The sequence below is a fragment of the Mesobacillus sp. S13 genome (assembly GCF_020422885.1).
GTDB lineage: Bacteria > Bacillota > Bacilli > Bacillales > Cytobacillaceae > Mesobacillus > Mesobacillus selenatarsenatis_A.
Genome location: NZ_CP084622.1, coordinates 2,862,116 through 2,918,938, shown reverse-complemented (window position 1 = coordinate 2,918,938; position 56,823 = coordinate 2,862,116). Strand labels below are relative to the sequence as shown.

At 41.8% G+C, this 56,823-nt stretch carries 59 protein-coding genes, 1 tRNA gene and 2 other annotated features (2 of these 62 only partly in view); of the genes, 45 read left to right on the top strand and 15 right to left on the bottom strand.

Annotated features, from left to right (window positions below; genetic code table 11):
- From LGO15_RS14910 to dapF, 4 genes are all read left to right on the top strand, one after another.
- Window positions 1–529, top strand: the 3' portion of a protein-coding gene (locus LGO15_RS14910) for a S8 family peptidase (RefSeq protein ID WP_226085187.1). Its footprint begins 860 nt before the window's first position; only the last 529 of its 1,389 coding nucleotides appear in the window; the start codon falls outside the window, past its left edge; the stop codon is at window positions 527–529.
- A 124-nt stretch (window positions 530–653) separates the two neighbouring features.
- Window positions 654–1,445: a hypothetical protein gene (locus LGO15_RS14905; protein ID WP_167833695.1), complete on the top strand. Its 792-nt coding sequence runs from the start codon at window positions 654–656 to the stop codon at window positions 1,443–1,445.
- 87 nt (window positions 1,446–1,532) lie between these two features.
- The gene (locus tag LGO15_RS14900; RefSeq protein WP_167833694.1) at window positions 1,533–1,862 is read left to right on the top strand and encodes a four-helix bundle copper-binding protein; all 330 of its coding nucleotides are present in this window, start codon (window positions 1,533–1,535) and stop codon (window positions 1,860–1,862) included.
- Between the two features lie 753 nt (window positions 1,863–2,615).
- Window positions 2,616–3,596, top strand: coding sequence for a diaminopimelate epimerase (gene dapF, locus LGO15_RS14895; protein WP_167833693.1), 981 nt, complete (start codon window positions 2,616–2,618; stop codon window positions 3,594–3,596).
- 25 nt (window positions 3,597–3,621) lie between these two features.
- Here dapF and LGO15_RS14890 read toward each other — a convergent pair whose 3' ends face one another.
- The gene (locus tag LGO15_RS14890; RefSeq protein WP_167833692.1) at window positions 3,622–5,457 is read right to left on the bottom strand and encodes a DNA ligase D; all 1,836 of its coding nucleotides are present in this window, start codon (window positions 5,455–5,457) and stop codon (window positions 3,622–3,624) included.
- Window positions 5,458–5,594: 137 nt separating this feature from the next.
- Here LGO15_RS14890 and LGO15_RS14885 point away from each other — a divergent pair, with 137 nt between their 5' ends.
- From LGO15_RS14885 to LGO15_RS14865, 5 genes are all read left to right on the top strand, one after another.
- Window positions 5,595–6,449 carry a non-homologous end joining protein Ku gene (locus tag LGO15_RS14885; protein ID WP_167833691.1) on the top strand — a complete coding sequence of 285 codons (855 nt, stop codon included), beginning with the start codon at window positions 5,595–5,597 and terminating at the stop codon, window positions 6,447–6,449.
- Between the two features lie 119 nt (window positions 6,450–6,568).
- Entirely contained in the window at window positions 6,569–7,465 is an 897-nt protein-coding gene (locus LGO15_RS14880; RefSeq protein ID WP_226085186.1) for an NAD-dependent epimerase/dehydratase family protein, read from the top strand.
- 151 nt (window positions 7,466–7,616) lie between these two features.
- Window positions 7,617–8,150: a hypothetical protein gene (locus LGO15_RS14875; RefSeq protein WP_167833689.1), complete on the top strand. Its 534-nt coding sequence runs from the start codon at window positions 7,617–7,619 to the stop codon at window positions 8,148–8,150.
- Between the two features lie 58 nt (window positions 8,151–8,208).
- Window positions 8,209–8,694, top strand: a complete 486-nt coding sequence (locus LGO15_RS14870; protein ID WP_167833688.1) for a metallophosphoesterase family protein — start codon at window positions 8,209–8,211, stop codon at window positions 8,692–8,694.
- A gap of 27 nt (window positions 8,695–8,721) precedes the next feature.
- Window positions 8,722–9,117 (top strand): cytosolic protein, encoded by a 396-nt coding sequence (locus LGO15_RS14865; RefSeq protein ID WP_226085185.1) that lies wholly within the window; start codon window positions 8,722–8,724, stop codon window positions 9,115–9,117.
- Window positions 9,118–9,150: 33 nt separating this feature from the next.
- Here LGO15_RS14865 and LGO15_RS14860 read toward each other — a convergent pair whose 3' ends face one another.
- Both LGO15_RS14860 and LGO15_RS14855 read right to left on the bottom strand, forming a co-directional pair.
- Window positions 9,151–9,468, bottom strand: coding sequence for a DUF6509 family protein (locus LGO15_RS14860; RefSeq protein WP_167833686.1), 318 nt, complete (start codon window positions 9,466–9,468; stop codon window positions 9,151–9,153).
- Window positions 9,469–9,585: 117 nt separating this feature from the next.
- The gene (locus tag LGO15_RS14855) at window positions 9,586–10,206 is read right to left on the bottom strand and encodes a LysE family transporter (RefSeq protein WP_167833685.1); all 621 of its coding nucleotides are present in this window, start codon (window positions 10,204–10,206) and stop codon (window positions 9,586–9,588) included.
- Window positions 10,207–10,622: 416 nt separating this feature from the next.
- Here LGO15_RS14855 and LGO15_RS14850 point away from each other — a divergent pair, with 416 nt between their 5' ends.
- A complete protein-coding gene (locus LGO15_RS14850; RefSeq protein ID WP_167833684.1) occupies window positions 10,623–10,829 on the top strand; it encodes a cold-shock protein in 207 nt (68 codons plus the stop codon).
- Between the two features lie 86 nt (window positions 10,830–10,915).
- Here LGO15_RS14850 and LGO15_RS14845 read toward each other — a convergent pair.
- Window positions 10,916–10,999, bottom strand: a tRNA-Leu gene (locus LGO15_RS14845).
- Window positions 11,000–11,175: 176 nt separating this feature from the next.
- On the opposite strand from LGO15_RS14845, the gene LGO15_RS14840 reads away from it, so the two are divergent.
- The 7 genes from LGO15_RS14840 (at window position 11,176) to LGO15_RS14810 (ending at window position 17,689) form a co-directional block, all read left to right on the top strand.
- Window positions 11,176–11,808: a LysE family transporter gene (locus tag LGO15_RS14840; RefSeq protein WP_167833683.1), complete on the top strand. Its 633-nt coding sequence runs from the start codon at window positions 11,176–11,178 to the stop codon at window positions 11,806–11,808.
- A 174-nt stretch (window positions 11,809–11,982) separates the two neighbouring features.
- Window positions 11,983–12,735 carry a DeoR/GlpR family DNA-binding transcription regulator gene (locus LGO15_RS14835; protein ID WP_226085184.1) on the top strand — a complete coding sequence of 251 codons (753 nt, stop codon included), beginning with the start codon at window positions 11,983–11,985 and terminating at the stop codon, window positions 12,733–12,735.
- Entirely contained in the window at window positions 12,732–13,643 is a 912-nt protein-coding gene (gene pfkB / locus LGO15_RS14830) for a 1-phosphofructokinase (protein WP_226085183.1), read from the top strand. The genes LGO15_RS14835 and pfkB overlap by 4 nt, the downstream gene beginning before the upstream one ends.
- Before the next feature lie 15 nt (window positions 13,644–13,658).
- On the top strand, window positions 13,659–15,518 hold the full coding sequence (locus LGO15_RS14825) for a PTS fructose transporter subunit IIABC (protein WP_226085182.1): 1,860 nt from the start codon (window positions 13,659–13,661) through the stop codon (window positions 15,516–15,518).
- Window positions 15,519–15,627: 109 nt separating this feature from the next.
- Window positions 15,628–16,428 carry a DUF2935 domain-containing protein gene (locus tag LGO15_RS14820; RefSeq protein ID WP_226085181.1) on the top strand — a complete coding sequence of 267 codons (801 nt, stop codon included), beginning with the start codon at window positions 15,628–15,630 and terminating at the stop codon, window positions 16,426–16,428.
- 159 nt (window positions 16,429–16,587) lie between these two features.
- Window positions 16,588–16,677 (top strand): putative holin-like toxin, encoded by a 90-nt coding sequence (locus LGO15_RS24360; protein WP_225649917.1) that lies wholly within the window; start codon window positions 16,588–16,590, stop codon window positions 16,675–16,677.
- 241 nt (window positions 16,678–16,918) lie between these two features.
- Window positions 16,919–17,689, top strand: a complete 771-nt coding sequence (locus LGO15_RS14810) for an alpha/beta fold hydrolase (RefSeq protein WP_226085180.1) — start codon at window positions 16,919–16,921, stop codon at window positions 17,687–17,689.
- A gap of 29 nt (window positions 17,690–17,718) precedes the next feature.
- Here LGO15_RS14810 and LGO15_RS14805 read toward each other — a convergent pair whose 3' ends face one another.
- Window positions 17,719–18,987, bottom strand: a complete 1,269-nt coding sequence (locus LGO15_RS14805) for a bacillibactin exporter BcbE (RefSeq protein ID WP_167833677.1) — start codon at window positions 18,985–18,987, stop codon at window positions 17,719–17,721.
- 174 nt (window positions 18,988–19,161) lie between these two features.
- Between LGO15_RS14805 and LGO15_RS14800 the strand changes: the two genes are divergently transcribed.
- From LGO15_RS14800 to trpA, 8 genes are all read left to right on the top strand, one after another.
- Window positions 19,162–19,773 (top strand): MOSC domain-containing protein, encoded by a 612-nt coding sequence (locus LGO15_RS14800; protein ID WP_226087901.1) that lies wholly within the window; start codon window positions 19,162–19,164, stop codon window positions 19,771–19,773.
- A gap of 62 nt (window positions 19,774–19,835) precedes the next feature.
- Window positions 19,836–20,085: a binding site (T-box leader), on the top strand.
- A 60-nt stretch (window positions 20,086–20,145) separates the two neighbouring features.
- Window positions 20,146–20,401, top strand: a binding site (T-box leader).
- A gap of 59 nt (window positions 20,402–20,460) precedes the next feature.
- Window positions 20,461–21,855: an anthranilate synthase component I gene (gene trpE / locus LGO15_RS14795; protein ID WP_226085179.1), complete on the top strand. Its 1,395-nt coding sequence runs from the start codon at window positions 20,461–20,463 to the stop codon at window positions 21,853–21,855.
- Window positions 21,839–22,441 (top strand): anthranilate synthase component II, encoded by a 603-nt coding sequence (locus tag LGO15_RS14790; RefSeq protein WP_167833675.1) that lies wholly within the window; start codon window positions 21,839–21,841, stop codon window positions 22,439–22,441. Before trpE ends, LGO15_RS14790 begins: the two co-directional genes overlap by 17 nt.
- Window positions 22,425–23,450 carry an anthranilate phosphoribosyltransferase gene (trpD, locus tag LGO15_RS14785; protein ID WP_226085178.1) on the top strand — a complete coding sequence of 342 codons (1,026 nt, stop codon included), beginning with the start codon at window positions 22,425–22,427 and terminating at the stop codon, window positions 23,448–23,450. The genes LGO15_RS14790 and trpD overlap by 17 nt, the downstream gene beginning before the upstream one ends.
- Before the next feature lies 1 nt (window position 23,451).
- On the top strand, window positions 23,452–24,246 hold the full coding sequence (trpC, locus tag LGO15_RS14780; RefSeq protein ID WP_167833673.1) for an indole-3-glycerol phosphate synthase TrpC: 795 nt from the start codon (window positions 23,452–23,454) through the stop codon (window positions 24,244–24,246).
- A complete protein-coding gene (locus LGO15_RS14775; RefSeq protein WP_167833672.1) occupies window positions 24,236–24,841 on the top strand; it encodes a phosphoribosylanthranilate isomerase in 606 nt (201 codons plus the stop codon). The genes trpC and LGO15_RS14775 overlap by 11 nt, the downstream gene beginning before the upstream one ends.
- Window positions 24,842–24,856: 15 nt before the next feature.
- Complete coding sequence (gene trpB / locus LGO15_RS14770) at window positions 24,857–26,062, top strand: tryptophan synthase subunit beta (RefSeq protein WP_167833671.1); 1,206 nt, start codon at window positions 24,857–24,859, stop codon at window positions 26,060–26,062.
- The gene (gene trpA, locus LGO15_RS14765) at window positions 26,059–26,844 is read left to right on the top strand and encodes a tryptophan synthase subunit alpha (protein ID WP_413231351.1); all 786 of its coding nucleotides are present in this window, start codon (window positions 26,059–26,061) and stop codon (window positions 26,842–26,844) included. The genes trpB and trpA overlap by 4 nt, the downstream gene beginning before the upstream one ends.
- A gap of 58 nt (window positions 26,845–26,902) precedes the next feature.
- Here the strand turns inward: trpA and LGO15_RS14760 are convergent, their stop codons facing one another.
- Window positions 26,903–27,502, bottom strand: coding sequence for an SAM-dependent methyltransferase (locus LGO15_RS14760; protein WP_226085177.1), 600 nt, complete (start codon window positions 27,500–27,502; stop codon window positions 26,903–26,905).
- A gap of 365 nt (window positions 27,503–27,867) precedes the next feature.
- On the opposite strand from LGO15_RS14760, the gene LGO15_RS14755 reads away from it, so the two are divergent.
- From LGO15_RS14755 to odhB, 5 genes are all read left to right on the top strand, one after another.
- Window positions 27,868–28,446, top strand: a complete 579-nt coding sequence (locus LGO15_RS14755) for a hypothetical protein (protein WP_226085176.1) — start codon at window positions 27,868–27,870, stop codon at window positions 28,444–28,446.
- Between the two features lie 142 nt (window positions 28,447–28,588).
- On the top strand, window positions 28,589–29,647 hold the full coding sequence (mnmH, locus tag LGO15_RS14750) for a tRNA 2-selenouridine(34) synthase MnmH (RefSeq protein WP_226085175.1): 1,059 nt from the start codon (window positions 28,589–28,591) through the stop codon (window positions 29,645–29,647).
- A gap of 174 nt (window positions 29,648–29,821) precedes the next feature.
- Complete coding sequence (locus LGO15_RS14745; RefSeq protein WP_167833667.1) at window positions 29,822–30,058, top strand: hypothetical protein; 237 nt, start codon at window positions 29,822–29,824, stop codon at window positions 30,056–30,058.
- Between the two features lie 298 nt (window positions 30,059–30,356).
- The gene (sucA, locus tag LGO15_RS14740; protein ID WP_226087900.1) at window positions 30,357–33,191 is read left to right on the top strand and encodes a 2-oxoglutarate dehydrogenase E1 component; all 2,835 of its coding nucleotides are present in this window, start codon (window positions 30,357–30,359) and stop codon (window positions 33,189–33,191) included.
- Window positions 33,178–34,488, top strand: a complete 1,311-nt coding sequence (gene odhB, locus LGO15_RS14735; protein ID WP_226085174.1) for a 2-oxoglutarate dehydrogenase complex dihydrolipoyllysine-residue succinyltransferase — start codon at window positions 33,178–33,180, stop codon at window positions 34,486–34,488. The genes sucA and odhB overlap by 14 nt, the downstream gene beginning before the upstream one ends.
- Window positions 34,489–35,345: 857 nt before the next feature.
- Here the strand turns inward: odhB and LGO15_RS14730 are convergent.
- Window positions 35,346–36,254 carry a nuclease-related domain-containing protein gene (locus tag LGO15_RS14730; RefSeq protein ID WP_226085173.1) on the bottom strand — a complete coding sequence of 303 codons (909 nt, stop codon included), beginning with the start codon at window positions 36,252–36,254 and terminating at the stop codon, window positions 35,346–35,348.
- A gap of 198 nt (window positions 36,255–36,452) precedes the next feature.
- Entirely contained in the window at window positions 36,453–36,587 is a 135-nt protein-coding gene (sda, locus tag LGO15_RS14725; RefSeq protein ID WP_226085172.1) for a sporulation histidine kinase inhibitor Sda, read from the bottom strand.
- Between the two features lie 332 nt (window positions 36,588–36,919).
- On the opposite strand from sda, the gene LGO15_RS14720 reads away from it, so the two are divergent.
- From LGO15_RS14720 to crcB (LGO15_RS14665), 12 genes are all read left to right on the top strand, one after another.
- A complete protein-coding gene (locus tag LGO15_RS14720) occupies window positions 36,920–38,053 on the top strand; it encodes an MBL fold metallo-hydrolase (RefSeq protein WP_226085171.1) in 1,134 nt (377 codons plus the stop codon).
- Between the two features lie 363 nt (window positions 38,054–38,416).
- On the top strand, window positions 38,417–38,986 hold the full coding sequence (locus LGO15_RS14715; protein ID WP_226085170.1) for an FAD-dependent oxidoreductase: 570 nt from the start codon (window positions 38,417–38,419) through the stop codon (window positions 38,984–38,986).
- Window positions 38,987–39,145: 159 nt separating this feature from the next.
- Window positions 39,146–40,786, top strand: coding sequence for an AMP-binding protein (locus LGO15_RS14710; protein WP_226087899.1), 1,641 nt, complete (start codon window positions 39,146–39,148; stop codon window positions 40,784–40,786).
- A gap of 103 nt (window positions 40,787–40,889) precedes the next feature.
- Window positions 40,890–41,459 (top strand): GNAT family N-acetyltransferase, encoded by a 570-nt coding sequence (locus tag LGO15_RS14705; RefSeq protein ID WP_226085169.1) that lies wholly within the window; start codon window positions 40,890–40,892, stop codon window positions 41,457–41,459.
- Window positions 41,452–42,546: a threonine aldolase family protein gene (locus LGO15_RS14700; protein WP_226085168.1), complete on the top strand. Its 1,095-nt coding sequence runs from the start codon at window positions 41,452–41,454 to the stop codon at window positions 42,544–42,546. The genes LGO15_RS14705 and LGO15_RS14700 overlap by 8 nt, the downstream gene beginning before the upstream one ends.
- Window positions 42,547–42,715: 169 nt before the next feature.
- Complete coding sequence (locus LGO15_RS14695; protein WP_226085167.1) at window positions 42,716–42,985, top strand: hypothetical protein; 270 nt, start codon at window positions 42,716–42,718, stop codon at window positions 42,983–42,985.
- A 106-nt stretch (window positions 42,986–43,091) separates the two neighbouring features.
- Window positions 43,092–43,760 carry an SOS response-associated peptidase gene (locus LGO15_RS14690; RefSeq protein WP_226085166.1) on the top strand — a complete coding sequence of 223 codons (669 nt, stop codon included), beginning with the start codon at window positions 43,092–43,094 and terminating at the stop codon, window positions 43,758–43,760.
- A 105-nt stretch (window positions 43,761–43,865) separates the two neighbouring features.
- Window positions 43,866–44,069, top strand: a complete 204-nt coding sequence (locus tag LGO15_RS14685; RefSeq protein WP_167833656.1) for a hypothetical protein — start codon at window positions 43,866–43,868, stop codon at window positions 44,067–44,069.
- A 68-nt stretch (window positions 44,070–44,137) separates the two neighbouring features.
- Window positions 44,138–44,344 (top strand): DUF6501 family protein, encoded by a 207-nt coding sequence (locus LGO15_RS14680; RefSeq protein WP_167833655.1) that lies wholly within the window; start codon window positions 44,138–44,140, stop codon window positions 44,342–44,344.
- Between the two features lie 117 nt (window positions 44,345–44,461).
- A complete protein-coding gene (locus LGO15_RS14675; RefSeq protein ID WP_226085165.1) occupies window positions 44,462–45,040 on the top strand; it encodes a GNAT family N-acetyltransferase in 579 nt (192 codons plus the stop codon).
- A 28-nt stretch (window positions 45,041–45,068) separates the two neighbouring features.
- Complete coding sequence (gene crcB, locus LGO15_RS14670) at window positions 45,069–45,458, top strand: fluoride efflux transporter CrcB (protein WP_226085164.1); 390 nt, start codon at window positions 45,069–45,071, stop codon at window positions 45,456–45,458.
- Window positions 45,455–45,805, top strand: coding sequence for a fluoride efflux transporter CrcB (gene crcB / locus LGO15_RS14665; RefSeq protein WP_226085163.1), 351 nt, complete (start codon window positions 45,455–45,457; stop codon window positions 45,803–45,805). Before crcB (LGO15_RS14670) ends, crcB (LGO15_RS14665) begins: the two co-directional genes overlap by 4 nt.
- Window positions 45,806–45,898: 93 nt before the next feature.
- Here crcB (LGO15_RS14665) and abc-f read toward each other — a convergent pair whose 3' ends face one another.
- From abc-f to LGO15_RS14650, 3 genes are all read right to left on the bottom strand, one after another.
- The gene (abc-f, locus tag LGO15_RS14660) at window positions 45,899–47,620 is read right to left on the bottom strand and encodes a ribosomal protection-like ABC-F family protein (protein ID WP_226085162.1); all 1,722 of its coding nucleotides are present in this window, start codon (window positions 47,618–47,620) and stop codon (window positions 45,899–45,901) included.
- Window positions 47,621–48,009: 389 nt separating this feature from the next.
- Window positions 48,010–48,780, bottom strand: a complete 771-nt coding sequence (yidC, locus tag LGO15_RS14655; RefSeq protein WP_167833650.1) for a membrane protein insertase YidC — start codon at window positions 48,778–48,780, stop codon at window positions 48,010–48,012.
- A 22-nt stretch (window positions 48,781–48,802) separates the two neighbouring features.
- Complete coding sequence (locus LGO15_RS14650; protein ID WP_226085161.1) at window positions 48,803–49,090, bottom strand: hypothetical protein; 288 nt, start codon at window positions 49,088–49,090, stop codon at window positions 48,803–48,805.
- 202 nt (window positions 49,091–49,292) lie between these two features.
- Here LGO15_RS14650 and LGO15_RS14645 point away from each other — a divergent pair, with 202 nt between their 5' ends.
- Window positions 49,293–49,610 (top strand): hypothetical protein, encoded by a 318-nt coding sequence (locus LGO15_RS14645; protein WP_226085160.1) that lies wholly within the window; start codon window positions 49,293–49,295, stop codon window positions 49,608–49,610.
- A 177-nt stretch (window positions 49,611–49,787) separates the two neighbouring features.
- Window positions 49,788–51,371 carry a cation:proton antiporter gene (locus tag LGO15_RS14640; protein WP_226085159.1) on the top strand — a complete coding sequence of 528 codons (1,584 nt, stop codon included), beginning with the start codon at window positions 49,788–49,790 and terminating at the stop codon, window positions 51,369–51,371.
- 23 nt (window positions 51,372–51,394) lie between these two features.
- On the opposite strand, the gene LGO15_RS14635 is transcribed toward LGO15_RS14640, so the two are convergent.
- From LGO15_RS14635 to LGO15_RS14620, 4 genes are all read right to left on the bottom strand, one after another.
- Window positions 51,395–52,126, bottom strand: coding sequence for an urease accessory protein UreH domain-containing protein (locus LGO15_RS14635; protein ID WP_226085158.1), 732 nt, complete (start codon window positions 52,124–52,126; stop codon window positions 51,395–51,397).
- Between the two features lie 91 nt (window positions 52,127–52,217).
- The gene (gene pflA, locus LGO15_RS14630; protein ID WP_226085157.1) at window positions 52,218–52,958 is read right to left on the bottom strand and encodes a pyruvate formate-lyase-activating protein; all 741 of its coding nucleotides are present in this window, start codon (window positions 52,956–52,958) and stop codon (window positions 52,218–52,220) included.
- Between the two features lie 76 nt (window positions 52,959–53,034).
- Window positions 53,035–55,260, bottom strand: coding sequence for a formate C-acetyltransferase (gene pflB, locus LGO15_RS14625; protein ID WP_226085156.1), 2,226 nt, complete (start codon window positions 55,258–55,260; stop codon window positions 53,035–53,037).
- 320 nt (window positions 55,261–55,580) lie between these two features.
- Window positions 55,581–56,030 carry a cupredoxin domain-containing protein gene (locus LGO15_RS14620; RefSeq protein WP_226085155.1) on the bottom strand — a complete coding sequence of 150 codons (450 nt, stop codon included), beginning with the start codon at window positions 56,028–56,030 and terminating at the stop codon, window positions 55,581–55,583.
- Between the two features lie 141 nt (window positions 56,031–56,171).
- Here LGO15_RS14620 and LGO15_RS14615 point away from each other — a divergent pair, with 141 nt between their 5' ends.
- Window positions 56,172–56,823, top strand: the 5' portion of a protein-coding gene (locus tag LGO15_RS14615) for a DHH family phosphoesterase (RefSeq protein ID WP_226085154.1). Its footprint extends 542 nt past the window's final position; the window shows 652 of its 1,194 coding nt (coding positions 1–652); its start codon is at window positions 56,172–56,174; its stop codon lies beyond the right edge, outside the window.

Below are 56,823 nucleotides of genomic sequence, written 5' to 3'. Positions count from 1 at the left end.
GAAAGGTGTAACAGTTGTAGGCTCTGCAGGGAACAACGCTGTCGATCTTAGCAGCTCTGGTAAATTATCTGGGGATGACAACGGTGCAACACACAGAAGTCCGAGCAGCCAGACAATGATCAGAGTTTCTGCTGGCGGCGCTTTGAAGAACCTTGCATTTTACTCTAACTATGGAGTAGGGAAAATTGACGTTATGGCGCCAGGCGGTGATCTTGGGCCAAATTATGATCCATCTACTGGTGCTGGCAGAGATAATAGTTACCTAGCCTTTAGCACTGTCCCACTATTAGATGCAAATAAAAATGTCATTGGACATGGTTACGGCGGTAAAGGCGGGACTTCAATGGCAGCTCCAAAAGTGGCAGCGCTTGCTGGTGTGGTCATCGCCAAGCATGGCAAGGATCAGCTTAATCCTGCTCAAGTAAAATCAATCATCCAAAGCTCAGCAGAAGATCTATTCAAACCAGGGTATGATGAGCAAACTGGTCATGGTTTGATCAATGCAGTAAATGCATTGACCATTAAATAATTCTATTGAAACCGGACATGTCAAATGTCCGGTTTTGTTCTGTATGAAAAAAGTAGAATGATTAGTCTCCTTGTTTAATAGAATTAAATTGACGAAGTAGATTTTCTTCAAGGAGATAATAGATATGAGCATACAACAACATTACCAGCACACAGCTTATATAAGTTTAAATGGTTCTATTCTATCAGCGGGTCTTCTTGTGGTGATTCTGGCGTCAAGCCTGCTGTTTTCCTGGAACATACCTCTTACTCTTGTAGCAGTACCCTTCTTATTTTTCGTTTTCAGCCACTATAATCGCTATGTTTTGTATAAGAACAAATCAGAAGAGAGCGCGGTAGCATCTCATCATTATGATAATAAACAACTTTTCGAGCAAAACAATCTGCTGATTGGCTTTGCACCTGCACCGGCAGTGAGGTTACTGTTTTTTACACCTGACGGAATGCTGGCCGGTGAATTAAGAGAAATATCTTCTAAAAGCTACCGCTGGTTTCTCCCATATTTTATAGATAAAAGAATCTTGAAAAGAATTGGAATCTATGACTCCAAAGGGAATCTAGAAGGCAGCCTGATACAAGAACGAAATAGGTTTAAGATTCTAAATGCTAATAAAGATGTGATTGGTGTGTATTATCCGAAAAAAGCGGCAAAAGAGACAATTGGCCTTGCTTTCCTGAGCGGCGGCAAAAAAATGAAGGTAGTGAGAATTCCGGGATCGATGCACGATTTTAAGTTTGTTCATGAAGACGGTAAAACGGCTGCCAGGCTGCAAAGAGGATGGATGCCATTGGAATGGACAAAGTTTTTCAAAGAAGCGAATACCCCAGTCTTAACATTTGACTATACGATGGAACAGGCAGACCGGATGGCTGTATTTGCAGCACTCTCCAGCCGATATATGTACTATGAGCACTAGTTTGAAAAATATCCCATATTTGAAAGTTTTGTTTATCCTCCACTGCAATAGGTTAACAAATAGATAAAACTAGCAGGAGGTTGAACCATGAAGAGCCAACAATACCAAGATTGTATCCAGGCATGTATCGAATGTATTGAAGCATGTAATGTTTGTTTTGATTCCTGTTTAAAAGAAGAAAATGTAAAAATGATGGCAGAGTGCATCAGAATGGACAGGGAGTGTGCCGAAATCTGCGGCATGGCAGTAACTGCGATGCAAACAAATAGCCACTTCGTTAATCAAATTTGCGGCCTTTGTGCAGAAATTTGTGAAGCCTGCGGCAATGAATGCAAGCAGCATGATCATGACCACTGCCAAAAATGTGCCGAAGCCTGCTTTAAATGTGCGGAAGAATGCAGGAAAATGGCATCCTAAAAGTTGGTGAACCAGCAATCCATGCTGGTTCTTTTTTCTTTGTGTGATGTATTGGGAACGACTGGGAACAACTGAATGCAGCATGCTGCAATATCAGGAATTCGCTCTGCAAGTTCAAAACGGTAAAAGCAGGAGCTTAGCATTGCCGGAAAGCGTCCGGGAATCCCAAAACGGTAAAAGCAGAAGCTCTGCATTGCCCGAAAAGCGTCCGGGAATCCAAAAACGGTAAAAGCAGGAGCTTAGCATTGCTCGAAAAGCGTCCGTGAGTCCAAAAACGGTAAAAGCAGGAGCTTTGCATTGCCCGAAAAGCGTCCGGGAATACAAAAACGGTAAAAGCAGGAGCTTAGCATTGCTCGAAAAGCGTCCGTGAGTCCAAAAACGGTAAAAGCAGGAGCTTTGCATTGCCCGAAAAGCGTCCGGGAATACAAAAACGGTAAAAGCAGAAGCTCTGCATTGCCCGAAAACCGTCCGGGAATCCAAAAACGGTAAAAGCAGGAGCTTAGCATTGCCCGAAAAGCGTCCGTGAATCCAAAAACGGTAAAAGCAGGAGCTTTGCATTACCCGAAAAGCGTCCGGGAATCCAAAAACGGTAAAAGCAGGAGCTTTGCATTACCCGAAAAGCGTCCGTGAATCCAAAAACGGTAAAAGCAGAAATCACCCAAAAGAAAAATTCAACCTTAAGTCTTTCAATATTGAACAATTCGAGCATTTATGGCATCTTGTAATATAACGAAGGTTTTTGGGGGCGTAAATATGTTTATTGATTTGATTAAGTGTCATGGATCACATAATGACTTTTTATTAATAGATGAAACGGACCGGAATTATAAATTTGATGATTTCAAAAGGCGTGACCTTGCGCTGGCGCTGTGTGATAGGGAGTCGTCACTAGGGGCGGATGGAATCCTGTTCATACGTCCAAGCAAGGTTGCAGACGCTCAGTATCGGATATTTAATTCGGATGGTACAGAGGCATCCATGTGCGGCAATGGTCTTCGCTGTGCTGGACGCTATGTCTGCGAGAAGCTTGGTGTCGAAGAAGCTGTGATCGAAACGATGAAAGCCAACCTCAAGGTCAAAAAGCATGAAGAAATTTTCAGTGATATTCCAACTTACCAGGTGGAAATCTCTCCGGTAACTTTCGACCTGAAGGATTTGCCGTTGAATCTTGACCAGGAAACATTGATTCAGGAGAAGATTCCACAGTTATCGGAGGAATTGACGTTTACAGCTCTGTCAGTTCCTAACCCTCATCTAACGACTGTAGTTAGCAAGGAACAATTGGAATCCAATCTGCAGACGGAATTGAGCGAAAAGGTAAACAATCCTAATGATTTATTTCCTGACGGCGTCAATGTCAGTTTCATAAGGCTTCTTGAAAAGGGAAGCATCTTTGTCAGGACCTTTGAACGAGGCGTTGGCTATACGAATGCTTGTGGAACAGCGATGTCGGCCTCGACACTTGTCACCTGCCTGATGGGGGAAAATGAACTTGGCCAGCCGATCAATGTCTACAATAATGGCGGGATGGTTCAATGTGCTGTCCATAAGGAGAATGAAACTTATACCATTGACTTGATCGGCAATGCTACTTTTGTTTACTCAGCTGAAATAGACGTTGATTTTTCAAAAGAGGGACTACTTACTGAAATCCTTGAACAAGAAGATTTCAACGAGGAAATCCAGTACAGCAAGCTGCAGGAGCATGCTAAAAAGTATCTAAGCCGATTTTAAATGAAGAAAATCCTGAGGAGCTCCCTCAGGATTTTTTTGACTTCAGAACATTCAGTACCGGTTCGAAGTTCTGCTCTGCTTTTGCTGCAAAATAAGTGCGGAATGGACAGCCTAACTTTTGAATGCGCTGGATGATCGTTCCTAAATGGAATTCTTCAATATTCAACTTCTCGTTCACTTCTTCCCAGAATAAAGGAGTGGCGACACCAGCATGTGATTTTCCTCGCGCGGAATAGGGACTGACAATCGTTTTGCCTTCAGCATGCTGAATGTAATCGACATATAAACGGTTACCCCTGTTTTTCTTCAGACGTTCAATCGTAAAGTAATCAGGCTCTTTAGAAACAAGATAGTTCGCGATAAAAGAGGTGAACAGTCTTGTATCATCATAGCTATAACGGTTATCCGGCAGCGGTATATACACCTGAAGACCTTTATTTCCTGAAGTCTTAATAAAGCTGATCAGCTTTAATTCATCCAAAACCTCTTTGATATAAAGCGCAGCCTTGATCGCCAAATGAAAGTCGTCCCTTGATGGAGGATCAAGGTCAAAAACAATCTCATCAGGCCCTTTGCTGTTGATTGTCTGGAATGGAATATGAAATTCAATGGCGATTTGATTCCCAAGCCAGAGCAAAGTTTTCATATTATTGCAGACAATATAGTCGATTCCTTCAGATGTTGAAGTTTGGACAAAATCCGGTGCATAATCAGGAACGTTTTTTTGGTAAAAGGCTTCGCCAAACATACCGTGAGGGTAACGGATCACAGTTAAGAGCCGATTCTCTAGGAATGGAAGCATATAGGGAGAAATCTCCCTTAAATAATGGATATAATCCACCTTTTGAATCGGAGGTTCTTCCCAAATCGGCTTATCTGGATGGGTGATTTCAATATCCGGAGGCAGATTCTTTTGTTGGAAAACGAACTTTTCATAAGTGCAGATGTCTGGACTTAGATCGAATCGGAACTGATGAAAATGAGGCTCTCGGAGTTGGTCCTCGTAAATTTCCAAATACTTTACATCAAGGCAGATGCCTGGTTCTACATAGATGAACTGATTATCTTCACTACTTTTATTTTGCTTGATGATTTGATGGAGGGCGTTTTTTTCCTCGGGCTTGAATCCGAAGATAACCAGCCCGATTTGATGGATTCTTGAATCTTTGTAAACTGAAATATAGAAGTATCCATTGGATTTTTCATATGCCGTCACAAAACAGGAAACATACTTCCAATTCTTCGATTTAATCCAAGTATCCGTTCGTTTTCCTTCTTCCCATTTGCTATTATATTGTTTGGCAATTATGCCCTCGCCATCATATATGACAACTTTCTCCCATATGTCGCTCAATTCTCTTTCACTTGGGACAAGCTGGACCAAGTCCGGGTTTTGGTGGTTGGGAAAGAGTGGGAGTCCAAGGTCAGAAAATAGGGATTGAAGCTTAAGCCGCCGATCTTGATAACTCTCAGGTGCAATGTTTTTTCCTTTTATCCTCAAAAGGTCGAAAACCATTAGCCTGCATGGATTCCTTTCCGCTTCGGTTTTCATTTTTTCCTTAGATCTCATTCTTCCCCTAATTTGGATCGCTCCAAAATTCGCTTTATAAGGGTTCTCAAGATATACCAGCTCTGAGTCCAATGTCAAAGGCAAATATGGTGCAAACATTTCCTTGTTGGCCTTGAGGAACTCCGTCAGTTCCGGAAACAGAGGCAGCAGTGGTTTCCCATTGCGACTTGTTAATTCAATTTCTGAATCCCATGTCAGCAAGGCACGAAAGCCATCAAATTTAATCTCATAACGCCATTCATCCCCCTGTGGCGTTTCAAATGCCAGCGTAGGGAGCATTGGTTTAAGCATTTTCCACATCCTTTCACACCGGTTATTATTTATATTGTTCCTGTTTCGCTCGATACTAGTACGCTGGGAAATGTTTTAACGCATGATAAAACAATTATTAAGCAAATTAGTAATAAAACGAGAAGGTGGAGAATGCAATGCATACAATCTGGAAAGGGAGCATCAGCTTTGGGCTCGTCAACATCCCAATCAAGCTTCATGCTGCGACTGAGGATCGGGACATCAAACTGAGGACCCTTCATAAAGAGTGCCACTCGCCAATAAAATATGAGAAAACCTGTCCCGTGTGTGATGTTGAAGTGAAAAATGAAGACCTCGTGAAAGCTTATGAATACACAAAGGGTAAGTTTGTTGTCCTTGAGGATGAAGATCTAGAGGCTTTAAGGAAAGAAAATGAAGATAAAGCCGTTGAGATTATTGACTTTGTAAAAATGACTGAAATAGACCCGATTTATTTTCAGCGAAGCTATTTCATGTCTCCGAATGAGGGCGGCGGAAAAGCCTATTCTCTTCTGAGGAAGGCCCTACAGGAATCGCAGAAGGTTGGAATTGCCAAAATAATCATTCGAGCAAAAGAGCAGCTTGCAGTAGTACGAGTCTATAATAATACACTTGTCATGGAGACCATCCATTTTCCTGATGAAGTAAGGAACACAGTAGATGTTCCAAATGTACCAGCCGAAGATAAAGTAACAGAGAAGGAATTGGAAACCGCCATCATGCTAATTGACCAGCTGACAACAGAGTTTGAACCTGAAAAATATAAGGATGATTATCGCACCGCACTATTGGAGCTGATTGAAGCGAAGCGTACCGGTAAAGAAATGGTCACACCTACAGAAAAAGAGCCAGTTTCCAATGTTACGGACCTTATGGCAGCGCTACAGGCTTCAATCGACCGTACGAAGCCAGAAATGAAGAAAGACACAGCTCCAGCAAAAAAGAAAAAGACCGCTGCGAAACCAAAGGCAAAAGAAAAGAAACAGGCTTAAAAAACATATGAAAAATACACAGCCGGCCATCACGATGTGGCCGGTTTTACTTTGCATTATTTTTAGAGGAGATTCATGAACTGAAGCAGAATACTTTAGAGAAAAGGGGGATTTTTTAAATGAGAAAAGTTCTTGTGCTTGGGGGAACTCAGTATTTTGGAAAAAAACTGGTGCAAAGGCTCATAGAGAATGGAGATGAAGTGACAGTCGCCACAAGAGGAACTAAAAACGATCCTTTTGGTGAAAATGTAGAGCGGCTGGTCATTGATCGAGAAAAGAAAGAGACGATGTCCGCAGCATTCGAAGGTAAGAATTGGGATCTGGTGTATGATCAATCGTGCTTTTCGCCAATAGAGGCGAGGGACACATCAGAGGCACTCAATGGGAAGGCAAGCCGCTATATTTTTACCTCTACGCAAGCCGTTTATGACTTTGGCACACTTCATGCAGAAGGTAATTTCAATGCAAATACATATCCCATTGAATACAAAAGCCGTAAGGAATACCCTGGTTACGAAGGCTATAAAGAGGCGAAAAGAGCTTCTGAAGCGGTATTCCATCAACTTGGTTATTTTGACGTTGTTTCTGTTCGGTTTCCAATCGTTGTTTCAGAAGATGATTACACTGAACGGCTTAAATTCCATGTGGATAAAATCCTTTCAGGACAGCCAATCGGTATACCAAATCCTGAGTTGCGGTATAGCTTCATTCACGCAGATGAAGCGGCTGAGTTTTTGATGGAAATCGGTAAATCAAAATTTGAAGGGGCAATCAATCCTGGGTCGGCAGGGGATATTAGTCTGGGAGAAATGGTTGGTAAGATGGCCTTACTGGCCAGTAAAAAAGCGATCGTGGAGAATAGCACTGAAAGCAGCACTGTCTCCCCATATGCATTGCCTGGCTCCTGGTCAATCAACACGTCACTTGCATCAGAGCTCGGCTTTAATTTTACCGAACTGAATCAATTATTGGATCAGTTGACGATGTTTTATATTCAGCAGAATGACTCCAAGTAATGATATAAACCCAGGTGCGATTCTTTTGCATCTGGGTTTCTTTAATTTATAGTAAGGAAATAATAAAAGGTTTTTTGAAATGGGTGTCAAATACTATTAAGAACAGGTAAGTAGGGAGTATGTCGATGAGTTTTTTACAGGGGGCAGACAGATGGAGAAGAAAAGCAAATGGAAACTTATGATTTTACCTGCAAGCCTGTTTTTGCTGGCTTTTGGTTTATATGCAGGCTACTCAATGTGGGAAACAAGGAGTCATCAAGATTCCAACAGCAGAAGTGGGGCAGAAAACCTTAAAAATGGAGGCGGGAATGTCGCCGTATTCGGTGAAGATACACTGAAAGAAAACTATACTACGGTTGGCGCCTTCATTCATGAATTTCATACCAAATATAATGATACTCTCGGTTGGGGCCGGATCGATAAAGTTGATTGGGAGGAGCAGAGGGAGATTGCTTCAGAAGTCATCTCTGTATTGACGACTGTCGAAACAGACAATACAGCACTCCAAGCTGATTTTGCTACGATATCCAGTTACTCAAAAATCATTAAGGAAGGGAAGAAAGAGAAGAAAACTTTACTCCAACTTCACCGTTATTTTCATGACCTTGATATTGAATTCAACGGATATAATGATACGAGCGATTATTTTAATATAACGGAATATAAAGACCCTGATAATGGTTAATCCATTCTCACCAGGGTAACATAACAGTGACTAGCAGGCGAAAGGAATGTATTGATCTGTGAAAATAGTGGTCATTTCAGACACTCATATGCCGAGAAAATCGAAAAGTCTGCCAGATAAACTGCTCGCTGACCTGCAGGATTGCGATTATATCATCCATGCTGGAGATTGGCAGACAGTTGAGCTATACAATGAACTTAAACAATTTGGCCCGGTTATCGGCGTCACCGGCAATGTGGATGGACCTGAACTTAAAGGTTTGCTTAAAACAAAGGAAATCCTTCAGGCAGGCAATTTTCGTATAGGTATCGTCCATGGGCATGGAACCGGCAAAACAACCGAGAAAAGGGCTATTGAAACTTTTGAAGACGACAAGGTTGATTGCATCGTGTATGGGCATTCGCATATACCAGTTGTAAAGGAAGTTGAGGGTGTCATTATTTTTAACCCAGGATCACCGACTGACAAAAGGAGACAGAAGCAATTCTCTTATGGTATCCTGACTGTCGGAGAAGAAATTGTGGCAAAGCATGTCTTTTTTTAGAAAAATAGATAGGAGTGTATTTCAACAATGAAAACCTTTGAAGTGAAATTTCACGCTGAAGACCAAGTCGAAACGATGAAGGTTCAGAAATTAAGCAGTGAGGATTATGAACAGGCTACTGAAGGCGGCACACGCCATCTGTTTGATTTGGATACGAATATTGGTTTCTTCGTGTTTTTTGACGCAGAAGATAAAGATGGCAAAGAGTATTATTTAATGCTTCAATACGAGGAGCAGAATGAAGAGCCTTCAAATTGTTATGGCTTTCAACTGAAGGATTTCTATGAATTTTCAGCATTATACTTGAATGACCTAGAATTTACTGAAGAACTTAACGAAGAAGAAGGGGAGCTCGGACCTGTCCAGCATCTTGCGCATCTGCTTTACCACATCGTTGAGGAAGGCAAGACAGTAGAGGCATAGAAATAAACAAAAAAGAGCAGAAGTCTGCTCTTTTTAATTTGTCTCCTCTTCGTTCTCTTCCTCTTCATCAGCTGGCAAGTTTTCCTCACAATACTTTTGTACTTGCACTACTTCATCTTCCTCAAGTTCGAAGTCAAGAACCTTTTCTGTTTCCTGCTCAATAAAATAGTTTTGCAGGATTTTGGTCTCTTCGCCGTTCACTAAAAAAAGCACCTTTAACAGTAACCCTTTTTCAGTGTATAGCTCGTCCTCTTCGTCAACCTCGATATTTAAAAAATACTCATACCTGCTCCCCGAAAGAAGTCCAAATGGGTCTTCAAGGAACTCGACAGTATGTCCGATAATATTCATGAATGCTCATCCTTTTAATTTTGTCCCCTCTATTATATATCGAAAACATCAAAAACAATCAAGAAATTCGCGGTAAACAAAAGAGTGCTCAATAACAGAGCACTCTTTTGTCACATTTCAAAGGAACAGCTTCAATGCCTGATAACCGAAAAATAGGGCAAAGCCAATTAATGATACCCCCGATAATAGTGAAATAACCGTAAGTAATCTTGTTGTAAGCAGCTTACGGAAGCTGCTGGATATTGCGGCCATGATGATATCCCAGAGTATTAGGCCCAATATGATGCCAAAGCTGTATATGATTAGCTCGCCGGTACCGTAGGAGGAAGCGGTCTTGGCTAGGACAGAGCCGTAAATTCCAAGCCAAAACAAAATCGTCAGCGGATTGGAGATGGACATGATAAACCCGGATAAAAAGGACTTGAAGCCGGATTCTCCGCCTCTGTTTTCCATGACGATTTTGCCAGATCCGATAATTGTCTCTATCCCTGTATACATCAAGACAAAGAATCCGAATAGCCAGAGAAAGGATTGCATAAACGGAGTCTCGAGGTATTTGACTACACCAAGATAGACAGTCAGCATGTAAATGATATCAGCTGTCAGGGCGCCCAGGCCAAGAAGCCATGCCTGAAAAAAACCGCTCTTAATCCCTTTGTCCATCTGTGCAGCATTAACAGGGCCAATCGGGGCGGCCAGTGATAATCCAAGGAAAATATAACCCAAGAAGACATTCACTTTATAATTCCTCCAATGGTCTAACCGTAATTTGCTTGTACTATTTCTATTCAGACTTATGGAGGCGTACAACCTATTTTTGCAGAAAAAATTTATTTTTTTATGGCAGTCTAAATAAATTTAAAATGAAAAGAATATACTAGTAACTGTTGCACAGGCGACTGCCGATGTGTCACTTTTGGTAAAAATAAGAAAGTGTGGTAAAATGGAATAGATATCAACTTTCGGATCATTCATTTATTATAAAAAGTTTCATTTGCCGGCTTTTTAAAATAAATGAATTTTTTTATCAATCGAACGATGATAAGGTCCTTTCGGATATTTTGCTGCTTTTAATAATCCAGAATAAACTGGGTATTGTTGAAAGCCTTCAGAATTTGAAAGGGGCATAATTAAACCAATAGGAGCGTGAGGAAATGGCATTTGGAAGAAAACCGCCTGAAGAGATCGTAACAGCTGAAACGAAAATATGGGTATGTACTTCTGATGATTGCAATTGCTGGGTTCGCGACAACTTTAAAAGCAGCAATGTCCCCGCTTGCCCAATTTGTAAAAGTGATATGGAGCAGGAGACTAAGGTTCTTGAAGTAGTCAACAACCATAGTCAGAATTTAATTGGATAATATTGAACTCAAAACAGTCTGGATGGCATATCCGGGCTGTTTTTTTGCACAAAAAAAGTGCCCATTGTATAGGCACCTTTTCTGTATGCGGATGAGAGGACTTGAACCTCCACGGTGTTGCCACCACTAGAACCTGAATCTAGCGCGTCTGCCGATTCCGCCACACCCGCGTTTCTATAAGAATTATAGCACAAAAACGATCAATTTCAATCATAAAATTTCATGCGGATGAAGAACGATAGGGTCTTTAGTGCCCATAGCATTTTTTGAAAAAATTGGACAGGTAGTATTAGGATTACATTTTTCACATACAATGTACAAAGTTTTGTATGTGGGGGACGAGGCCTTGAGTGTCAGTTTACTAGTCAGTTATATATTCCTTGGGTTAACGCTGGCAGCTCCGATTGGACCGGTAAATTCAGCCAGGTTGGATAAGGGGATCAAAAATGGGTTCTGGCATGCCTGGATTGTTGGGACAGGTTCCATGATTGCCGATGCTATTTTTATGCTGTTAATCTATTTGGGTCTTGTCAATTTCTTGGACATGCCGATCATTCAAATATTTCTCTGGTTGTTTGGCGGATTCGTCCTGATTTACTCGGGAATCGAGTGTATGATAAAGGCGAATCATATCGACCTCGCTTTCAGCCGTGGTAAAGAATCAATGCTCAAATGCTTCCTTACAGGTTTTATCATGTCGATCAGCAGTCCTTTATCCATCCTTTTCTGGCTAGGAATCTATGGTTCTGTTCTTGCAAAAACAGCCAGCAACTATGGAAGGGCAGACTTATTGATTTATAGCAGCATGATTTTTCTTGGGCTTGCTTTGTGGGATCTTTTCGTAGCAGCGATAACAAGCGGTTTCAGGAGATTCCTGAATTACGGCAGCTTGAGGGCTATTTCAATCTTATCAGGCCTTTCTTTGCTTGGTTTTGGCGTTTATTTTGGGTATCAAGGTATCAAGGCAGTACTTTTATAGTCATACTACTGAGAAACCTCCTCCATGGAGGTTTTTTTATTTTCTGATAACAATCAAAACCGTTCAAAATTATTTAATTTTTGATTATTAATGATTGTTTTTGAAAGAAAATGATTGATTTTTGAAATCGATTACATTATGATGATAATACGAAGCAAATAGGAGGAATGGCTCATGTTAACACCTGAGCGCCACCAGCTCATTTTACAAATGATTAAAGAGAAACCAATAGTGAAAATACAGGAATTAGTTGATGTGACCGAGGCTTCGGAGTCAACCATCCGCCGTGACCTGACCATCCTCGAGGAAGGGAAGTTCCTGAAAAGAGTACATGGAGGAGCAGCCAGGTTAAGGGGGAAACTCCAGGAACCCAGCATGATTGAAAAATCCACCAAATACCTTCAGGAAAAAAGACAAATCGCTCAATATGCAGCAAGTCTAGTAGAAGAAGGAGACAGTATTTATCTAGATGCAGGTTCCACTGTTCTGGAAATGATCAGTTTCCTTCCGTTCAATGGTATCGTCGTGGTGACGAATGGCCTTATGCACTTACCGCAGCTGCTTGAAAGAAGTATAGAAACATATGTGATAGGCGGTTATGCCAAGCCAAAAACGAATGCAATCATCGGAAGAGGAGCTCTAGCAAGCCTTGAGCAGTATCGTTTCGATAAATGCTTTCTCGGAGTGAATGGTATACACCCTCATTCTGGATATACGACACCAGACCAGGAAGAAGCAATGATCAAGCAGAAAGCGATCTCTTTGTCTCGTGAGTCATTTGTACTTGCTGATGACACAAAGTTTTCTGAGATTACTTTCGCAAAAATAGCAGACCTCCATGAAGCTGCAATCATCACAAATTCCATTGATGAGGATCATAAAGGACAATATACGAGCAAAACTTCAATAAAGGTTGTGACATCATGATTTACACACTGACTCTTAATCCATCTGTCGATTATATCGTTGAAGCAGATGAAATCCAGCTCGGCAGCTTGAATAGGACCTTAAATGAAACAAAGCTTCCCGGAGGCAAAGGAATCAATGTTTCAAGGGTACTGAGCTCCCTTGGAGTTGAAAGCAAGGCTACAGGTTTTATTGGAGGCTTCACCGGCAGGTATGTCGAGGAGTTTCTTAACAGGGAAGGCGTGCAAACAGGTTTTGTCAACGTTGAGGGTGATACACGGATCAACGTTAAGATCAAGTCTGGTTCAGAAACAGAAATAAATGCTCGTGGCCCGGAGATTTCATCACATGCTATAGATTCGTTGAAGGAACAGATCATGAAGCTGGGAAATGGCGATTATCTTGTTCTCGCAGGAAGCATTCCAGCCAGCATGCCTGATTCCATTTATGAAGAAGTAGTGCAAATTTGCAGGGACACAGGAGCAGAAATAATCGTGGATGCAGAAGGAGACCTGCTTAAAGATATCCTTTGTCACAGGCCATTCCTGATCAAGCCGAATCATCATGAATTAGGTCAGTTCTTCAACAAGGAAATCACCGATGCTGATGAAGCCATCTTTTATGGGAAAAAGCTTGTCGAAGCGGGTGCTAAAAATGTCATCGTTTCATTAGCAGAGAAAGGTGCCGTCTTTATCAATGAACATGACGCCTATAAGTCTACTGTGCCTCAAGGCGAAGTCAAGAGTTCAGTAGGTGCCGGAGATTCAATGGTGGCTGGTTTCCTGGCCCAATATCTAAAATCCAGGGACATCAAAGAAGCATTCCGCTATAGTGTTGCATCTGGAAGTGCAACAGCATTTTCGATCGGGTTATGTACACCTGACAAAGTTGAAAAAATTCTTCCAGAAGTAAAAATACTAAACAGCTAGTAAGGGGGAGAAAACATGAGAATCACAGAACTGCTGACTAAAGAGACAATTTTATTATCAATGAGTGCTGCATCAAAGCAAGATGCAGTGAATGAGCTTGTTGGAGTGCTTGAGCGGGCGGGGAAAATTACGGACCATAATGCTTTTAAAGAAGCCATTCTAAAACGAGAACAACAAAGTACCACAGGAGTAGGGGATGGAATCGCCATTCCTCACGCGAAAACATCAGTCGTAAAGGAAGCGACAATTGTGTTCGGTAGGTCGGAGGCTGGAATCGATTATGAATCATTAGACGGACAGCCCGCACATCTGTTCTTTATGATTGCAGCACCAGAAGGAGCAAATAATACCCACCTGGAAGCGCTAGCGAGACTATCTTCCATTTTGATGAAAGCTGATGCCCGCGAAAAGCTGCTCGGAGCAAAGACTGCTGATGATGTCATTGGGATCATTAACAGCTACGATCAGGATGAAAGTGAAGAAAAGGTTGAAAGAAATAATAAAAAATTCATCGTTGCGGTCACTGCATGTCCTACAGGAATTGCCCATACTTATATGGCCGCAGATTCCTTAAAAGCAAAAGCAGCCGAAATGGGCATAGATATCAAGGTTGAAACGAATGGCTCAGGCGGAGCGAAAAATGTCCTTACAAAAGAAGACATTGAAAACGCCGAAGCAGTCATCATTGCCGCTGACACAAAGGTGGATATGGATCGCTTTGCTGGAAAACCTTTAATTGATGTACCGGTTGCAGATGGAATCCGCAAACCTAAGGACTTGATTGAAAAGGCGGTCAAAAAGGACGCTCCACTCTACAAGGCTTCAGGCAATGCATCGGCAGAAAAGAAAGAAAGCCGCGGAGGAGTTTATAAGCATCTGATGAATGGAGTTTCGAACATGCTTCCATTCGTAGTTGGCGGCGGTATCTTAATAGCTATTTCATTCATGTTCGGCTACAATGCCTTTAATCCAGATGATCCTTCTTATCACCCAATCGCCAAGGCATTGATGGACATTGGCGGAGGAAGTGGTGCATTTGGTTTACTGGTGCCGATTCTTGCCGGCTTTATCGCACTAAGTATTGCTGACAGACCAGGTTTTGCACCGGGTATGGTCGGTGGTTTGCTCGCAGCAACTGGAGGCGGCGGATTCCTTGGCGGTTTAGTAGCTGGTTTCCTTGCGGGTTACCTGGTATTAGGGCTTAAGAAATTGTTCGCTGGACTTCCTGCTTCACTTGAAGGGATCAAGACCATTCTGTTGTATCCATTGTTCGGTATTGCTTTAACAGGATTCATCATGCTGTTTTTAGTTAACAAACCAGTTGGTGCCTTGAATCAGGCAATCACAGATTGGCTTTCAGGATTGGGAACTGGGAATGCAGTATTGCTGGGTATTGTCCTCGGGCTAATGATGGCGTTCGACATGGGCGGACCAGTAAATAAAGCTGCATATGTTTTCGGAACAGGCTTGCTTGCAAACGGTGTTTATGAGCCAATGGCTGCGATCATGGCAGCTGGTATGGTTCCTCCGCTAGGCATTGCACTGGCAACAACTTTCTTTAAAAATAAGTTTTCAAAAGAAGACCAGGATGCAGGAAAGGCAAACTATATTATGGGACTCTCTTTCATCACGGAAGGTGCCATCCCGTTTGCAGCTGCAGACCCACTTCGTGTTATCCCTTCAGTAATGGCTGGATCAGCTGTTGCGGGTGGATTGACCATGATGTTCAACATTGGCCTGAGAGCTCCTCACGGCGGACTCTTCGTAGTACCGCTTGTCGAGGGAGGGTGGCTATTATATCTTGCCGCAATTCTCATCGGTTCAGTTGTCACAGCAATCTTACTAGGAATATTAAAGAAACCAGTTACAAGATAAAGCCAAAGGCCTGCAGGGTAATTCTGCAGGTCTTTTTGTTCGCATGAGAATATTCCCGCATCCATCCCTAATATGCTTATATGAAGTGAATTTCGAAGGAGGAGAAGGGATGGAGAGGGATTACAAAGCTCCTGCTCTTTATGAACACCGGTTTTGGCTTCAGGTTCTTGGTGACCATGGGCGGTTCCTGCATGAGGCTCTGGCACCTGTAGAGCAAGAGGAAATAGAAACGGCGAAGTACTTTATTAATACCTTTGATAGGCTGTTGCAAAGGCTAGAAACAACAGATCTCATTCATTTGAGCATGAGAGCAGATGAAGAAGCAAAGAAAATTCGGCAATTCAAGCTGGACTTGATAGAAAAAATGCTTACTGGCAATGTGAAAATTCATTTCGGTCCAACGTTTGTAAACCATATGGTGAATGAAGTCGAGGAGTATATCAGGGTACTCGAATATTTAAAAAGAGGAGAAGTGCCGCCGGTATTCCATGAATTGCATCACCATACTGTCTGGCTGCTCGATGCGGCAGGTCACGCTGGTGCGATCCAAAGCAATCTTGACCAGGTTGAAAAACGTTTGAAGGCAAAAAGTGAGAAATACATGAAGCATTTTGAGGATTTTTATTTAAAAGCAGTCGAGATGACGGGATACCTGCGGACGAATTTAAGTTCATTTCCAGCATTGCAAAGAATGAATCATGAGGTATCGCTTGAAATTCAGCTGTTCATGAAGTTTCTTGACGAACTGAAGGAACTCGAGTTGACTGAGCAGGCACTGGGGAGCTTTGCTCCGCTGATGGCTGACCATATGTTCAGGGAAGAGTGTTATTACTTGTCCAAAGTCGCTGAAGCAGCCTCGATAAATAAGCCGGACTGCGATCCAGGGAAGCCTAGACTGAAGACAGAATGAAAGTGGGAGATACTAGATAGAATTCATTTCGTCTAGTATCTTAGCCCTAATTTTGTCTCAAAATAGAACGGATGTTCTTATTTTGGACAAGGTTATGTTATACTTGAGGAGCAATAGTCAATCTCAAAGTGGACGGCTAGCCCCGGAGGAAAGGGGGTGATGCCTTTGACGGTATTCGAAACCTTCATGGCGATGTTTTCATTTGCCAGTCTAATCCTCGCTATCCTAACGTTAAGCCAAAAAAAATAGACCTCCTTTACTGTATGACAGTGAGAGGTCCATCTGCTTATTTTGCCGTACTTCAAGCGGGAACGGCTATTGCGGAGACTGCTGGTGGGCCAACACCGGCAGTCATTCTTTACTTTTATTTACTATAAGGATACCATACGAGACTGTTATTGTCACGGTCTGAAAGCTGTATGCATGAGATGTTTTGCCATTTGGCAATACTATTGAAGTTGAATGAACCATGCATAGGGAGGGACAGCAAATGCCTAGATGCACATTAGAGTATGGTGATCTCTTTTACGATGAAATCGGTCAGGGAAATCCAATCATCTTTTTACATCCCCCTGGTATGGGGAGGAAGGTATTTCGTTTTCAGAAGCCGTTATGTGAACGCTATAAGCTTATTTTTCCTGACTTAAGCGGCCACGGGGACTCATCAGCTTTTCAAAAAAACGTTACAATCCAAGGGTATACAGAAGAAGTACTAAAGCTGGCAGATTCGTTAGGACTGGAAAAAATAACTTTATGCGGCTATTCCTCCGGGGGCAGTATCGCCCAGGAATTTGCCATTGTCCACCCGGATCGAACTGAATCGGTGATCTTGTGCGGAGGCTTTGCCGAGGTACAATCGCCTGCCTTGAAATATGAGCATATATTGGGCATGTATTTTGTGAAAAATTCGCCAAAAACTCTGGCGAAAGTGATTGCAACTGCCCACACATTCGATAAAAACTATAGGAACGAACTGATAGAACATATGTTGAAGACAGATTTGCATACATGGTTCCATTTTTACCATGAATCATTGAATTATTCTTGTATCAAAAGGCTGAAGAATTTGTCAGTCCCGTTATTGCTTATATATGGTGAGCGGGATTTTATCAACCAGCACTTAAGGGCCTATGAGAGAGAGCTGGAGGATCTCCGTACAGCGATCATTCCAAAAGTCTCCCATCAGGTTCCAGTTAAGAAGTGGCAGGAATTCAATAGTGAAACATTTAAATTTTTGGATGTTGTAACAGCGAGGCGTTGAAAAAACGCATTGATCTAATTCAATGCGTTTTACGCTTCTTTTTTATCAGGTTTAATGGCAAGGAAAGTCGCAAGAGCGGCAGCGATGCTCAATACGGTCAGGATAATGAACATTAGTTTATTGGAATTTTTCATCATTAAAGCGATGACAGGCGGTCCTGCTGCAACTCCGATGAATCTCATAGAACTGTATATGGATGTAATGGTCCCGCGTTCCTCTTTTTCAATACTCTCAGTAATCAGTGCGTCAAGTGGAGGCAGGCTTGCTCCAATACCGATGCCGGCAACAAGGAACATGGAGATCAGAAACCAAAGTTCCCTTGAAAAACTCAGGAGGGCCACTGCAATTCCGAGCAACACCAAGCTGATGAACGTAATCCACTTCATCAGGACCATGTTTTTCTTGATTACTTTTCCGGTTATAAAAGATGATAGACACAGCGCACCTAAAGGCAAGGCGAGAAACAGGCCTTTTTTTAAATCCTTTATTCCATATTTGTTCTCGAGAATATCCGACAGGTAAAACAACACTCCAAACAATACGAACATCACAATGGCGCCAATAAAGAAGATGGCATAAAGCCAGCGCCCATTTTCGGTGAAAGTCAGTTTGATCTTCTTAAGGAAATCCTTAAAAGGCAAAGGTTTTTCCTTCTTTTTCGGACTTTTCACAAGGAAAACCATCATGATGATCGAAAGGGCACAGAAAACAGGAATAGAAAAGAAAGGGATAAACCAAATGAATCCTGCAAGGAAGGAACCTAAAACCGGGCTGAGAACCTTCCCAAGCGTATTAGCTGTTTCGATTTCCCCTAGCGCTCCGCTTACTTCATCATCGTTTTTGAACATATCTCCAACCAATGGCAAGACGATCGGAAAAGCCCCGGCTGCCCCGACGCCCTGCAAGGCTCTTCCGACTAAGACAATCCAGTATCCGTCGTTCATCTGCCAAGAGGCCCAGCCGGATATCGTTCCGCCGATTCCAGTGATGATCAGGCTGGGAATGATGACTTTTTTTCGGCCAATATGATCCGATAAATACCCTGCTATCGGGATTAAAAAGATCGCAACTATTGAGTAGACAGTAATAATAAGACTTGATTGAAAGGCAGAAATACCCATTTTCTTTTCCATGACTGGCAAAACAGGAATCAGCATCGAATTGCCAAGTGTCATTACAAGTGGAATGGATGCGATCGAGACAATTGCCCATTTTTGATTGTTGACATTATCTTTTTTCGTATCTTTTTCATCCGAGGCTCCACCGGATTTAGGAAACAAGCTTTCAATATAATTCATGATTATAACCTGCCTTTGTTCATACTACTTTTATTGTGGACTTAATCCGCTGAAAAAACTGATGTCTTTTTATGGGAAAGATTTTATTGGAGTTTTTATTGTGGACAAGATAAAATATTGAAAAGGCTTGAAGGAGGTTCGGTTTTGAGGCAAATATTGTATTTGAACATCGGGATGCCAGAGGAAATCAATTGGAATGGCAAAAAAGAACTGTCAGCAATCAGGAAAAAAAGGGTGGCACATGCTTTCCTTTCGAAAGATTCATTTATGGGAGATGGTGTGGCAGCTACGGAATTTCATGGTGGTCCAGACAGAGCTGTCTGTTTTTATCCAGTGGAACATTATTCGAAATGGTCAGCAGAATTCGGAAAGAATCTCGAAGCTCCTACCTTTGGTGAAAATATATCCGCATCTGGTATGACGGAAGCTGACATCTATATAGGTGATACATATAAGCTTGGTGAAGCTGTGATTCAAGTGACGCAGGGCAGGGTGCCTTGTTCGAAAATCTCGAAAAACAACCAAATTGGCCAATTGCTGAAAAGGGTCGTAGATACAGGCTATACCGGCTATTTCTTCCGCGTTCTTCAAGAAGGAATGATCTATGAGGATTCAGAAATTATTTTGTTGGAGAGGAAACAAAATAAGATGTCGATTCTAAGAGCGAATGAAATTTATTTTCACGACCGAAAAAATTATGCCTCCATTGAAGAACTGCTGCATATCGATGAGTTGGCAGAAGAGTGGAAGGAAAACCTTGAAAAGCTGTTAATACAGAAAAATTAAAATATTTTATTTTTTATGTTTGACATTTGACATTTACCGCTTTAATATAGTGAATAACATATGATTGAGCGATGACGAAGAGTAGTAACTGGATCAGGTACTTCAGAGAGCTGATGGGTGGTGTGAATCAGCGTGACTGTTGCAGAGAATGGACTTCCGAGCTTCCAGACCGAACCCCATAGGGCAGTAGGCTCTGGCGAAATGGCCTTATCGTTATAAAAGGCAGGCATTAGGCATTTTATGCTCGATGCTGTTAAGTGAGCTGTTTTACACAGCTAATTAAGGTGGCACCACGGGTCTCTCGTCCTTATTGTAATCAATAAGGATGGGAGGCCCTTTTTGTTCGTTTCGTATTAAAAATAATAATATTATGTAAACTCGATGAGCAAGAAGAGTAAGCAAGATGATTTCCGTTGCAGAGAGCCGGGTATGGTGTGAACCGGTACAGAAGTACTTGCTGAATGGCCTTGTGAGAGGCAGCCTGAAAGTACAGTAGGGCTGCCCGGATTCCTCCGTTATAAGGATAGGGTATATCGAAAGCTTCTTTTATTTTCCTGTACCTGAAGAGAGGGAGCCCTAAAGCTCCAATTTGAGGTGGCACCGCGGTCCAATCGTAATCGTCCTCTATACAGCACAATCTTTGTGCATGTATAGGGGACTTTTTTATTTTTTTTAAGGAGGATTCACATGAATGTAAAAGCAGCAGATGTAGTGATTGAGGAAATTGAGGGAGATACATTAACTCCAATATCTGTATTTCAATTGATTTCCGGAAAGAAAAAATTCCTTCTGGAAAGTTCTCATAAGCATAATGACTCAGGGCGATTTTCTTTTATCGGTTGTGATCCAATCTTCGAGCTTTTAAATGAAAAAGGCGAGACGTATCTGGTAAGGAATGGAGTTAAGGATCGATTAACTGACTCATTTTCTGAGGCGCTTAAAAAAATGCTTCCTAAAATAGAACAAAGGCTGGATATTCCTTTTATAGGAGGAGGGGTAGGTTTTGTAAGTTATGACTTCATCCGTGAATATGAAGAAATTGGGCCGCTCAAGGAAGATCAGCTCAAAATGCCAGAAGCGCATTTGATGTTCTTCAATGAAGTCATCGTATTTGATCATCTTAAACAAAAGGTCAACCTGATTGGCATTCCCTTTCCAGGTTACAGCCATGAAGGTCTTGTAAAGAAAATAAGGGAACGTAAAGTAGAACTTAGTTTGTCAGTCAAAAAACAACCTATTAGTCGATTTTCATTATCAGATTTTAAATCATCGCAAAACAGGGAGGAGTTCGAAAAATCGGTCAGGATCGCAAAGTGCCTGATCGAAGATGGAGAAATCTTTCAGGTAGTCCTATCAAGAAGGCTTTCAGCGGATGCAGAAGGGGATCCCTTTTCGTTCTATCGAAAGCTGCGAGTGGAAAATCCTTCGCCATATATGTACTTCATTGATTTTGATGACTATGTTGTTGCCGGAACATCTCCTGAAAGTCTTGTGAAGTACAGGGATGGAACGATGATTACAAATCCGATTGCAGGAACAAGGCCAAGAGGTAAAACAGCTGACGAAGACATAAAACTGGAATTGGAATTAACTAAGGATGAAAAGGAATTGGCCGAACACAAGATGCTCGTCGACCTGTCAAGGAACGATCTAGGTAGGATCTGTGATATTGGCACAGTAAAGGTTGATAAATTCCTGGCTGTTGAGAGGTATCAGTTTGTCATGCATCTCGTATCAGAGGTGAGCGGAATGCTCTTGGCTGATGCCCATCCGATTGACGGATTGGCGGCCTGTCTGCCTGCTGGAACAGTGTCCGGAGCCCCGAAAATCCGGGCGATGCAAATCATCAATGAGCTTGAAGCGGAAAAAAGAGGGGTTTATTCAGGAGCAGTCGGTTACTTCTCTGCTTGTGGAAGCATGGATTTTGCCCTCGCGATCAGGACATTGGTTGTCAAGGATGGGAAAGGATATCTTCAGGCAGGTGCCGGAATTGTATATGACTCTGATCCTTCAAAGGAGTTCGACGAAACCAACCATAAATTAAAAGCATTAAGGGAGGCAGCCAATGATTCTGCTGATTGATAATTACGATTCATTTACCTATAACCTTTACCAGTATCTCAGCGAACTTGGAGCTGAAGTGAAAACGATTCGGAACGATAAAATAACGGTTCAAGAGATCTTACAAATGAATCCTGAAGCTATCGTCCTTTCTCCGGGTCCTGGAAGGCCAGAACTAGCCGGGGTCTGTGTCGAGCTTGTCCAAGAATTAGCGCAATCTATCCCAATTTTGGGTATATGTCTTGGCCATCAGGCGATAGCCCATGCATTTGGCAGTTCGATCATCAAATCTGGAAAAATAAGGCATGGAAAGGAATCCAAGATCCGACATACAGGTACTTCACTAATGGTTGAGCTGGAGAAACATCCCGAAGTTATGCGATATCACTCTTTAGTGATTGATCGGATGACGCTGAATGAAGATTTTGAGGTGCTGGCTGAAGCGGTTGATGACGAGGAAATCATGGCAATCAAGCATAAACAATTTCCTTTATACGGACTTCAGTTTCACCCAGAATCAATTGGCACGAAGTGTGGAAAGCAGCTGTTATCGAATTTTCTTACCGAAATCAGAGAGGGGATTTTAACTTATGAAACATTATCTTGAAATGCTGGTCGAAGGAAAATCACTGATGGAGCAGGAAATGGAAGAAGCGGTCCAGGAAATTTTCAAACAGGATACAACAGATGCTGAAATCGCATCATTCTTGACTGGACTTAAGTCAAAAGGAGAAAGCGCCGAGGAAGTTTCTGGTTTGGTAAAAGCAATCAGAAAACATGCGCTGAACTTTACGAAAAATATACCGAATGTTCTGGATAATTGCGGAACAGGAGGTGATGGATCCAAAAGCTTCAACATTAGCACTACTTCTGCCTTTGTCATTGCAGGGGCCGGTATTACGGTTGCGAAGCATGGCAACAGAAGCGTATCTAGTAAGACCGGAAGTGCAGATGTCCTCGAGGTGCTTGGTGTCAGTCTTGACCTCACTCCGGAAGCGACAGAAGAAATTCTTGAACAAAATGGAATTGCATTTTTATTTGCACCTCATGTCCATCCAAAATTAAAACAAATCATGAAGGTGAGAAGGGATTTGAAGATCCCGACCATCTTCAATTTAATAGGCCCTCTGACAAATCCAGTTCAACTTGATTACCAATTGCTAGGGATATACCGCAGGGATTTGCTCGACAAGTTTGCTCTTGTGCTGGCAAATCTGAACAGGAAGCGGGCCGTCGTCATTAATGGAGCTGGTGGAATGGATGAAGCCTCTCTTGCTGGTGAGAACGAAATGGTCCTCGTTTCTGAAGGGAATATCAAGCGAATCACACTTAGCCCTGAAGAGGTGAACTTGCCAGTATACGATAATACCAGTATCACGGGTGGAGATGCACGCGATAACGCGGACATATTGCTCCAAGTCCTTCAAGGGAAAAAAGGCGCACACCGAGATACCGTTCTGCTGAACGCTGGTCTTGGAATTTATACCGCCGGGAAGGCGGAATCGATCTTGCAGGGAGTGAATCTGGCAGCGGAAAGCATCGATACTGGCAGGGCATTATCCAAGCTGGAGAATTTAATCAGCATCAGCAATCAAAACAAAAAGGCGGTAGGATGAGATGGGAACAATACTTGATTCAATCATAGAAAGAAAAAAAGTCGAGGTGGAAGAGCTGAGGAAGTCAGCCAGGGAAATGCCTGAAACTTCTTCGAAGCCCCGGTCGCTGCTAAAAGCCTTAAGAGAGGCAAACAATGTCGCGATCATTTCAGAATTCAAGAGGGCTTCACCATCGAAAGGAGATATCAATCTTTCTTTGGATCCTGCACAGCAGGCAGTACTTTATGCCAGAGCAGGTGCATCGGCTATATCGGTATTAACCGATGAAAAAGGCTTTAAAGGAACTTTTACGGATTTGACGAAAGTAAGAGAAGCAGTTGACCTCCCAATTCTGTGCAAGGATTTTATCGTTGATCAAATTCAAATAGACAAGGCCCGTTCTGCAGGAGCAGATGTCATTTTGCTCATCGCATCTGCATTGCCCCTGGAAAAACTTTCAGAGCTATACGAGTATGCCTCTGAAAAAGGACTAGAGTGCCTCGTTGAAATCCATGACGAAACAGATCTGGAAAAGGCACTCCAGATAAAAGCTGAAATCATAGGAATCAACAATCGAAATTTGAAGTCATTCGAGGTTAATCTGGAAAACACCGAAAGACTAGGACCTCTTGTCAAAAAAGCAGGTGCCATGCTGATCAGCGAAAGCGGTATGAAAACAAGGGACGACATAGTTCGTGCAGCAGCTGCAGGTGCCTGCGGAGTATTGATAGGAGAAACTTTTATGACTTCATCAGATCTCCAAAATACATTCAGCGAGTTCACTGTTCCGGTTGTAGGTGAACAGTATGAAGGTTAAGATTTGCGGCATTAAGACGGTTGAAGCAGCTTGTCAAGCTGTTGAATACGGTGCTGATGCTCTTGGATTTGTATTTGCAGAAAGTAAACGGCAAATATCAGTCCTGAAGGCACAGCAGATTATCGCGAACGTACCCGCACATGTTTGGAAGGTAGGAGTTTTTGTAAACGAGGATGCAGCAACAATAAAACAAATCGCCGAAACTGCCGCCCTTACACATATTCAACTTCATGGTGATGAGGATCCGGATGCCTATCAAGCAATTGGGCTGCCGTTAATAAAGGCTGTTTCGGTTAAGGCACCGGGAGACCTGGAGGGAATTTCAGATATAGCAGCAGATTATATCCTTCTTGACAGTCCTCCTACTGTATACCGGGGAGGAAACGGTTCAAGTTTTGATTGGGATCTGGCAAATGCAATAGGAAAGTCAAACAAAACCGTCATCCTGGCAGGTGGGTTGGATTCTATAAATGTTAGCAAAGCAATCACCAAGGTCAACCCATTGATGGTTGATGTCAGCAGCGGGGTCGAAACAAACGGAGAAAAGGATCCAGTGAAAATAAAAGGCTTTATCCAAAACGCAAAACAAAATTGAGGGAGGAAGAGCAGAATGAGTTCAATAACTTATAATTTACCTGACGAAAAAGGGCATTTCGGACAATATGGAGGCAGATTCGTACCAGAAACATTGATGCAGGCGGTACTGGAATTGGAGAAGGAATACAACAGAGCTCTGGAAGACGAGGAGTTCCATAGCGAATTGCAAAAATTAATGAAAGATTACGTTGGCAGGGAAACGCCATTATACCTGGCAGGAAATCTCACTGAGCATGCCGGTGGAGCAAAAATCTACCTTAAGCGGGAGGACCTCAACCATACAGGTGCCCACAAAATCAACAATACTGTCGGTCAGGCCCTGCTTGCAGTCAGGATGGGCAAACGGAAGATCGTTGCGGAGACAGGCGCGGGCCAGCATGGAGTTGCTACTGCCACAGTTTGTGCCCTGCTGAATTTGGAATGTGTGATTTTCATGGGCAAGGAGGATATCAGGCGTCAGCAATTAAATGTTTTTAGGATGGAACTTCTTGGTGCTAAAGTAATCAGCGTGGATTCCGGAAGCGGAACATTGAAGGACGCGGTCAATGAAGCTCTTCGCTACTGGGTTACAAACGTCGTTGATACTCATTATATCCTTGGATCTGTCATGGGTCCTCACCCCTTCCCGAAAATGGTCCGTGATTTTCAAAGTGTCATCGGCAAAGAAACAAAACAGCAATTTTTCGAAAAGGAAGGAAAACTCCCCGATGCTCTGGTTGCTTGTATTGGAGGGGGCAGCAATTCAATTGGTCTGTTTTACCCGTTCATCGATGATCAAAGCGTATCTATTTATGGAGTTGAAGCAGCGGGACTGGGCCTGGAGACTGGCAAGCATGCAGCATCATTGTCTAAAGGGAAACCTGGAGTGCTGCATGGCGCGATGATGTACCTTCTCCAGGATGGGGATGGACAAATACAGGAAGCACACTCGATTTCAGCTGGCTTGGATTACCCTGGCATTGGCCCTGAACATAGTTATTTGCATGACCTTAATAGAATCACATATGAATCGGTGACGGATGATGAAGCACTTCATGCCTTTCAGCTGCTCTCAAAAACAGAAGGCATCATTCCTGCTTTAGAAAGTGCCCATGCCATTGCTTATGCAGTCAAGCTAGCCGCTGGGATGAGTAAAACTGAAAGTATTGTCGTCTGCCTATCTGGCCGTGGTGATAAGGATGTACAGACAATAAAGGACAGAATGGGAGGACTGAAATGATGGTTAACATTCAAAAAGCTCTTACTGAGAAAGGGAAAAAAGCATTTATTCCTTATATTATGGCTGGGGATGGCGGACTAGAGACTCTGGAAGAAAAGCTTCTGTATTTACAGGAATGTGGTGCTGATGCCATAGAAATTGGCATCCCATTTTCTGATCCGGTTGCGGATGGACCTACTATCCAGAAAGCTGGCATCCGTGCGCTTGGAAATGGGACGACATTGCGGAAGGTACTCGAGACTATTCAAACCTTCAAAACTAAAGTCTCAATCCCACTTATTCTGATGACCTATTTGAATCCGATTGTAGCATATGGGATTGAAAAGTTTGCTGCGGATGCTGCGGAGTCTGGTATTTCAGGCTGTATCATTCCTGATGTTCCGATTGAGGAGGAAGAGTTCATTTTCCCAGCGTTTGAGTTGAAGGGAATCACTCTGATCAGGCTAGTGACGCTTACAACACCAGTTGAGAGAATAAGAGAAATCGGATCCATGTCAACAGGCTTCATTTATGCTGTTACCGTAACAGGAATCACGGGTGCACGTAACAATTTCAGCAAGGAACTTGCCGGTTTTCTGAGTATGGTAAAAAGTTCCAGTAAAGTTCCGGTATTGGCAGGGTTCGGGGTATCGAGCGCAGAACAAGTAAGAGAAGTATGCGAGCATTGTGATGGAGTAATCGTGGGAAGTAAAATAATTGATTTATTTACACAGAATGATTTAGCTGGAATAAAACAGCTTATTTCAACCGTTGAAGAGGTTGGCCTGCAAACTTACAAGTGATTATCGGTGGCCGTTAAAAACCGCCAAAAAAATAGCCGCCGCTGCCATCAAGCAGCGGCTATATCTTTTCTGCGGTGACACAAACTGTGAGTACAGGTCTTACGTCAAGGTAGGAGACTTCAGGGTTTTTGAATCCTGCATTAAGTAAATCTTTACTCATACGGTCTCCCAACTGCTTGGCTGTATTTGCAGTCGACCCTTCTTCGCGAGGCTGTACAGTTAGGACGATTCTCCCTCCTTGTTTCAACAATTGAAATAGATGCCTTAAGGAAGTCAGCGGCTGGTCCCAAAGTGGATAATTGTTTACAGAGATCATCTTATTGTATTGATGGTCGGGTTTGAAGTCGACAACATCGCCTACAGTCAAATGAACTTTCCCTGTATCAATCCATTCTTTATTCCTCTTTGTTGCTTCCTCCTTCATTTTGGGAGATAAGTCAATACCGTCCATTTCAATTCCGCGGTAATTTGACATTATAGTCTTGATGCCGTACCCCGGACCGAAGCCAATTTCTAGGATTTTATCAAATTTATTCAATCGAAGTTTGTTAATGCTCCATTTATTTATTTTCCTGTTCTCAAAATACATGATAGTTCCTGCAAGCTTTCCAAGTATGCCTTTTGGCTTCTCGAACTGTTTCGCCATTGAATCGATCATATTCGTCACTCCTGGTTTTTTTACACAGAATAAATCCTGGTTTTTCTTTTATACCAGTAATCCTCTATTTTTAAACTTCTTTGTCCTGATACTAATCAAATGTGGTGTGACTTCGGGGAATATAGACAGTCTATTCTGAAAATTATTTCTCGGGAAAGCGCACGAAAAGACAATAACCTACATTAAATGAGCGGCCTGCGAAATAAATGACTGAATTTGTCAGATTTAATAACTGTTTTTTTAGTAAAAGCGTGCGATTTGTTACAGTACAATGCAATCTTTGTTGTTTATACTTTAGATAAACATTTCGAACATTATTTTTAAAATTACGAATTAATCAGTTTCAATAAAGGACGTTGAACGAGATGAAAATGTATGAAGCGATTCTCGACATCTTAGGGAAAAAGGGAAATGCGACGATACCAGTGATTTGCCAGGAAATGAGTGAACAAAGTAAAAGCCTTATTAGCAATAAACAGGATCTAATAGAACCTTCCTATATAAAAACCCTTGTAAGCAGCAACAAAGAATTATTTCTGATAAAAGATGATATCGTTTCAATAAGACCTGATAAAGAACCCGTCCTAATGACGGTTGTTCTACATGGATATCCAGGTCCTGAAATGAGGGTGAGGATAGATTTTAAAAGGAACAACTTCACGTACTTCGAATGGAATCTTGATTCAAAAGCCTCTCAGCACCTTCAATTAGGGACATTTGGAAGTGTCGAGGATTTTAAAAAGAAGCTGTATCCTTTGAAGGTATGGGAGTGGGAAGAAGATTATCAAACAGACGGCATCGTAGTAGATGGTACCAGCTGGTCAGTAACGTTAAAAACAAAAGGGAGGACCTATGAGAGCAGAGGGCTCGATTCTTTTCCAAAGGACTGGAAAGAATTCTGCCAGGCTGTCAGCATACTCGTGGGCAAAAGATTTTCATGTTAACTGCAGAGCTTCTGCAGTTTTTTCTTTTTAAAATATGATAGGATTCAGTTGATTTAAGGTTATAATGGTGAAAACTTAGCGTTTTTTAGGTACAATATAGAGATGTAGTTTCAAACATGCGACCATGGAGGTCAATCGAGAAATGAAAGATATATCAGTACAAGAATTAATCAACTCAAAAGAATTCATACCAGTCGATGTAAGGGCGCCAATCGAGCATCGTGATTCGGCAATACCCGGATCGGTCAATATACCATTATTCACTGATGAGGAAAGAGAAGAAATTGGCACTATTTTTAAGCGTTCCGGTGAAGAAGTAGCTAAATGGAGGGCCATGGAGATCGTTTCTCCGAAGCTCCCACACTTGCTGGGTGAGATAAAGGACCTTAAAATGACAGGTGCTGAACCAGTGATCCATTGTTGGAGAGGCGGGATGCGAAGCAGGTCTGTAGCCTCCTTCCTTGATTACGCAGGTATACCCGCATTGCGGCTGGCTGGCGGATATAAAGCTTACAGGGAATACATTTTAGAAAGAATTCCCCAGCTGCTGCCCGAAAAGGCTATTGTCTTGCATGGAATGACTGGAACCGGCAAAACGGATTTATTGCAGGCTCTTCAGGAAAAGGGATACCCTGTTGTCGATCTCGAAAAAATGGCAAACCATAGAGGGTCTATTTTTGGCATGATTGGCAAGGGAGAGGCGCACAATCAAAAAACCTTTGACGCTTTATTGTTCGATAGGCTAAATGAGATTAAAGGTTCCACTTACTTTATCATCGAAGCGGAGAGCAAAAGAATCGGCCGGGCAGCACAGCCTGAGGAGATGCTCCGGAAGAAGTTGAACGGAATCCATTACCTGGTGAAAAGCTCCATACCTGAGAGGGTCGATCGGATTTACAATGAATATGTCCATCCATTTATTGGACAAGCCTGGTTCGAAGAAGAAGTTGCGGAGAAGGTAACAAAGTTGATCAGGCGCATTAATCATGAAATTTCACCATCCCTGGCGATTGCTCTGGAAGAAAAAAATTATAAAAATCTGATTGAGATTTTGCTTGTCCATTATTATGATCCACGTTACAACCATGCATTACTTGAATATAAGGGGCCTTTTACAGAAATTGATGCAGACGACCCAAACGTCATCAAAAATATTGAAAAAGAGATAAAGAAAACACTTTCTGGCTTAACAGCGGTTTAAAGATCGATATAAAAAGGTAATTAAGAAGGGAAGGCATGAAGTTGCTTTCCCTTTTTCTTTTGACAAAAGATCCAGTTTAAATTATTTTGCTTCTGAAGGCTTGAATCACCACGCAAAATTCTGAATATTTGATATATAATTAGAGTGTGGAACACTTCAAACAGGAGGATGAATATGCGCGAATCGAAAAATTGCCACCACCGTTTTTCATTGCACGAGGAACATGTTGGATTCACTACCAATGATGGAGTAGACATTTTCACAGCAGGAACAAGGTTTCAAAAATGCATCACATGCGGCCATATTGAAATGCCTGTAGAACATAGTGAAATGATTGAGCCTAGTCAGATTGAAAAGAGAAATAATCTTTTTGCACCCAAAAACATGTATGCTACTTTGATGAATTTATAGATGATAAGTAATCAATTTTCAAAACCGGTTTAACCGGTTTTTTTGTTGTCCTTTTTTACAAGAAAGAATTTTATTGAAATAATAAATGTTGTGAAGGAATTAACACTATATTGATAGTCAAAACCTTTGGTTAAAAGAAAATATCATGTTAATATATTAATGTAAACGTTTGATATCTGAATTATAATATTATTCTTTGAATTGACAGTTAAAAGTGAGCACGACAGGGTAACAGATAATTAGTGATTATTAGAATTGGCAAGGGGGTTTTTTTGTGAAAAAGCCAGTTTCGGGAAGCATGGCAAAATGGCCAGGATTTCATGGGCCAAATCAGGGGTATGTCGAAGAGTTATATGAGATGTTCCTTCAAGATCCAGATTCCGTTGATGCTGACATCAGGGAGTATTTTGAACAGAACTCCAATCTTCAAACTAACGAATCTGAAATTAGGAATGGATCAGAAGCAGCTGCAGGTAAACCAGCAGGATCTCCTGCGAAAATCGCAGCTGCATTAAGATATGCGGACTATATTCGGTCCTACGGCCATTTATCTGCAAATATTTATCCATTGCAAGGTGGAAGCAAGGATCCTCAGCTTGAGGACTATGAGAAATGGGGATTGACTGACGCCGATTTGACGGATATTCCGGTCGACCTCGTATGCCCAAGCGCCCCTTCTTCTATAAGGAATGGAAAAGAGGCTTTTCAATTTCTAAAAAAGGTCTACTCAGATACGATTGCATATGAATTTGAACACGTAAATGAAATGGCTGAAAAAGAGTGGCTAAGGCAAAAGGTTGAGACAGGTGAATTGATCCCTAAAATGGATAAAAAAAGAAAGATCAGCTTGTATGAACGTCTTACAGAGGTCGAGAACTTTGAAAAATACCTGCACAGAACTTTTGTCGGGCAAAAAAGGTTTTCAATCGAGGGCTTAGATTCCATGGTTCCGCTTCTTGATGAAGTCATCTCTGGTGCAGTGAATAATGGTGTTGAAACGATTAACATTGGAATGGCCCACAGGGGGAGGCTCAATGTCCTTGCCCATGTTCTAGGCAAACCGTATGAAATGATCTTTGCTGAATTCCAGCATGCACCAAACAAAGAACTTGTACCTTCAGAAGGTTCAATCGGCATTAACTTCGGCTGGACGGGCGATGTGAAATATCACCTTGGACTTGACCGGAAAATCAAGTCGGATACTACTGCCAATGCGAGACTGACACTGGCTAATAACCCTAGCCACCTCGAATTTGCCGGTGCAGTGGTTGAAGGATTCACCCGTGCTGCCCAGGATGACAGGAATGAACCAGGATATGCGAAATATGATCCGGTTAAAGCGATGGCTATCCTGATCCATGGTGATGCTGCATTCCCGGGGCAGGGTATCGTAGCTGAAACGTTAAATTTGAGTCGTCTACATGGATATAAAACAGGTGGAACGATCCATGTCATCGCAAACAACACAATCGGCTTCACAACTGAATCAATGGATTCACGGTCCACTCGTTATGCCAGTGACCTGGCGAAAGGATATGAAATTCCGATTATCCATGTCAATGCCGATGACCCAGAGGCATGCTTGATGGCTGCTAGGCTCGCGTTTGAGTACAGAAAGACCTTCGGTAAGGATTTCTTGATTGACCTTATTGGGTACCGACGTTTTGGCCATAACGAAATGGATGAACCAATGACAACGAATCCAGAAATGTATGTGCTGGTCCACAAACATCCGACTGTGAAGAAAATCTATGGAAATATGCTTGTAGACCAAGGTTCTATGTCAGAAGAGACACGGACTCAGATTGAGGAAAGAGTCTCAAACAGACTGACAGAGGCCTACGAAAAGGTCCCAAATAAGGAAAAAGAAGTTAAGAACGAACCTGAAATACCGGAAGTAGTGGAAATGGGAATTCCGCAAATCGAAACTGGGGTGCCAATCGATGTATTAAGGAAAATAAATAGTGATCTACTTGAATGGCCAGAAGGGTTCAATGTCTTCAATAAGCTCGAAAAAATCCTAAAAAGGAGAAAGGATGCATTTTCTGATAACGGCAAAATCGACTGGGGACTGGCTGAAACTTTAGCATATGCTTCCATAATAATGGATGGCACGCCGGTCAGACTGACTGGACAGGATTCTGAGAGAGGAACCTTCGCCCAAAGAAACCTGGTACTACATGACAGTGAAACCGGTAAGCAATTTTCACCTCTCCATGTGTTGCCTGAGGCGAAAGCATCATTCTCGATTCATAACAGCCCGCTTTCTGAAGCTGCGGTAGTAGGCTTTGAATATGGGTACAATGTGTTCGCCCCAGAGACCTTAGTCCTTTGGGAAGCACAGTATGGTGATTTCGCGAACGCTGCCCAGGTTTTGTTCGATCAATTTGTAGCGGCTGGGAGAGCGAAGTGGGGACAAAAATCAGGTCTCGTCATGCTTTTGCCTCACGGGTACGAAGGACAGGGACCAGAACATTCTAGCGGAAGAGTGGAAAGATTTTTAACGCTCGCAGCCGAAAATAACTGGACAGTAGCAAACCTTTCTTCTGCGGCGCAATATTTCCATATCCTAAGAAGACAGGCGGCGATTTTAAAACAGGAAGCTGTACGACCGCTCGTGTTGATGACACCTAAGAGCCTACTGAGAAATCCTACGGTTGCTGCGGATCCACAGCAATTGGCAGAAGGCAGCTTCAAGCCGATCATTGAGCAGCCAGGACTTGGAGGCCAGCCGGAAAAAGTGGAACGCGTAGTACTTTGCACCGGAAAAGTGAGCATAGATATCGCTGAAAAAATTCAACCAGAAGAGCATGGATGGCTGCATGTATTGAGAATCGAGGAAATCTATCCATTCCCGCTTGAACGATTAAAAGAGATGTTAGGTCGTTATCCTAATCTAAAAGAAATCGTCTGGGTCCAGGAAGAACCAAAGAATATGGGTGCATGGACATTTGTTGAGCCGAGAATCAATGAAGCAGCACCGAATGGGCTGGAATCTTCCTATATTGGCAGAAGAAGACGTTCAAGCCCTGCAGAGGGAGATCCAAACATCCACAAGTTGGAGCAGGCAAGAATCGTAAATGATGCACTGACAAGGACAAATGGAGGAGGAAATGGAAATGGCAGAGATTAAAGTTCCTGAATTGGCCGAATCAATCACAGAAGGAACGATCGCCCAGTGGCTGAAAAAAAAGGGTGATCAAGTGGCGAAAGGCGAATATGTCGTTGAACTGGAGACAGATAAAGTAAATGTTGAAATCATCTCGGACTATGATGGAGTTCTCACGGAGCTACTCGCAGAAGAAGGAGATACAGTGAAGGTAGGGGAAGCCATCGCAATAGTTGGCGATCAACAAGGTGGAGCTAATGCAGGGAACGATTTTGCAGAAGCTAACGCAGGTAGAGAAGCCGAGTCGCCAGATGAGACTGCAGGAGGTTCTGGAAGCGCTGGAGCCGCTGAAACCAGCGCATCTGATGAGCCGACTGCTGCTGAGGGAGGAGCGGATCGAATCATTGCGTCACCTGCTGCAAGAAAGCTGGCCAGGGAAAAAGGCATCGACTTGAACAAGGTAATCTCTCAGGATCCGCTTGGCCGAGTCCGAAAACAGGATGTGGAGTCATATACTCCAGAAACTCAAAAGCCAGCCGGTGAGAAAACAACTCAAAAACCTGCTGCTGAAAAAACGGCTGCGCCAAAGGCTGCTCCTGATGGAAACTCAAAGGATGACGGCCGGGTGGAGCGTATCAAAATGTCACGCAGACGTCAGACGATTGCCAACAGGCTGGTTGAAGTCCAACAGACAGCGGCGATGCTTACGACTTTCAATGAAGTCGATATGACAGCCGTTATGGAATTAAGGAAAAAATGGAAAGATCGTTTCTATGAAGAGAATGATGTTCGTTTAGGCTTTATGTCCTTCTTCACAAAAGCGGTTGTAGCAGCATTGAAGAAAACTCCTTACCTGAATGCTGAAATCCAGGGAGACGAAATTGTGCTCAAGAAGTTTTATGACATTGGAGTCGCTGTCGCTGCGGATGAAGGACTTGTAGTTCCAGTTATCAGGGATGCAGACAGAAAAAACTTCGCCGAAATTGAAAATGACATAAACAAATTGGCTGAAAAGGCCCGCACCAACAAACTATCCTTGAAGGATCTTCAAGGAGGCAGTTTCACAATCACAAACGGAGGAGTCTTTGGATCATTGCTATCAACACCAATCATCAATGGTCCACAGGTGGGTATCCTGGGTATGCACACCATTCAGCTGCGCCCCGTAGCAATTGATAAAGAACGAATGGAAAACAGACCGATGATGTATATCGCATTATCCTACGACCACAGAATTGTCGACGGAAAAGAAGCCGTTACCTTCCTCAAACGAATCAAAGAATTGATGGAAGACCCAGAATCACTGTTGTTACAGGGATAACCATTCAGAGCACTGCTGGAGATTTAACCGGCAGTGCTTATTTTGGCATGTTTTAGCGTGAGAGCAGAAAAGCTGTCAAAAGAAAGCCCAACTTAAGACAGATTTGCCGTGAAAAGAGGAAAAGCTGTCAAAAGAAGGCCCAACTTAAGACAGGTTTAGCGTGAAAAGCAGAAAAGCTGTCAAAAGAAAGCTTAACTTAAGACAGGTTTAGCGTGAAAAGCAGAAAAGCTGTCAGAAGAAGAGTTAACTTAAGACAGGTTTAGCGTGAAAAGCAGAAAAGCTGTCAAAAGAAAGCCCAACTTAAGACAGGTTTGCCGTGAAAAGCAGAAAAGCTGTCAAAAGAAAGCTTAACTTAAGACAGGTTTAGCGTGAAAAGCAGAAAAGCTGTCAAAAGAAAGCCCAACTTAAGACAGATTTAGCATGAAAAGCAGAAAAGTTGTCAAAAGAAAGCCCAACTTAAGACAGGTTTATCGTGAAAAGAGGAAAAGCTGTCAAAAAAAAGCCCAACTTAAGACAGGTTTAGCGTGAAAAGCAGAAAAGCTGTCAAAAGAAAGCCCAACTTAAGACAGGTTTGCCGTGAAAAGAGGAAAAGCTGTCAAAAGAAAGCCCAATTTAAGGCAGGTTGCCGTGAAAAGAGGAAAAGCTGTCAAAAGAAGACTCAACTTAAGACAGGTTTAGCGTGAAAAGCAGAAAAGCTGTCAAAAGAAAACCCAACTAAAGACAGGTCTGCTAGGAAAAAGGAAAAGCTGTAAAAGAAGGGACCATTTAGTTGAGCAGTAAAAAGAAAACCTGTACGACCACTTTTTCTTAATCAGCGACCGACAGGTTTAACAGACAAAACTCCTTAATAGACTAGCTTACTCAAAATAACTATCGCTAGTTTTTCCAACTAAAACATAATTCTTCTTCAACACCCTCAAAAATGTCCTCCTACTAACCTTCCCATTACACCACTCATAAACGGTTTGCGTGGTGATCTTCTTTTCTGGAAACAGCACTTTGATTTCCTCTATGTGCCGCACGACTGCTTTTTCGATTCTTTCGTGTGTGCCGCATTTTCCGCAAACGAGGTCGAATTGATCAATTTCGGTATTCAAGGACCCACATGCCCGGCAATGCATCCCTTTTTCCAGTTGTTCATACTTGTAGACAGGCAGATTGGAAAATGGATTTTTAACCTGGTGCAGTGAAAGCAATGTTTGGGCGAGTTTTTTGTGGCTTTCATCCAATTTGGAGGGAGTGTTATTTAAACCTAATAGGAACCGATTAATTTGTGTTGGTAAAATGATAGGTTGATCCATGGGGGCCTGGTAGAGGGTGAATTCAGGGTTGTTGAAGACGACGGTGGCGCGGACTAGGTGATTCATCTTAAGGTTTTGCAGCAGCTGCCGGAACAGGGTTTCACTTCGTGTCAACTGAATGACGGGGTTTTTGTACTCTCTTCCTTTTTGGACTGAATATAATTTGTCCCCCTCGAGATAGTAATCGCCTTCGTGATATTTTATATCGATAAGATAAACTACATCTTGGGCAATGATCACTTTATCCAGCTGGAAATAAGAATTATTCACTTTAAGAAGGAGATCGTCGATAATATACCTTTCTTCCGCGAGGTTTTCGGTCATTCGGTCGAAGAGTACTTCACCGGTAAAACCCTTTTCCATAGTCCATAGCTGGAATTTATCCTGCGAAGACAATTCCATTCTTTTGTTTAAATTCCGTAATGCGATTAATTCCATTGGCTCCGTGCGTGCTTTTAGTAGCATGGTCCACTTCCTTTCTATAAGCTAATTTTAATCTATACTCAGATTCAGTTTTGTGAATTTTTTGTTAACTTTTTTAAAAAATCGGCTCAACCGCAAATGTGGCAGCAAAGTGGTTGATCTTTTTACGAAGGAACAAAAAAACCGCTCAACTGCCAATCTGGCAGCAAGCGGCTTTGTCACCTGGCGACAAATGTCTGTTTACCGGTTCTTAAATGGTTTTAGTCCTCTTTTGGAGATTTCTGTTTTAAGTATTTTTGCCCATTCTTTATCATTTTCCGACTTTAATGCATCACGATACGAGACCACCAACTGTTCATTGCTCATAATTTTCATTTGCATTCCTCCTCGGGTAAGAATGGATTGAATTTTCAAACTATATTGTATAGTTTCATTCATTGTAAAGGTTTATTAAGGATTTGAAAACCCATTATGAAGAATTTTTATAAGAAATTTTTTCTTGTTTTGGAAGGGGTCTTTAACCTCGAAATGACGAGTATATTTTAGTCTTTTATCATTGGAACCCTACCAAAACCACCATAGCCACATTATTTAACAAAAAAAGCTTGCATTTTACTTTTGAAAAAATATAATATATACCCATAAGGGTATTAAGTGGGGATTTGATACTCAACATATTCATTTTTTACAACGGGAGGAATTATAATATGGGTATGCAAGCTATTACTGCTGAAAAATTAAATGATTGGGTTGTAAACAAAAAAGAGTTTTTTATTTTTGACGTAAGGAATGTAAAGGATTTTGAAGACTGGAAGGTTGAAGGGGAAAATATTGACTATCTGAACATCCCTTATTTTGATTTGATTGATGGTGTGGATGAAGTGGTTGATCAGCTTCCTAAGGATAAAGACATCGTGGTGATTTGTGCCAAGGAAGGATCTTCGGTAATGGTTGCCGAAATGCTTTCTGATGCTGGATTTGACGTGTCTTATCTTTCTGGCGGAATGAAATCGTGGAGTGAATACCTATATCCTGTAGAGGTTTACAAGGATGAAAAAATCAAAGTCCTTCAATTCATCCGCGTTGGCAAAGGCTGCCTTTCTTACATGGTTCTATCTGAAAACGAGGCGCTAGTTGTGGATCCATCCAGGTTCACGAACCGTTATACTGACATTGCTAAAAGCGAAAATGTCAAAATCACGCACATCGTGGATTCTCACCTTCATGCTGATCACCTTTCCGGCGGCAAGGAACTGGCGGAAGTCACAGGCGCGAAGTATTACCTAATGAAGAGTGAAGGAGCAGTATTTGACTTTGAAGTTCTGGAGCAGCATGATAAAATTGAATTTGAGAACATTACTCTTGAAGTTTTGGCTGTAAAGACACCAGGTCATACCCCTGGAAGTGTTTCTTTCTTTGTGAACAAAAAACTTCTTTTCTCAGGCGATACTATTTTTGTGAATGGTCTTGGCCGTCCTGACCTTGGCGGAAAGGCTGCTGAGTGGGCAAAAGACCTGTATGATACAGTTTATAGCAAAGTTTCGCAAATCGCGGATGACGTTATTGTGTTGCCAGGACACTATGCTGCCTTTGATGACGAAGTGAACGCGGAAGGTTTCATTGGAAGCCAGTTAGGTTTGATCCGTAAGCAAAACGAAATCATGGCTGGCAAAACCATTGAAGAGTTTGTCGACCATGTAGCACAATCCGCATCAAGTGAGACACCACCAAACTTTGAAGATATCGTTGCGATCAACCGCGGCGTAAAAGAAGTGACTGCAGAAGAAGCAATGGAGCTGGAAATCGGTCCTAACCGCTGCGCTGTACATCACACACATTAAAAATTCAAAGCTGTTTTAGCTTTTATTATCGATTTCGTTTGTTACGAAAAGAGCCAAATTCAAAGAGGAAAGCACCGCTTTCCTCTTTTTAAGTCTGATGAATGCTTGTGAGGTGAGAATTTTGGAAGAAGAAAAAAATAAAGCGAACCACTGTGCAGGCGGATCCTGAGGTATTGGTCCAAACCGTACAGGTGAGGAGGAAAAAGGGAAATTCTCTGGTTTTCCCCCTATATGACCGGCCACGTACGTATGGCTCCTGGCAGGAGTCATTTATTTGATTTCTAAGTTGTTCTAAACATAACCTCCCTGTAAATAATGGGAGGATACATATGCTCTTTTACAGATTCAGGAGGGAAATTTCGCATGCTGGATGTACTAATAATTGGAGGCGGGATTTCAGGTGGATCAGCTGCTATATACACTGCCCAGGGCGAGTTGTCGACGGCAGTCATTGATTCCGGGAAATCCCAAATCAAACAGGTTTCAAAGTTATTTAATTATCCTGGAGTAAAAGAAATTACCGGTTCAGAATTCCTGGAGAACATGAAGGAACAAGCACTTGCTTCAGGGGCTGAATGGTACGAGGGTACAGTAGAATCTATCGACCAAAATGAGGACGGCTATTCAGTCATTATGACAGATGGAAAAGAATTGGCTGCAAAGTATGTGGTTATTGCCACGAACCTTCAAACTTCATTGCTAGAAAAGCTTGGCTTTGAGTTAGCGGTAAATGAAAAGGTACCTAGCGGGAAGATTAAAAGGGTTTTGGGAATGAATCAAGATGGAACCACGAAACTCCCAAATCTTTATATCACCAGCTTGTTAGCGGGTCTTTCAAGTCAATCTGTCATTGCCGCAGGTCATGGCGCTTCAATCGGCATTTCGATTGTGTCAAAGGAAACAGGAAATACTTATATGTGGCATGATAAGTAATGGGGAAAGCAGGGAATGTTCCCTGCTTTTTTATTATATTTTTTAGTAAAAAGGAAGGAATGTATTTTAAAAATATTGAATATTCAAACTAGAGTGTTATAGTTAAGAGTAAACGCTTACATAATTTAACTTATTTAGGAGGTTGGTTGAATGGAGAATCTGCTGCCATACACTGTAGGTGAGTTATTGGAGGTCCAAGCTAAAAAGTATCCTGAGCACGAAGCAGTTGTTTATGCGGACCGTGACTTGAGGATGAATTACAAGGAGTTCAACATGCTGTGCCGCAAAGCTGCTAGAGGGTTGATGAAGCTGGGTGTGAAGAAAGGTGAGCATATTGCTGCCTGGTCCTCTAATACTCCGGAATGGGTAGTGTCCCAGTTTGCCACAGGAAAGATGGGGGCAGTCCTTGTTACGGTCAATACAAATTACCGGACTGCCGAATTGGAGTATCTATTAAAACAGTCTGATTCCACAACAATCATTTTGATGGAGCAATTTAAAGATGCTTCTTATATTGACATGGTCTACGAGATTGTTCCAGAGTTGAAAACGAGTGAGCCAGGCAAGCTTGAAAGCAGTACCCTGCCATACTTGAAAAATGTGATTGTAATGGGAGAAAAGCGTTTCCCGGGCACGTACTGCTGGCAAGATATCCTGGATATGGCCGGTGATGTGACAGAGGAGGAACTCGACGAGCAAATGGCCACTCTGAAGCAGAGCGATGTCATTAATATGCAGTATACTTCAGGTACGACTGGATTTCCTAAGGGAGTGATGCTGACTCATAGCAATATTGTCAATAACGCCTATAATGTCGCATCCGCAATGAAGCTTACGGATCAAGATAGATTGTGTATCCCCGTCCCATTTTTCCATTGCTTCGGCTGTGTGATGGGGACGCTCGCTTGTGCCACTGTGGGTGCTACGATGGTGCCAGTCCAGGAGTTCAGTCCAAAAGCAGTTCTTGAGACTGTCGAAAAAGAAAAGTGCACTGCGCTTCACGGAGTTCCAACGATGTTCATCGCTGAGCTGAATGATCCGGACTTCGGAAAATATGATCTGTCCTCCTTGAGAACCGGTATCATGGCTGGATCGAATTGCCCAATTGAAGTAATGAAAGCTGTCAATGAGAAAATGGGCGCTACAGAAATTACAATTGCCTACGGCCAAACAGAATCCTCTCCGGTTATCACACAAACCAGGACGAATGATCCACTGGAATTGAGGGTTGAAACAGTAGGTAAAGCCCTTCCTGAGGTTGAGGTAAAGATTGTCAAGCCAGGCACGATGGAGGAAGTTCCAAGAGGAGTTCAGGGAGAACTATGCACTCGCGGTTATCATGTGATGGATGGGTATTATAAAAATCCTGACGCAACAAGGGAAGCAATAGATGGCGAAGGCTGGCTTCATACAGGGGATCTGGCAGTAATGGATGAAAACGGCTATTGCCGAGTAACGGGCAGATTAAAAGATATGATCATCAGGGGCGGGGAAAACATTTATCCGCGTGAAATCGAAGAATTCCTGTACAGACATCCAAAAGTCCTTGATGTCCAGGTAGTAGGCATCCCAGACAGCGTATATGGCGAGGAAGTCATGGCTTGGATCATTTTAAAGGATGGAGAAGCTGCCACAGCGGAAGAAATCAAAGAATATTGCAAGGGTAAAATTTCAAAACATAAAATTCCAAGATATATCGAATTCACGGATAGCTATCCAATGACCGCATCAGGTAAAATACAGAAGTTCAAGCTGAAAGAGCAGGCCTTGGAAGCTGTGGAAGAGTTGAAAAACGTATAAAAGAGAGGATGGAATCGAGGGATTCCATCCTTTTCCTTTTTAACTATACAGTAAGGTTCAAAATGTCTAAAATTAAGCTAAGGTATATTTTGGAGGTAATACAATGCTGATTAGTGAAAAGAGTTTTAAAATTAAGGACTTGCATTACATCATTCGGTCTGCGGTCGAAAGGGATGCGGAGTCATTATCTAAGTTAAGGCTGCAAATTGATGGTGAAACTGAAAATCTTGACCGTGAACCAGGAGAGGCATTCATTGATCCGCAAGGCTTTCAAGCACTCATAAAAGCGGATTCGGAGAGTGACAGAAACCTATTTTTGGTGGCTGAAACTGATGGAAGACTTATCGGCTTTTCAAGATGCGCTGGAACTGAACTGAAGAGATTCATGCATAAGGTTGAATTCGGGGTCGGTGTTTTAAAAGAATTCTGGGGATATGGTGTCGGCAAAAACCTTTTACAGGAATCGATTTCATGGGCAGACGAGAATGGAATTAAAAAAATAACTTTGAATGTGATGGAATCGAACGAAAATGCCAAGAAGCTTTATGAAAAGTTAGGCTTTGAAGTGGAAGGCCTCTTGAAGGATGCCAAGCTTCTATCTGACGGGAAATATTATAATATGATTGTTATGGGGCGCTTAAATAATGTTGATGAGGGGGTTAGGAATGAATAAAACCTTACAGGAAGCTTTTAATCAATCAACCTATCAGTTGACCGGCCATGGCTCGCGAAATGTCCAGGTATTAAAGGATGCATTTGACAAAGTCGATGGACAGCTTGATAGTGATCTTTACGGAGAAGGAAAAGTAATCGAGAATTTTCAGGACAAGATGGTTGCGTTCCTCGGCAAGGAGAAGGCTGTTTTCTTTCCGAGTGGAACGATGGCACAACAGATCGCATTACGTATTTGGTGTGATGAGAAAGGATTGCCAAAAGTAGCCTATCATCCGTTAAGTCACCTGGAAATCCACGAGGAGGACGGACTAAAGGAATTACATAATATCAAAACCATCCTCATAGCAGATGAAACCCGTGCCATCGAGCTTAAAGATGTTGTATCCATGGAGGAGTCCGTTGCATGTCTATTGCTTGAATTGCCGCAAAGAGAAATCGGCGGGCAGCTTCCAAGCTATGAAACTCTTGAAGATATATCAAAATATTGCCGGAAGAAGGGTATAAGGCTGCATCTTGACGGAGCCAGGCTTCTGGAGGTCTTGCCTTTTTATGAAAAAACGGCTTCGGAAGTGTGCCAACTATTTGACAGTGTCTATCTCTCATTTTACAAGGGAATAGGGGGAATTGCAGGTGCAATCCTTGCGGGTGAGGATAAATTTATCGCTAAATCAAAGGTATGGAAAAGGCGATATGGAGGAGATTTGATTAGCCTTTACCCATATATTATTTCAGCAGATTATTACTTCAATCAGAAATCACACAAAATGCCGTTGTATTATGAGAATGCAAAGGAACTGGCGGACTTCTATAATTCGTGCCATTCCGTATATACTCTGCCCGAAGTTCCTGTTTCGAACATGTTTCATGTACATTTTCCATATTCCAAAGAGGAAATCGAACCAGGTTTAACAGAAGTAATGCGCAAAACAGGAGTGGGATTTATCAATCATCTAAGGGCAACAGGAGAATCTTCATGTTATTTTGAAGTAAGCGTTGGTGATCGTTATGAGAAAGTTCCTAAAGACGAAGTGAAAAGAGCCTTTCAAAAGCTTGATGAGTGGATGTTGAATAAATTTCCATCATGATTTTTTGAAATTAGCAAATATTTAAGACACTATTGACGAAATTTAGAACGTCATTTTGAACATTTTGTTACAACTGCTCTGACATTATATTAATTAATATCATAACTCCCTATAATATAGTGTATATACCTGAACCTATCGGGTTTTGGGATAATGGGGGTATGGTCTTATGAAATGGCTTTGGGTTTTAATGCTATCGACCATAAGCGTTCTATTCCTTTATAAAGGAATTGAGCTTTGGTCGGTCATTGACCATGTGGATGGGGATGGCATCGGAATAACCTTTGTAGGGTTCAGCATTAACGATAGAGTTTTAAATGAAAGCATATCGGGCTATGCACTAGGGTTTACGATTGCATCGATCATACCATTCCTAGTTGCAGCGAATATTGCTCTTAGGGATAAAATAAAAAAGAATTTAAATGCAGAAAAGATATAGATTAAGCCTGGCTCACGAAAGCCTGGCTTATTTTTTTCCAAGAGAAGATGTTACATCCGTTACAGGGCGGGAAGTATAGTAAAAAACAAAGAATGGAGGAACGATAATGTGCGGAAGGTTTTCATTGTTTGAGGATATTGGCTCCTTAAAAGAACAATTTCAATTCGATTTCCCGGATGACCTTGATGCCAGGTACAATATCGCTCCTGGACAGGACATCTTGACAGTGATCAATCATGGAGAACGAAGAATAGGTACCAGGATGAGGTGGGGATTGATTCCCTTCTGGGCGGACGATGAGAAAATAGGCTATAAAATGATCAATGCACGTGCCGAGACAGTGAATGAAAAAGCGAGCTTTAAGCATGCTCTTAAACAAAGGCGGTGCCTGATCCTTACTGATGGTTTTTATGAATGGAAAAAAGAAGGGAAACAGAAGCAGCCATACCGTTTTGGGATGAAAAATAAAAAACCTTTTGCTTTAGCAGGACTGTGGGAAAACTGGAGTAAGGACGGGAAGGAGATTACTTCCTGTACGATTATCACGACCAGTCCAAATGAAGTCACCGAAAAAGTTCATGACAGAATGCCTGTGATTCTTCCTGAAGACAAGCTTGATCTGTGGCTTGATTCTTCTGTTTATCAAACTCAAGAACTTAAAGAGCTTTTGGTTCCCTATGAGGCTGGTTTCATGGAAGTTTACCCAGTTTCGACCGCAATAAATTCGGCCAAAAATGAAGGTAAAGACTTAATTGCTCCAATAAACAGCTTGTAAAAAAACACTCTTTCACCCTTCGATGTTTAATACAAGTCTTGATGGTGGTATAGAAAGACACAGCCAAACACCAAGATGAAAAACATCCTGGAAAGAGGGGTTAACATGAATGGTTTTACTAAAACAGGATTTTATGAGCTGATTTACAAGAATGAACGTTTTTCTTTTTTACAATATATTCGAAAAGATGTAATATGTGATGTTTGCTATATAACTTTGAAAAATGTAATTACTGGTGAAACAATGACATTTGATCAATCAGAAGTGCGTGGTCTGAAAATAGCAGGGGAAGAAGCGAATGCCAGCTAACTGTTGCCTAATGGATCATCTTTTCTTTATACTGTAGTATAGAAACTTAATTAAAGGAAGTGCAGAAGATGATTCACTCCAACTGGCATGAGCGCGAAACAATTAAGAAACTGAAATGCGTTCACACAGATGCAAAGAAATACATTGTAAATGACAAGCTGACATCTGGAAAGGTATATGATGTCAAAAACGAGACTGAGGAATTTTATTTCATAGTTGATAATTCAGGCAAGGTTGGCGGTTATTACAAAGATTATTTTGAAGAGGTAAAATGAGTTAGCAGGCTGCACTGAAAATGTGCCGCCTGCTTTTTCGTTCATAGTAGGAATTCCCAGAATATATTCCATGGTGGTATGATAAATGAAAAAAGGACCAAACAGGGAGATGGGAAGATGGATGAAAAAATCATTCTCGAAGGGAATACTGTGAAGCTGGTGCCGATGGAAACCAGTCATCTTGATGGTTTGTGGGATGCCGGTCATAATCAGTCAATATGGGAGTTTACATCTTCGAAGGTCAGAAATAAAGCCGAAATGAAAAAAATCATTGTATCGGCAATAGCAGAGAGGGAGAAAGGAACCCAACTTCCATTTACCGTTATTGATAAGAAAACGGGTAAAATAGTCGGAAGCACAAGGTTCATGGATATTTCCGAAGTTCATAAATCACTTGAAATCGGCTGGACATGGTACAACCCGGAATATTGGAGAACAAGGATAAATACTGAATCGAAGTTTCTTTTGCTCCAGTATGTTTTTGAAACAATGGGATTAAATAGGGTGCAGTTTTGTACTGACTCCAGGAATGTACGCTCCCAGGCTGCTATTGCTCGTCTCGGTGCCGTAAGAGAAGGGGTGCTCCGCAAGCATCGAATCATCGCTGATGGTTATGTAAGGGATACCGTTGTTTTTAGCATTCTGAAAGAAGAATGGCCAAAGATTAAAAGAGAGTTACAGGAAAAAATGAAGTGAAATCAGTAGCAAAAGGAAGGTTATTTCTTTGGTATATTTAGGAGTTGGGCTTGGGGGAATGTTAGGCAGCCTCTTGCGATACTTGGTCAGTCTAAGTACAAATAATATTTTAAATAATGGATTTCCAATGGGAACGCTGATCGTCAATTTTGCTGGCTCGTTATTCTTAGGTTGGTTTACGGCCCGAATCGTAGAAAGAAGTAAATGGAATCCTGTGCTGATGGCTACCATAGGTACGGGACTGACAGGGTCATTCACCACTTTTTCCACCTTCAGTTTAGAAACCATGATGATGATTGAGAAAGGCAGTATAGGATTTGCGGTATTCTATGTGCTTCTCAGTGCCGTTGGGGGCCTGCTTCTTGCAACAGCAGGCTATAAACTTGGTGCAGAACCTGGCAGGGAGGGTGCAAAGTGAATGGATTTTTAATTGTAGCCTTAGGCGGGATGGCAGGAGCCCTTTCAAGGTTCTGGGTTCAAAAAGTAATGCCTAAATCAGTTTTGCCGACCGCCACACTTACTGTGAACCTTCTTGGGTCTTTTTTGCTCGGGTGGATTGTCAGTGAAGGAATCCATGGGAACCTTTATCTTTTTGCTGCCACAGGCTTTATGGGATCATTCACCACTTTTTCAACTCTGAATGTTGACTTAGTGAAATTAATGAACAACAAACAAAGTAAACCGGCCATGGTCTATGTGCTCAGTACTTATATCGGCGGTCTCATCAGTGCAGCAGCAGGGTTATATATAGGCAATCTATTATAGAAACGAAAAACACCAAATTGAACTGCACCCTCATTGTTAGTGATATGTCTAACAATTTAAGTGCAGTGCATTCTGGTGTTTTTTTATTGATTATTATTTTAATTCTTTTTTCTTTTTCAAAAGCTCTGATAGGTCCTTATCGAGTTGCTCATATCCAGGTTCATCCCTTGTCATGAAAGACAGCCTGCCAATTATGGCGTTGATTTCATTTTGCAGTACCATCAATTGCTCTGCTTTGTCCTTACCATCTTGTTTAGGCAAAGAACTTTTGCTGTTCAACTCTTTCATGCCGAATTCTTTTCTGCTGATTTTTCCGTTATCGATCACTAATATTCTGTCACTGATTTTCTCTTGGAAATAAACATCATGGGAGACCACCAGGATCGAACCATGGAAATTCAATAGTGTTTTTTCAAGACTTTCCCTGCTGGCAAGGTCGAGGTGATTCGTCGGTTCGTCCAGGATCAGCAAATCGATTTCAGCCAACAGCATCATCACAAGCTTCACTCTCGTCCGCTCACCAAGACTCAGGTGGCTTAATGGTACGATAAGCTTTTCTTCTGGGAGCCCCATATTGGCAAAAATAGTCCTCGCTCTGCCAATAATTTCTCTGTCTGAAAGTCCAGTGTACTCAAGTGCCGTTTTATCTTGTGGGAGGTCTGATACATCCTGGCTAAGGTATCCGATTTTTAATGTCCCACTGACCCAAACCTCACCGGATGTTGTTTTTTCTTCACCTAGCAATATTTTTACCAGCGTAGATTTCCCGCTGCCGTTTTTGCCTAAAAGGGCCATTCTTTCTCCGTGGTTCATATAAAAATGGCTATCTTTAAACAAACAGCGGGTGCCGAAGGACTTTGACAGCCCTCGAGCTTCTAAAATACGTTTCCCTTTCTTTCGGCCATCCTGAAATTCGAAACGGACCTTCGCCTCTTCCTTGGGTTGTTTTACCTCATTTTTTTCAAGCTCTTGATTCAACCGTTTCATCTTCGACTTTATTTGATTATCCATCTTCTTTGCCTTCATCCGATGGTATTCCTTATAGCCGATTTGCCTTCTTTCAGAAGGAGAACCTTGTTTCGTCGAATCCCTGTGGGCTTTTTCCGACCAGTTTTTAAGATTAGCCATTTGCTGTTCAATTTGTTGCTTATGTTTCTGCTGGATTTCGTATTGATGAAGCTGGATTTCATACAGTCTTTCTTTTTCCTTACGGTAAGAAGAGTAATTACCTTTAAATAAGCTAGTTAAACCATCCTCAATTTCGATTATGTCTGTAACGGTTCGGTCGAGGAAATATCGATCATGTGAAATGATGACAACGGCCCCTTTGAAATTATTCAATTCGTCGATCAGCCATTCTACACCCTGCAAGTCCAAGTGGTTTGTCGGCTCATCCAATATAACAAGTTCGGGCCTGCTTGCCCATACAGCCGCGAGTGATATTTTCAGCTTTTCTCCGCCGCTTAACTTATCCCAATCAGTACTTGTCAAATCAACTTCCTTATTAAGTCCTAACTGGCTTGAAAGCTGAAAGAGATTCCCTTCCATAAGAGAATAGCGATCCTCCAATTCATGAATGGCATATTCAGTTGATTGTTTTAGATAACCAATATTCAAGCTTCTGTTAAAAGTGTCGACCATCCCTTTGTCAGGGGTTAGACTAGCATTTATGATGTTCGCTAAAGTAGTCTTACCAGCACCATTGTTTCCCACAAGGCCAATTCTGCTGTCTTTTTTTATATCCAATTCAGCATTTTTCAGTATTTGCTTCTCATTAAAGCTCTTTTCAATACCTCTTATTTTCATGATTGTCATAAAGAATTCCACCTTTCGTTTTGTGACTAGTGAATGAAGGTGAGTATTTTCTCCATCAAAAAAACCTCCCAGATGTTTTCCCGGAAGGTTCTGCAATGGCAATCACAATTGATTCATGCGCCACGAAACAAGCATAGGAATGCCAAAAGGCTATATGCTTACATCTGGCTATAAATCGACTTGGAATGGCTTAAAGGGCAGACTAATCCTATTTCCGGGCAACACGTTTTTTCATATTTGAAAAATCGGGCAGAAAATAAGATTAGTATTTCATCGGCTCTTTACCATTCCCTTCGAATATCATTAATTCACAGTATAACTTGATGGAATATTTGGTGTCAACCATAATATTCCACAAAAAAAGCCTGGCTATATGCCAGGCGGATTACTTACACTTGTTGTTCAACTTTTACAGAAGTATCTTTAGTTTGATAAATTTTCCTCGCTAATAATGTTTGGATAATAAGGAAAATTCCCCCGATCGTCCAGTAAAGCGGAAGGGCAGAGGGGGCGTTCAGCGAGAACATGACAATCATGATCGGTGACAGCATCCCCATGATCTTCATTTGCTTCTGCTGTTCTGCGGTCATGTTCATCATGCTTACCTTAGACTGAAGGAAATAGATCACACCAGCTGCTGCGGTAATCCATACATCCGAATGTCCAAGGTTAAACCAAAGGAATGAATGGCTGGCAATTTCAGCAGAACCTCTAATTGCATAATAAAGACCCATTAAAATCGGCATTTGGATCAGCATTGGCAGACACCCAACTGAAAGTGGATTCACTCCATGCTTTTGATAGAGGCCCATCATTTCCTGTTGTAGCTTCCGCTGCTCAGCAGGATCTTTGGTTCCTTTTAGTTTCTTCTGGATTTCATCCATTTCTGGCTTCACGATTTCCATTTTTTCTTTCATGTTCTGCTGGTTTTTATATTGTTTTAACATTAGCGGCATTAATACCAGTCTGATCAACAAGGTGATCATGATGATTGCGAGCCCGTAACTTCCACCGGTCAGACCTGCAAAAAGCTGAATCAGCCAAGTGAAGGGATTAATAAATGTTGTCTGGAAAAAGGAACCTTCGCTGGTCATAGCCTGGCAGCCAGTTAATAGGATTGGTATAGATAGAATAAAAATCATGGTGTAAAGCTTTTTCATTTTTCTCCTCCTAAATTATAGCTTAGTCATTCACTAAAGGAGAAAAATGGCTGTCTTCATCACCGGGATCAATCTTTATTCTTATTCGTTTAAGGATTCGCAGTTGAAATCTTGTGATGAGGTCAGCTTTGTTTTTAAAAGCTGCATCATAATCAGATGACTTCATTTTGATTTGTAAAATATACGAGTCTATAAATGAAGGGTTACTGAACATCCACAGTGCGGACATCGACATGCTTATTAACACGGTCAAATAAACACTATAAACCGCTGTTGCATCCACGGATTGTGCATATAACTCAAGCATCATGCCATCACCTCTTTCATTTTTTGACTCATTAATCAAGTATATTTGAACAATGGCCTATTATCAATATACGATTAAAGGAAATGAAAAGTTTCGTTTCCCAGACATTGTAAATATTATGCGGGTTTCAAATGGAAGAAAAGAGGTTAAGTATATAGAACAAATCTTCAATATAAACAGCGCCTATTCGAAAGGGGTAGCGATTATGAAAAAAGTATATGGATTAATGGTCAATTCAGGAGATGCTGATGAGATGCTCTGGGATCATGGAGTATGGGAAACCGAAGAAGCGGCAAATGAAAATATAGAAAACGAAATGTCTTCCATAAGTGGGGTTTGGGTGGGGGAAATACAGGTCAATGATGGAATTCCAGAAGCAGCAGAATACGTTGAGGAAGAAATGGTAGAATGCGCATTATGTGGTGTCGAATATAACCCGGAAGATGTCAACACAGATGATTACGACGAAGCAGTGTGCATCAACTGTGAACCAGGTTACAAGGAAAATATGAATATAGCATAAAGCCATGGACTATTTCATGGCTTTTTTATATTTCGCTCTAAATATGTCAATAATGGCAAAGAGGAAAAAAGAATTGGTTAAACTAGTATTGTTTTTTCTTGAAAAAAGCATGGTAAAACTGAAACGTTTTTAAAAATAAGGAAAAATATGAATTCGAAAGGGATTGGAGTGGAATAATTGGAAGAAGTTAATTTACATCATATTTTTGAAACTGGATTCTTTTTAGTGTTGATAGCTGCCGGGATTACTGCAATAGCAAAGAAGGTAAAACAGCCCTATCCCATAGCACTTGTGATAGTCGGCGCATTAATAGGTTTGTTTAATATTCCATTGCTTGAGCCTCTAAAAATGTTCATTACCGAAGGGGAAATATTTAATTTTGTCATCATTACTCTCTTTCTCCCCGCTCTTCTCGGGGAAGCAGCCTTAAAGCTTCCATTTTCACATTTAAAGGAAAATAAGAAACCGATACTGGCTCTGGCATTTGGCGGAACTTTATTGTCATTCCTGATCATTGGGTTCACAGCCCACTTCTTTTTAGGTCTATCACTTCCAGCTGCTTTTGTTTTTGGAGCATTGATGAGTGCGACTGATCCCGTCAGTGTATTATCCATTTTTAAAAGTGTAGGGGTTAAAAAGAGGCTTTCAGTGGTAATTGAAGGAGAAAGCTTGTTCAATGATGGACTGGCGGTAGTCCTTTTCAAAATTTCTGCCTTTTCTTTGATATCTTATCTGGATGCAGGATGGTCAGGTCTTGGCATGGGGTTATGGGATTTCATAAGGGTTATTTCTCTTGGCTTGATTGTAGGAGGAGCTTTAGGATATGGATTTTCTGTATTAACCAAGTATTTTGATGATTATCCATTGGAAATCATTTTTAGTATTCTCTTGTTTTATGGCTCCTTCCTGATAGCTGAAAGCTTGCACGCTTCCGGTGTCATTGCAGTTGTTGTCGCAGCCCTTATCTTTGGGAATTTTGGCTCGAAAATAGGAATGAGCCCGACAACAAAATTGAACATTAATAATTTTTGGGATGTTGCAGCATTGTTGGCCAACTCAATTGTCTTTTTAATGATTGGGCTCGAAATTACAAGAATTGATATGACTGAGAAATGGGGTATGATCGTCTTAGCCATTTTCGTTGTCCTCGTTGCCCGTAGTGCGGCAGTTTATACAAGCATGTCATTCATTAGGGATTTCAGTGTAAGGTGGAAGCATATTTTAAACTGGGGAGGACTGAAGGGCTCACTCTCCATTGCACTTGTATTGAGTCTTCCAAGAAGTTTTGATGGCAGGGAAGATCTCTTGATATTGGCTTTCAGTGTCGTCCTGTTTTCGCTTGTAGTACAGGGTTTAACGATCAAGCCTCTTATTTCCTTTTTGGGAATAAACAAAAAAGAGGAGGAATATGGGGAATATGAATTGCTGCTTTCACAACTCCATAGGTATGAAAGTGCACTCAAAGAAATAAATGATGCAAAAGGGAAGTTCTATCTTACAAAAACGGTCACAGATGAATATGTAAGTAAGTATCAGCAAAAAATGGAAATAACAATTGCTGAATTGGATGAATTATACCGCAGGAAACCTGAATTAAAGGAAAAGCAATATGAGACTTTACGGAAGGTTATATTTTACGCTGAGCACGAAGCAGTTGATAAGCTATCAAAGGAAGAAATCATATCTTCAGAAACAGCTGAAACAGAACGCAGGAAACTAACGGAAACTATAGTGGAACTTTCCCATGACAAAGAAGGCTGACAAGTTGTCGGCCTTCTTTTTTTCTATCCCCAGTAAGTAATGGTATCCAAGATGCCTACAAAGATCAAAATGAATCCGGTTGTTTTTTGTACGGCCATCCCGAATTTGCGGCCTTTCTTCATCAATGCTCCATTCAGGCCTATGTAGGAGATGATTGCCGCAAAGATGATCAGCGGGATGGAAGTGCCAATAGCAAATACGGAGGGAAGCACAGCTCCGTATGTTGTATTCAGGACGATCGGCATCAGAGTAAAGAAGAATAAGGAAAACATTGTAGGGCAGAATGCGATGGAAAAGCTTACCCCCATTAAAAACGAGCCTGTTTTTCCGCTTCCTTTCCACTGTGGCAGAACTGAAGTCAAGGTGTTAATCCAATTAAATGCGAAGAGTCCAAGTAATGACAGGCCAATCAGGATGAAAAGGGGACCCATCAATTTACGGAACCAGGAGAAAAATTCTGGCAAAACTTGCTGGAAGCTCTGTCCAACCAGCCAGACTGCAAGGCCCAGAAGTGTAAAGACCATAATTTTACCAAGCATGAAAAAGAAAATCTCGACCCACTGGCCTTTTGATTGCAGGCTCCTATTGCCATAGTAGGTAATAGCACCAATATTTCCTGTCAGCTGGCATGGGGCAAGCGCGCCGACAAGTCCTAACAGGAAGCTGGCCAATAAGGGGATTTGTTCAGTCTGATTAACAAGTGTAAAAAAAGGGCTGCTCAACCAGCTACTGATTTCAGAAAACAATTGATACATACAATTCCTCCACTATAACCAAGTAGCTCTATGATACTAAAAAAATATCAAAATAGTATGCAGAAAAAAACAGCAGGGACAAATCCTGCTGTTAATGATTATATATATGGGCCGTCAATAGTTTATAGGCATTCTCCGCTTCATCTTCTGATGGAGGTTCGACATCTTTAAGTGGATACTCGAGGCCTAATGCTTCCCATTTATAAACACCAAGCTTATGATATGGCAAAACTTCAAGTTTCTGAACATTTTCCAGTGTGCCAATAAACTCACCTAATTTGGAGAGGTCCTCCATCTCATTGGTGATGCCCGGGACAAGGACATGACGGATCCAGATAGGTACTTGATGATCGGATAAAAAGCGAGCAAAATCCAATATATGATCATTTGCCATACCTGTCAGTTTGATATGTTTTTTTCGATTGATATGCTTTAAATCTAATAGGATCAGGTCAGTATAATTTAAAAGCTCTGCCAGCTGCTCCTGAAAAAGGGGAGCAGTTGAGTAACAACCTCCAGAAGAATCAATGGTAGTGTGTACTCCGAGCTTTTTGCACTCCTTGAAGAGTTCCGTAATGAAAGGAATCTGTAATAGCGGTTCACCGCCGCTAACTGTGATGCCGCCCCCTGATGCTTCAATGAAAGGCAGGTAGGCTTTTAAATCATCGATGATCTCGGAAACAGACATTTGTTTGCCCGTGCCAATTTCCCAGGTGTCTGCGTTATGGCAAAATTGACAGCGCAGGAGGCACCCCTGTGTAAAGATGACATAGCGAATCCCAGGTCCGTCTACGGTTCCGAAGGTTTCAATAGAATGAATGTTTCCGATCATGATGATTTCTCCTTTCTATAAAACAGGAGTTTCCGCCACAGGGGACGGAAATCCTGTTTCTTAACACATAATTTATTTACATTGTTTCATGGAATGTCCGGTTAATGACATCCAGCTGCTGCTCACGTGTAAGCTTGATGAAGTTTACTGCGTATCCAGAAACGCGGATTGTCAGCTGTGGATACTCTTCAGGATGCTCCATAGCGTTCAATAGAGTTTCTCTGTTGAAGACGTTGACGTTTAAGTGATGTCCTTCTTTGATCGCATAGCCATCAAGGATGGATACTAGGTTATTTGTCCGGCTGTCTTCATCTTTTCCAAGTGCTTTTGGCACGATGGAGAAAGTATTTGAAATGCCGTCCATTGCATAGCTGTATGGCAGTTTTGCTACAGATGACAGGGAAGCAAGAGTTCCTTTAGTATCACGGCCGTGCATTGGGTTAGCACCTGGAGCGAATGGTTCGCCAGCGCGGCGTCCATCTGGTGTATTGCCAGTCTTTTTGCCATAAACGACGTTTGAAGTAATCGTTAAGATTGACATCGTATGCATAGAATTGCGATACGTCGGATGCTTGCGCAGCTTTGTCATGAAGTTTTTCACGAGTTCAACCGCGATGCTGTCAACACAATCATCGTTGTTTCCATACTTAGGGAAGTCGCCTTCAGTTTCAAAATCAACGGCAATGCCGTTTTCGTCACGGATTACTTTTACCTTCGCATTCTTGATTGCGCTCAATGAGTCTGCTACTACGCTTAAGCCAGCAATACCTGTAGCCATCGTGCGAAGGACTTCAGTGTCATGCAGTGCCATTTCGATTCTTTCGTAGCTGTATTTATCATGCATATAGTGGATGACATTGAGAGTGTTAATGTAAAGGCCAGCAAGCCATTCCATTACATTATCGAATTTTTCCATGACTTCTTTGTAGTCAAGTACATCGGAAGTGATTGGGCTAAATGCAGGAGCCACTTGGACCTTAAGCTTTTCATCAACACCGCCATTAATTGCATATAGCAATGCTTTTGCCAGGTTTGCGCGAGCTCCGAAGAATTGCATCTGCTTTCCGATTTCCATCGCTGACACGCAGCATGCGATACCATAGTCATCGCCATATTCACAGCGCATCAAATCGTCATTTTCATACTGGATTGAGCTCGTTTTGATGGACATTTCAGCACAATACTTCTTGAAATTCTCAGGCAGGGCAGGTGACCATAGCACTGTCAAGTTTGGTTCTGGTGCAGGGCCGAGATTATCAAGTGTATGAAGGAAACGGAAAGAGTTCTTTGTAACAAGTGATTGCCCGTTATGCGCCATTCCGCCAATTGATTCTGTTACCCAGGTAGGGTCACCGCTGAATAATTCATTGTAATCAGGTGTACGTGCGAATTTCACCAGGCGAAGTTTCATGACGAAGTGGTCAACGATTTCCTGTGCTTCTTTTTCAGTAAGTGTGCCATTTTGAAGGTCGCGTTCAATATAGATGTCAAGGAATGTTGCAACGCGTCCAAGGCTCATCGCTGCGCCATTCTGTTCTTTGATTGCTGCAAGGTATGCGAAGTAGACCCATTGGAAAGCTTCCGTTGCATTAGTTGCTGGCTTGGAAATATCATAACCATAGCTCTCTGCAAGCTGCTTCAATTCATTCAATGAACGGTATTGCTCAGAGATTTCCTCTCTCAGGCGCATGGTGTCCTCAGTCATGACATTGCTAGTCATCCCATGGTCTTTCTTCTTTTGCTCCATCAGGAAGTCAACACCATAAAGAGCTACACGACGATAGTCACCAATGATACGGCCGCGGCCATAAGCATCTGGCAAGCCAGTAATGATTCCGGCTTTGCGAGCCTGAAGCATTTCCTTTGTATAAACATCGAATACACCCTGGTTATGCGTTTTACGGAAGTCGGTAAAGATTTTCTCGACTTCTTTATCCAATTCAAAACCATATGCTTCACAAGCAGCCTTAGCCATGCGAATGCCGCCGAAAGGCTGCATAGAGCGTTTGAAAGGCTGATCTGTCTGGAAGCCTACAACCTTTTCTTTTGACTTATCAAGATATCCTGGGCCATGGGAAGTAATCGTGGAAACAACCTTGGTATCCATATCAAGGACACCGCCATTGTCACGTTCCTGTTTCGTTAATTCCATTACCTGCTGCCATAATTGAAGTGTTTCTTCAGTTGCACTTTCTAGGAAGCTGGAATCACCAACATATTCAGAGAAGTTCCTTAGGATAAAGTCCCGAACATTGATTTCATCCTGCCAAGCACCATTTTTAAAGCCTTTCCATTGTTCCATTTAAGTTCACCTCTAAAATAGATGTTTATATAACAGTTACCACACTTTAATCATACTACGGATATAACAGTTTGAGTGTGACATATTTGTGAAAATATGAACAAGGTATGATTTATCTGTATTTTAGTTAAATAATTCAGGCGAAATGAAAATCTGTATTATAATTGGATTAGATAATTTCAGGTCTGTTATATAAGAATATCTTTATGTATATAATTCTATCAGGAAATTTTGTACCGTGTTTATAGTGTTATGTATGTTTTGTGTCATTTCCGGGGGAAAAGAAAAAACAGGATGAAATATCCTGTTCTTCACAAAGCTTAATCGACGACAATATAGGCAATCATTGGCCCATTATGTTCTGCTGAAGGGTGTGTGAGGCAGATCAGCCTGTACGTTCCTTCTTTATCAAATTGTAAGGGCACTACAGTTTCTTTCCCTTTTTTTACTACACCTTTAATATCAGTTCCTTCAATAATGAAGGGGTGTTCCTTTCCGTTGACTCCAAGAATTTTCAAACTAATCTTTTCACCTTTTTCAATGAAAATCGTACCTGGGTCCCATCGGTATGCCTCGATTTCTCTCCCATCATCGGTGGAAGATTTAAACTCCCCAGTCACCAAGTGGATTTCCCGGATCTGCTCATTCTGCCCTCCTATTGCCGGGGTGGCATCAGGCTTCAAGCTCAACCAAATAGATCCGATGATGGCAATGAAAGCGATTAGTGCGATAAAGTATAATGTTCTCCTTTTAAACACAAAGAAATGCATTGTTTTCACCTCCTTATTATCCTCTTTAAATATCTATGCTCGTCCCCTTGCTGAACTTGTCTAATTTTTTTTGAATATGTGTTGTATAGATTAACAAGGCAACAACAAACTATAGATTAGATACAAACCAAGGAGGAAAGTATGTACCGTTTATTTACGCATAATGATTTAGATGGAGTAGCCTGCGGAATCCTTTTCAGGCTTGCATTCGGTGAAAAGGCTGATATTCGTTATAACTCTGTTTCAGGGCTTAATTTTCAGGTGGAGAAATATTTTGAGAGAATGAATGACCGCATGAAAAAGGAAGATCACCTGTACATAACCGATTTATCTGTCAACCACGATGTGACGGAAAAAATAAATCAATTCGTCAGTGATGGGGGAAAGGCAAAATTGATTGACCATCATAAAACGGCATTGCACTTCAATGAATATAGCTGGGGCAATGTAAAAGTAAAGGATGAAGCCGGAACACTGACGAGTGCGGCATCACTCGTATATGACTACTTGGTTCAAGAAAACCACTTGATTAAAAATGGAGCGCTTGATGAGTTTGTTGAGCTTGTCAGACAATATGATACCTGGGACTGGGATATTCTCAAGAATTACAAAGCTAAGAATTTGAACGACCTGTTTTTTATGGTATCGATTGAAGAATTTGAAGAACGGATGGTACCTCGTCTGACATCTGGCGATACATTTGATTACGATGACTTTGAAAAGAAACTTCTGGAGATGGAAGAAGATAAAATCGAACGATATATCAGAAGGAAAAAACGGGAAATCATCCAAA

What these genes read in the sequence shown, in the direction of transcription:
- LGO15_RS14905 (WP_167833695.1), top strand. Translation starts at nt 654, where the DNA reads ATGAGCATACAACAACATTACCAGCACACAGCTTATATAAGTTTAAAT.
- LGO15_RS14900 (WP_167833694.1), top strand. Translation starts at nt 1,533, where the DNA reads ATGAAGAGCCAACAATACCAAGATTGTATCCAGGCATGTATCGAATGT.
- dapF (WP_167833693.1), top strand. Translation starts at nt 2,616, where the DNA reads ATGTTTATTGATTTGATTAAGTGTCATGGATCACATAATGACTTTTTA.
- LGO15_RS14890 (WP_167833692.1), bottom strand. Translation starts at nt 5,457, where the DNA reads ATGCTTAAACCAATGCTCCCTACGCTGGCATTTGAAACGCCACAGGGG.
- LGO15_RS14885 (WP_167833691.1), top strand. Translation starts at nt 5,595, where the DNA reads ATGCATACAATCTGGAAAGGGAGCATCAGCTTTGGGCTCGTCAACATC.
- LGO15_RS14880 (WP_226085186.1), top strand. Translation starts at nt 6,569, where the DNA reads ATGAGAAAAGTTCTTGTGCTTGGGGGAACTCAGTATTTTGGAAAAAAA.
- LGO15_RS14875 (WP_167833689.1), top strand. Translation starts at nt 7,617, where the DNA reads ATGGAGAAGAAAAGCAAATGGAAACTTATGATTTTACCTGCAAGCCTG.
- LGO15_RS14865 (WP_226085185.1), top strand. Translation starts at nt 8,722, where the DNA reads ATGAAAACCTTTGAAGTGAAATTTCACGCTGAAGACCAAGTCGAAACG.
- LGO15_RS14860 (WP_167833686.1), bottom strand. Translation starts at nt 9,468, where the DNA reads ATGAATATTATCGGACATACTGTCGAGTTCCTTGAAGACCCATTTGGA.
- LGO15_RS14850 (WP_167833684.1), top strand. Translation starts at nt 10,623, where the DNA reads ATGGCATTTGGAAGAAAACCGCCTGAAGAGATCGTAACAGCTGAAACG.
- LGO15_RS14835 (WP_226085184.1), top strand. Translation starts at nt 11,983, where the DNA reads ATGTTAACACCTGAGCGCCACCAGCTCATTTTACAAATGATTAAAGAG.
- pfkB (WP_226085183.1), top strand. Translation starts at nt 12,732, where the DNA reads ATGATTTACACACTGACTCTTAATCCATCTGTCGATTATATCGTTGAA.
- LGO15_RS14825 (WP_226085182.1), top strand. Translation starts at nt 13,659, where the DNA reads ATGAGAATCACAGAACTGCTGACTAAAGAGACAATTTTATTATCAATG.
- LGO15_RS14820 (WP_226085181.1), top strand. Translation starts at nt 15,628, where the DNA reads ATGGAGAGGGATTACAAAGCTCCTGCTCTTTATGAACACCGGTTTTGG.
- LGO15_RS24360 (WP_225649917.1), top strand. Translation starts at nt 16,588, where the DNA reads ATGCCTTTGACGGTATTCGAAACCTTCATGGCGATGTTTTCATTTGCC.
- LGO15_RS14810 (WP_226085180.1), top strand. Translation starts at nt 16,919, where the DNA reads ATGCCTAGATGCACATTAGAGTATGGTGATCTCTTTTACGATGAAATC.
- LGO15_RS14805 (WP_167833677.1), bottom strand. Translation starts at nt 18,987, where the DNA reads ATGAATTATATTGAAAGCTTGTTTCCTAAATCCGGTGGAGCCTCGGAT.
- LGO15_RS14800 (WP_226087901.1), top strand. Translation starts at nt 19,162, where the DNA reads ATGCCAGAGGAAATCAATTGGAATGGCAAAAAAGAACTGTCAGCAATC.
- trpE (WP_226085179.1), top strand. Translation starts at nt 20,461, where the DNA reads ATGAATGTAAAAGCAGCAGATGTAGTGATTGAGGAAATTGAGGGAGAT.
- LGO15_RS14790 (WP_167833675.1), top strand. Translation starts at nt 21,839, where the DNA reads ATGATTCTGCTGATTGATAATTACGATTCATTTACCTATAACCTTTAC.
- trpD (WP_226085178.1), top strand. Translation starts at nt 22,425, where the DNA reads ATGAAACATTATCTTGAAATGCTGGTCGAAGGAAAATCACTGATGGAG.
- trpC (WP_167833673.1), top strand. Translation starts at nt 23,452, where the DNA reads ATGGGAACAATACTTGATTCAATCATAGAAAGAAAAAAAGTCGAGGTG.
- LGO15_RS14775 (WP_167833672.1), top strand. Translation starts at nt 24,236, where the DNA reads ATGAAGGTTAAGATTTGCGGCATTAAGACGGTTGAAGCAGCTTGTCAA.
- trpB (WP_167833671.1), top strand. Translation starts at nt 24,857, where the DNA reads ATGAGTTCAATAACTTATAATTTACCTGACGAAAAAGGGCATTTCGGA.
- trpA (WP_413231351.1), top strand. Translation starts at nt 26,059, where the DNA reads ATGATGGTTAACATTCAAAAAGCTCTTACTGAGAAAGGGAAAAAAGCA.
- LGO15_RS14760 (WP_226085177.1), bottom strand. Translation starts at nt 27,502, where the DNA reads ATGATCGATTCAATGGCGAAACAGTTCGAGAAGCCAAAAGGCATACTT.
- LGO15_RS14755 (WP_226085176.1), top strand. Translation starts at nt 27,868, where the DNA reads ATGAAAATGTATGAAGCGATTCTCGACATCTTAGGGAAAAAGGGAAAT.
- mnmH (WP_226085175.1), top strand. Translation starts at nt 28,589, where the DNA reads ATGAAAGATATATCAGTACAAGAATTAATCAACTCAAAAGAATTCATA.
- LGO15_RS14745 (WP_167833667.1), top strand. Translation starts at nt 29,822, where the DNA reads ATGCGCGAATCGAAAAATTGCCACCACCGTTTTTCATTGCACGAGGAA.
- sucA (WP_226087900.1), top strand. Translation starts at nt 30,357, where the DNA reads ATGGCAAAATGGCCAGGATTTCATGGGCCAAATCAGGGGTATGTCGAA.
- odhB (WP_226085174.1), top strand. Translation starts at nt 33,178, where the DNA reads ATGGCAGAGATTAAAGTTCCTGAATTGGCCGAATCAATCACAGAAGGA.
- LGO15_RS14730 (WP_226085173.1), bottom strand. Translation starts at nt 36,254, where the DNA reads ATGCTACTAAAAGCACGCACGGAGCCAATGGAATTAATCGCATTACGG.
- sda (WP_226085172.1), bottom strand. Translation starts at nt 36,587, where the DNA reads ATGAAAATTATGAGCAATGAACAGTTGGTGGTCTCGTATCGTGATGCA.
- LGO15_RS14720 (WP_226085171.1), top strand. Translation starts at nt 36,920, where the DNA reads ATGGGTATGCAAGCTATTACTGCTGAAAAATTAAATGATTGGGTTGTA.
- LGO15_RS14715 (WP_226085170.1), top strand. Translation starts at nt 38,417, where the DNA reads ATGCTGGATGTACTAATAATTGGAGGCGGGATTTCAGGTGGATCAGCT.
- LGO15_RS14705 (WP_226085169.1), top strand. Translation starts at nt 40,890, where the DNA reads ATGCTGATTAGTGAAAAGAGTTTTAAAATTAAGGACTTGCATTACATC.
- LGO15_RS14700 (WP_226085168.1), top strand. Translation starts at nt 41,452, where the DNA reads ATGAATAAAACCTTACAGGAAGCTTTTAATCAATCAACCTATCAGTTG.
- LGO15_RS14695 (WP_226085167.1), top strand. Translation starts at nt 42,716, where the DNA reads ATGAAATGGCTTTGGGTTTTAATGCTATCGACCATAAGCGTTCTATTC.
- LGO15_RS14690 (WP_226085166.1), top strand. Translation starts at nt 43,092, where the DNA reads ATGTGCGGAAGGTTTTCATTGTTTGAGGATATTGGCTCCTTAAAAGAA.
- LGO15_RS14685 (WP_167833656.1), top strand. Translation starts at nt 43,866, where the DNA reads ATGAATGGTTTTACTAAAACAGGATTTTATGAGCTGATTTACAAGAAT.
- LGO15_RS14680 (WP_167833655.1), top strand. Translation starts at nt 44,138, where the DNA reads ATGATTCACTCCAACTGGCATGAGCGCGAAACAATTAAGAAACTGAAA.
- LGO15_RS14675 (WP_226085165.1), top strand. Translation starts at nt 44,462, where the DNA reads ATGGATGAAAAAATCATTCTCGAAGGGAATACTGTGAAGCTGGTGCCG.
- abc-f (WP_226085162.1), bottom strand. Translation starts at nt 47,620, where the DNA reads ATGACAATCATGAAAATAAGAGGTATTGAAAAGAGCTTTAATGAGAAG.
- yidC (WP_167833650.1), bottom strand. Translation starts at nt 48,780, where the DNA reads ATGAAAAAGCTTTACACCATGATTTTTATTCTATCTATACCAATCCTA.
- LGO15_RS14650 (WP_226085161.1), bottom strand. Translation starts at nt 49,090, where the DNA reads ATGATGCTTGAGTTATATGCACAATCCGTGGATGCAACAGCGGTTTAT.
- LGO15_RS14645 (WP_226085160.1), top strand. Translation starts at nt 49,293, where the DNA reads ATGAAAAAAGTATATGGATTAATGGTCAATTCAGGAGATGCTGATGAG.
- LGO15_RS14635 (WP_226085158.1), bottom strand. Translation starts at nt 52,126, where the DNA reads ATGTATCAATTGTTTTCTGAAATCAGTAGCTGGTTGAGCAGCCCTTTT.
- pflA (WP_226085157.1), bottom strand. Translation starts at nt 52,958, where the DNA reads ATGATCGGAAACATTCATTCTATTGAAACCTTCGGAACCGTAGACGGA.
- pflB (WP_226085156.1), bottom strand. Translation starts at nt 55,260, where the DNA reads ATGGAACAATGGAAAGGCTTTAAAAATGGTGCTTGGCAGGATGAAATC.
- LGO15_RS14620 (WP_226085155.1), bottom strand. Translation starts at nt 56,030, where the DNA reads ATGCATTTCTTTGTGTTTAAAAGGAGAACATTATACTTTATCGCACTA.